Origin of the sequence: Mycobacterium sp. HUMS_12744610, from assembly GCF_041206865.1 — a bacterium.
GTDB lineage: Bacteria > Actinomycetota > Actinomycetes > Mycobacteriales > Mycobacteriaceae > Mycobacterium > Mycobacterium servetii.
On record NZ_JBGEDP010000001.1, the window covers coordinates 4,694,102 to 4,751,244 of the forward strand.

Here is a 57,143-nt window from a genome sequence, read left to right on the forward strand (position 1 = left end):
CCGGTCAGCCGCTCCAGGTCGATGTGGGTGTGGTGGCGGGTGGTCGCCATCAAATCTTCGGTGGTGAGGTGGGTTTCGGGCAGATGCCGGCCGGCCCCCGCCAGCCGGGTGACGAACCGGGACCCTTCGCCGGGGTCCTCCATTACCAGCCAGTGCCGAGTCATCGGCGCTCCTCTCTCCCGGTCCCGAACGTGAGGACCTCGGTGACCAGACGCCGCTCGGTGCGTTCGGCGCGCCGGCCGTCCGACGGTGCACCCCCGACGCGGACCAGCAGCTGCGGCTGTCCCGCGGTCCCGACGATCTCCGCGATCACGGTGCGGCTCGCCGGGACCTCGGTCAGGTGGGTCACCGTGCAGGTGGCCAGGCCGGTCACGGTGCACTCGATCAACACCGCCGAGAGCGCTTCGCCGCAGCGCAACACCTCGGGGCGGTCGTCGCCGTGGGGGGTGGACAGCACCACGATTTTCGAGCGGTCGTGGTCGACCGCGGCGCGGCGCCCGGAAGCGCCCGCCGGCGGAAAGGAGCGGGCGACGTCGACGCGGTCGGCGTCGGAAGCGGACACCAGCACGCTTTCGGGAACATGCGTGGCGTCTGATTCGAATGGCGATGTCCACCAGCGCAATTCGGACACATAGGTGGTGTCGTAACGGCGCAGCGTCTCCTCGAGCGCGGACTCCTCGGCCAACCGGGGGCGCTGCTCGTCGGCCACCACGTCCAGCAGCACGTCGTAGGGTGCCACCGTGCGGCACAGCGCGGCATGCACGGCCGGCCAGCGGGGCGGCGGGTCGAACGGCAGCCGGTCGGTGCGGCGCCGCAGGATCGCGTCCGCCCGCAACCGGTCCGCCCGGGTCACCGTGTCCATCGGGCGGAACCGCACGGCGGCGAGGTGGTCGGGCTCGCCCGGCTCGGGGAGCCGTTCGGTGTCGGCGGCCCAACCGGCGGCGGCCATGGCCACCCGCAGGTGGTCGAGTACCGCGCCACAGCTCAATATCAGCTCCCGGCCGGTGCGGTCGGTCCCCGGCATCGACTGCCGGGGATCGGCCCACAGGTGCAGCGTCGAGTCCTCGACGACCCACCGCCAGGGCTGGCTGTTGTGCAGCGACGGTGCGCGACACGCAAGCGTCACTGCGTCGCGAATCGCCTCGGGCGTAAGCCCTTCCGCGGGCCCTTTCACTCCCATGCCATCACCCCGGGCGTCGTCGGAGCGTTGTCTGCTGCCAGATGCCGAGGGCCTGCGCCAGCACCTGCTCGACGGGGCGGGAGGTGTCGATGCGGTGCGCGTCGTCCCAGCCGGAATCGTGCGCGGCCAGTGCCGCGGCGATCTCCGGGGTCACCTCCGAGTTGCCCGGCCGCCGGGTCGTGATCCGGTCGGCCGCCAGGCCGGTCGTCGACGAGCACATGAGTTCGACCATTGCCGAATGCGTTTCGTCGGCAAGACGGTACGCCTGCGCACGCATCCGCGGGTCACGCCACGTGCCGTCCAGGATCACCGACCGGCCGTTGCCCAGCGACTCCCGGGCCCGCCGCAGGACCACGTTGTAAACCGTCGCGACGTTCTCCGGGCTGTACAGTCCGATGTCCAGGACGCCGGAATCGCCGGCGATGACGTCAGCCTCGCGCAGTTGGCGCCGGACGTCGTCGGTCGAGATCACCTGAGCTCCGAAGGCTTCTGAAAGCCCTTGCGCCAGAGTGGACTTGCCGGTGCCCGGGTTGCCGCCGACGAGCGCCAGCCGCACGGTGCCGTTGCGCAGGTGCCGGCCCGCGATGTCCAGGTGGCGGGCGGCGTCGTCGGCGGCCCCCGGTTTGCCCTGGGTGAACCGCAGGCATTCGACCTTCGCGCGGACGACGGCGCGGTAGGCGACGTAGAAGTCCCGAAGCTCCGCCGGCGCGGTGTCCGCCGCGTGCTCGGCGTAGCGGTCCAGGAAGTAGGCCCCGAGGTCGTCGCGGCCGAGGAAGTCCAGATCCATTGCGAGGAAGGCGGCGTCGTCGATGCAGTCGACGTAGCGCAGTTCGTCGTCGAACTCGAGGCAGTCCAGCAGCGCCGGCCGCCCGCCCGCGTAGAAGATGTCGTCGGCGAGCAGGTCGCCGTGCCCGTCGACGATGCGCCCCGCCGCGACGCGGCCGGCGAACAGGGGCCCGCGCCCCGCCAAGAATTCCTCGGCGAGGTGCCGCAGCCGCGCCACCTCCCCGGCCGCGACGCCGGGAACCGGCAACCCCGCGTAGCGGTCGAGTTCCGTCAGGTTCTCGGCCCAGCGCCGCCCGATCGCCCCGGCATCGCCCTGGGCGTCGATCAGCGGGCCGCGCTCGGCAATGGCGTGGAATCCGGCCAGGGTCGCGGCGACGGCGTCCAGCACGCCGCGGACGGCGTCGTCCGGGCCGCGGGTCACCAGCGACGCCAGCCGGTCCTCGTCGCGGTAGCGGCGCATGACGACGACCGGTTCCGCCGGCCCGCCGGCGGGGTCGCTGAGGTGGGCGACGCCGAGATAACTCTGCGGCGACAGGCGGCTGTTCAACTCGACCTCCCGGGCGCAGGCGCGCTCGCGCCGCTCCGGCGTCCGGAAGTCGAGGAAGTCGGTCAGGACCGGCTTCTTGGCCTTGAAGGCGCGGTCACCGGCCAGCACAACCACACCCGTGTGGGTCTCCCGCACCTCGACGTAGGGCATCGCGGTCGTCATCGCCGGCGCGGCAGTGGTCGCCGTATCCATGGGCTCAGCGCGGCCGCGCGACGATCACCGGCATGCGGACCGAGTGCAGGACGGCGTTGCTGACCGACCCCAGCAGCATGCCGGTCAGCCCGCCCCGGCCGTGGCTGCCCACGACGACCAGCTGAGCGCCCTCCGCCTTCTCGATCAACTGCCTTGCCGGACGGTCACATTCGACGAGCCGATGCACCGTGACATCGGGGTAGCACTCCTGCCACCCCGCCAGCCGTTCGGCGAGGCTGAGCTCGGCCTCCTCCTTGACCGTCGCCCAGTCCATCCCCGGCAGTTCGTACACCTGGACGTCGCTCCACGCGTGCAGGGCCTGCAGGTCCACGCCGCGCCGGGACGCTTCGTCGAAGGCGATCGTCACGGCGAGCTCCGAGGCCGGCGAACCGTCGACGCCCACCAGCACCGGGGCCTGCGCGGGATGGGGCATCAGCGGATCCTCGTCGCGTACCACCGCGACCGGGCAGTGCGCGCTGCGCACCACGTTCGAGCTGACCGAGCCCAGCAGCGCCCGCGCCACCGTGCCGCGCCCGTGGCTGCCCACGACCAGCAGTTCCGCGTCTTCGGACATGTCCACCAGCGTAGGCACCGGTGGCGAGCACCTGAGCTCGCTGGACACGGCGACCTTGCGGTCGGTGGGCACGGCGTCCTCGGCGATCTTGACCGCCTGCTCGAGGACCCGACGGCCCTCCCCCTCCTCCCAGGCCGACACACCCGACGACAGCGGGAACTGCGGGTACATCGGCACGGCGGCGTTCACCATGTGCACCACGGTCAGCGGGACGTGCCGCAGTGCCGCCTCACGCGCCGCCCAGCAGACGGCGGCGTTGGACGCGGGCGATCCGTCGACGCCGGCGAGGATCCCGTACCGGTTGGCGGGTCCGGACATGTAGCACTCCCCTCGTTCAGTTGAAAACGCTATGGCGGGAATGGCCGTCGGGCATGAGGCTTTAGTCCTCAACCGCGTGGACAAGGGGCCCCGATCGGCTCGCACGGGTTCGATCGGGCCCCCCGCTGTGGCATCGTCACACCGGTGACCGAATGGCCCGCCACCATCGACCGGCGCTACCACGACGCGGTGATCTTCGACCTCGACTGCATGGTCGCCGAGGGCGGGGCCGGCGCGGTGCAGGTCTGCGATTCCACCGTGCCGCTGCTGCGCCGGCTGCGCGAAGTCGGCGCCGCCACCGCCGTGTGCTCGACCACCCGCGAATGCGCAACGGCGCTGCGCGCCGCCGGCGTCGCCGAACTCGTCGACGTTCTGATCGACGACGACCTCGACGGAAAGCACCGGCCGGCGATACTGACCGACATGGCCGGTCACCTGGGCGTCCGGCCCGTCCGCTGCGTGGTGATCGGGCGCGACGCCGACGGGGTGCGGGCCGGCCGGGACGGCGGCTTCGGCCTGGTCCTCGGCCTGCAGCGTAACGGCCACGCCGATGAACTGCTGGAAGCCGGCGCCGACACCGTCGTCGCCGACCTCGCCGAGATCTCGGTGCGGCGCGGCGGCACGGACATGCCCGCCATCGCCGACGCGCTGCAGGTGTACAACCAGCTCAAGGAACTGGTCGCGACCCGCCGGCCCGCGGTGTTCCTCGACTTCGACGGCACGCTGTCCGAGATCGTCGCGCGGCCGGACGCGGCGACACCGGTCGACGGCGCCGCCGACGCGTTGCGTGCGCTGAGCGCCCAGTGCCCCGTCGCGGTGATCAGCGGCCGGGACCTGGCGGACGTGCGCGGCCGCGTCGGTGTCGACGGATTGTGGTACGCGGGCAGCCACGGCTTCGAGCTGTCCGCACCGGACGGCACCCACCACGAGAACCCCGACGCCGCCGGCGTGGTCGACGCGCTGGCGGACGCGGCCAAGCGGCTGGTGGAGACGCTCGGTGACGTATCCGGGATCATGGTCGAGCACAAGCGTTTTGCCGTGGCGGTCCACTACCGCAATGCCGATCCCGCGGACATCGACCGGATCATCGCGGCGGTCCGCAGCCTCGGCCGGTCCGAAGGTTTCCGGGTCACGTCCGGCCGCAAGGTCGTCGAGCTACGCCCGGACATCGACTGGAACAAGGGCGCGACGCTGGACTGGCTCCTGCAACGAATCGACGGCCACGGCGACGGAATCGACGGTGCCGCCGGCCCCGACGCGGTGTTGCCGATCTACATCGGCGACGACATCACCGACGAGGACGCCTTCGACGCGTTGCAATTCGACGGCGTGGGAATCGTGGTGCGCCATGACGAGAACGGCGATCGCCCGTCGGCGGCGCTGTTCAGCCTCGAAAACCCCTTGGCCGTCTGCGAGTTCCTGCGGCGACTGGCCGCGGATCTGCGGCAGAACGCCGCCACCGAGGCCGACGATCCGTGGCAGCTCGTCTATGAGGGCTACGACCCCGGCGGCGAGCGACTGCGCGAGGCGCTGTGCACCGTCGGCAACGGCTACGTCGCCACCCGCGGTTGCGCTGCGGAGGCGGCCGCGTCCGAATCGCACTATCCGGGCACCTACGCCGCCGGGGTGTACAACCAGTTGGACGACGTGGTTGCCGGCCGCGCGATCGAGAACGAAAGCCTGGTCAACCTGCCCAACTGGCTGGCGCTGACCTTCCGCGTCAACGGCAGCGCGTGGTTTCACATCGACGCCGCCGAGTTGCTCTCCTACCGGCAGACTTTCGACCTGCGGCACGCGACGCTGACGCGCACGCTGCGATTCCGGGACGACGCGGGCCAGATATCCACGCTGACCCAGCAGCGGTTCGCCTCCATGCACGAACCCCACCTGCTCGCCATGCGGACCACACTCGAAGCCGAGAACTGGTCGGGCACGGTGGAATTCCGGTCACTGCTGGACGGAGCCGTGGGCAACACCATGGTCGAGCGCTACCGGTCGTTGTCGAGCATCCACCTGACCGGGGCGGCGATCGACGAGGTCGGCTCAGGTTCGGTGATACTGCGCACCGAAACCTCGCAGTCGCGGATCGCGATCGCGGTGGCCGCGCGCAGCACCGTCTGGAGCGAGGACGGCCTCGCCGACGCGCAGTACACGGCCGTGCGCGAATCAAACCGCGGCGGTCACGACATCCGGGTCGCACTGTCGGCGGGGCAGTCGCTGACGTGCGAGAAGGTCGTGACCATCTTCACCGGCCGGGATGCCGCCATCTCCGAGCCGGCCACCAGCGCCCGGCAGTACCTCGATGCGGCCGGTCGATACGCCGAGCTGCACGAACAGCACGCCCGGGCGTGGGCCCGGCTGTGGGAACAATGCAACATCGGACTGAGCGACAACGTCGTGGCGGTGCGGGTGCTCCGGCTGCACCTGGTGCACCTGCTGCAGACCCTGTCCCCGCACACCGCCGAACTCGACGCCGGAGTGCCGGCCCGCGGGCTGCACGGGGAGGCCTACCGGGGGCACGTCTTCTGGGACTCGCTGTTCGTCTCCCCGGTGCTGAGCGTGCGCCTGCCCAACGTCGCCCGGTCGCTGCTGCAGTACCGTTACCGACGCCTTCCCGAAGCCCGCCGCGCGGCGCGGCGGGCCGGCTATCGCGGCGCGATGATTCCGTGGCAGTCGGGCAGCGACGGGCGTGAGGTGAGCCAGGAGGTGCACCTCAATCCGCAGTCGGGCCGGTGGATTCCCGACGCCAGTGCGCGCGCGCATCACGTGGGCCTGGCCATCGCCTACAACGTGTGGCAGCACTACCAGGTGACCGGTGACCGGCAGTACCTCGTCGACTACGGGGCCGAGATGCTGGTCGAGATCGCGCGGTTCTGGGTCGGTCTGGCGAAATTCGACGACAGCCGCGGCCGCTACACCATCCGGGGGGTCATCGGCCCCGACGAATTCCATTCCGGTTACCCGGGCAAGGAATACGACGGGATAGACAACAACGCCTACACCAACGTGATGGCGGTCTGGGTGATCCTGCGGGCGATGGACGCGCTGGACCTGCTGACGCTGCGGGACCGGCTCGACCTCGTCGCAAAGGTCGGTCTGCGAGCCGAGGAACTCGAGCGGTGGCAACACGTGACCCGGCGCATGTTCGTTCCCTTCCACGACACGGACGACGGCATCGTGATCAGCCAGTTCGAGGGTTATCCAGAACTGGCGGAGCTGGATTGGGACCGCTACCGGCAGCGGTACGGAAACATCCAGCGACTCGACCGCATCCTGGAGGCCGAGGGCGACAGCGTCAACAACTACCAGGCGTCCAAGCAGGCCGACGCGCTGATGCTGCTCTACCTGCTGTCCTCCGACGAGCTGCTGGGCCTGTTCGGCCGGCTCGGCTACCGCTTCGCGCCCGAGCAGATTCCCAAGACGGTGGACTACTACCTGGCGCGCACCTCGGACGGGTCGACGTTGAGCGCCGTGGTGCACGCGTGGGTCCTGGCCCGCGCCAAACGGCACCGGGCCATGAGGTATTTCGTACAGGTACTGAGTTCCGATGTCCTCGACATCCAGGGCGGCACGACCTCGGAGGGAATACACCTGGCCGCGATGGCCGGCAGCATCGACCTGCTGCAACGGTGCTTCACCGGACTGGAAACCCGCGACGACCGGCTGATACTCAACCCGCACTGGCCGGAGCGGTTGGGTCCGATCGAGTTCCCGTTCCTGTATCGCGGCCAGCGGCTGCACCTGCGGATCAGCGGACGCGTGGGCGCGCTGACCTCCGAAGCCAAGAACGCCAGACCGGTCCTGGTCGAATGCCGTGGCCGCGTGCAGCAACTGCTGCCCGGACACCGGCTCGAAGTCCAGTGATCGCGAGCCCGGCGCCGGTGACCATCGCCGGCCGATCGGGGGTCCAACGACCCTGCTGGGCGGGGAGTCCGGCGCATAGTGTCAGGCATCGGCGGCCCGGGGAATCACCCCGGCGCCACCAGATTGGGAGGACGCGATGAACCAGCCGGCACAGCGGATCGTGGTTGGTATCGACGGCTCGGACGCGGCGATCAACGCGGCCAGGTGGGCGCTCACCGAGGCCGTCGGGCGCAACATCGCGCTGCGGCTCGTGCACGCCGTCCCCGACCGGCGGGCCGACGGGGGCACCGCCGACGACGGCCTGGAGGTCGAATACGCCGAAACGTCGCTGCGCGCCGCCGACGCGGCGTTGCAGGCGCTGGGCGAGCCGGTCAAGGTCGAAAGCGACATCGTGCGCGGATCGCCCGAAAGCGCCCTGCTCGACGAGTCGCGGGGCGCGGCGATGGTGTGTGTGGGGTCGGTGGGCATCGGGCGCATCGCCAGCAAGGTCCTCGGCTCGACCGCCGACGCCTTGGCCCGCGGGGCGCCGTGCCCTGTGGCGATCATCCGGTGCGACCGCGACGCCGCCGAACCGGGCCCCGCGCCGGACCCGGGATATGTCGCCGTCGTCGTCGACGACACCCCCGGCAACGACGCGGTGCTCGAACACGGGTTCCGCGAGGCACGGTTGCGCGGGGCGCCGGTGCTGGCGATGGGCGTGTGGCGCTGGGGCCTCGGTGAGATCCCCTACCGCCAGCTCGAACACCGGCTCGGCCCCTGGGTCTCCCGGTACCCCGAGGTGCACGTCATGCCGGCCGCCGCGCGGCGGGGGGCCGCCGAGTTCCTCGCCCACACCCAGGAACCGGTCCGGCTCGCCGTCGTGGGCGCCGACGACGCCGACAAGGTCGCCCGGCTCGTCGGGCCGACGGGGCGCGCGCACGGCCACGCCGTGTGTTCGGTGCTGGTGGTGCGCTGAGGCGGGCCGATCAGACGCCGACGATGGTCAGGAGATGTCCGAGACCCCGGAAGTCAGCGACGTTGCGCGGGTAGAGCGGGAGGTCGATCGCCACGGCGGAGGCGGCGATCGGCAGATCGACGGCGCGGGGCCTCGCCGCGTCGCTGCGAAAAAGTCGAACTCCATTGGCGGAGCGCTCCCGAACGCAGCGACCGCCGCGGCGGCGCTGACGAATCGAGCCCGACGCACCGGCGAAAGCTCACCGACCCGGTCAGCGCACCACGACCACCGGGACCCGTGCCGACTGTGCCACCGCCGAGCTGACCGAACCCAGCAGCATGCCGGGGAATCCCCCGCGCCCACGGCTGCCGAGCACGACCAGTTGGGCGCCTTCGGATTCCTGCAATAGCCAATGGGCGGGCTTGTCGCAGAACAGTTTTCGCTCGACGGCCACGTCGGGATACCGCTCCCGCCAGCCGGCCAGGCGCTCGGCGAGGATCTCGCGGCCTTCGGCTTCCCGCTCGTGCCAGTCCATCCCGAGGATCGGGAACACCGCTACGTCGCTCCAGACGTGCAGCGCCACCAGCCCGACGCCGCGGCGGGAGGCCTCGTCGAAGGCCAGCGCCGTCGCCTCCTCCGAGGCGGGCGACCCGTCGATCCCGAGCAGCACCGGCGCCCCCGGGCCGGGGGCGGCATCGGAATGGATGACCGCGACCGGGCAGTGCGCGTAATGGAGCAGACCCGCGGTCACCGAACCCAGCAGCAGTCGTCCCAGCGCACTCATCCCCTGGCTGCCGGCCACGACCATCCACGCCCCCTCCGAAGCGTCGACCAGGGCCGGAATCACGCCGGAATACACCAGCTGCGTGCGGATCTCGGGCGGCTCGGCGCCGCCCGGGCCGGCGGTCAGCGCCCCGCGGGCCCGCTCGAGGACGCGCTGCGCCTCTTCCTGCTGCCATTCGGGGATGTCGGCGTACAGCTGGCCGACCGGCCACCCGACGACCACGGGCTGCACGGCGTGGAACAGGGTGACGGGCAACCCGCGCAGGGTGGCCTCGCGTGCCCCCCAGGCCACGGCGGCATCGGATGCCGCCGACCCGTCGACGCACACCAGCACGCCGAATTCCGTTGACTTGTCCGCCATGTCGAACTCCTCGCTGTCAATCCCGGGGCAACTCGATCTCCAGATGGCGGACCGACCCGTAACCGCTCGGCTCGCAACGCCATCCGAGGTCGAAGAAAACCGTGAGCATGAGATGGTTCTCGCCGAGCACGTCGGCGGCGAAGCGCTCGACGCCGCGGGACCGCGCGATCGGGGCCAGATGCTTGAGCAGGGCCGTGCCCACGCCCACGGAATGATCCTCGTGGGCGACCACGACCGCGATCTCGGCCACCGCCGGGTCGTCGACGACGGTGTAGTGCGCGACCCCGATGAGCCGGCCGGCGTCGAACGCGCCCACGGCGTAGATCCCCTCGACCGGCTCGGTCAGCCTGCCGGCGAGTTCGCGCAGCGGTGCCGGCTGCAGGGTGAAGAAGCGGAGATAGCGGTCCCGGTCGGAGAGGTGCTCGTGCAGCGCCAGCACGGCCGCGGCGTCGTCGTGGCCCAGTCGGCGCAACGCCACGACCCGCCCGTCGAGCAACCGGGCGGTCGTCGCCGATTCCACCGCGTGCTCGCTCACGATCCCTGACGCTATTACGGCGCGGCGCGGTGAAACAGGGGCCGTTGGACCCCACGCGAGGGCCATCGGTCAGCGACCGGTCCCGGTCGCTAGCTCGTCAGCGGGGCGACCCAGTGGACCCGGGCGCCGCCCTCGGGCGGGTTGGTGACCTCGCAGGCACCGCCGAGTTGCTCGGCGCGGCGTTTCATGTTGGACAGGCCGCTGCTGCGCCGGTTGTCGGCCGGGATGCCGCGGCCGTTGTCGACGACGTCGAGGACGAACATGTCGCCGACGCTGACCTCCACGGTCAGGCGCGACGCCCCGGAGTGGCGCAGGGAGTTGCTGATGGCCTCCGCGGCGACCGCCTCGGCGTGGTCGGCGAGTTCGCCGTCCACCGCGGTCATCGGCCCGTGCATGCGCACCGTGGTGACGACGTCCCGGTTCTCGGTCAAATCGGCGATCACCCGCTGGATGCGGTGCCGGAAGTCGCCGTTCTTGCCCGCCGGGGACTTCAGCTGGAAGATCGTCGTCCGGATCTCCTCGATGATGGTCTGCAGGTCGTCGAGCGTGCGGTTGAGCCGCTCGGCCACCTCGGGTGAACGCGCGCGCGCCAGCGTGCCCTGCAGGTCCATGCCGGCCGCGAACAGCCGCTGGATCACGTGGTCGTGCAGATCGTGGGCGATGCGCTCGCGTTCGCCCAGGATGGTGAGCCGGCGCGCGTCCTCGCGGGCGGACGCCAGCACGAGCGCGATCGCGGCATGGGTGGCGAAATCGCTGACCAGGCCCAGATAGCTCTCGTCGAAGGGCGGCTGGTCGGCGCGGCGGGCGATCGCGATCACGCCGACCACCTCGTCGTGGGCGCGCAGCGGCATCAAAATTGCCGACCGCTGGCCGACGTCGGTGAACGCCTGGATCGGGTATTGCAGCGTGTCCGTGATCAGCGGTTCGCCGGACCGGAAGACGCTGCCGGAAGTCGATTTGTCCACCGGGACCTGCTGGCCCATCACCTCGGCGGCATGGACGCCCACGGCGGCGGAGACCACCAACGTGTCGACCTCGTCGTCCGGGATGTCGGCGTCGCCCGGGACGAGCACGATCGCCTGCTCGGCGCCGGTCAGGGCGCGTGCGCTCTCGGCGATCAACTGCAGCGGGCGCCGGTGCGGCTCGGCGCTGGACAGCAGCGCGGTGGTGATCTCGCGGCTGGCCTCCATCCACCGGACCGCCGTGCGCTCGCGTTGGAACACCTGCGCGTTGTCGATAGCGACCGCGGCCGCGAACGCCAGCGCGCGGGCGGCGACCTCGTCGGATTCGGAGAACAGCCGCGCCGGGTCGTCGTGGGTGAGATAGAGGTTGCCGAACAGGGTCTCCCGGATCGTGATGGGCACCGCGAGGAAGGCCCGCATGGGCGGGTGGTGCTCGGGGAACCCGGCGGCGGCCGGGTGCGTGGCCAGGTCGTCCATCCGCAGCGCGGGCGTGTCCATCAGCGACAGGCTGAGCAGGCCCTTGCCGACCGGCAGGTGCCCGATGCGCGCGGCCGTCTCCTCATCGAGGCCGTCGTGGACGAACGAGAGCAGGTTGCCGTCGGGATCGCGGATCGCCAGCGCGCCGTAGGGGGCGGAGGTCAGTTCCCGGGCCGCGCCGATGATGCGGCGTAGGGTGGCGTCCAGATCCAGGCCGGCACCGATCTCGACGATGACCCGCAGCAGTTGCTCCATCTGGTCACGCGCCGCCAGCAACTCGTCGAGCTGCTCGTGCATCCTGCTGAGCAGCCCGCGCTGGCCGAGCCCGGCAAAAGCCGAACCGCGTTCGTCGCCGGACACCCGACTCGTTACCTCCACGACATGTGTGCCAACGCAGCAGCCCGTGTTGCACAGGAACGACGACGGCGCGCTGATCAACGCGGGGTTGCCTGGTTGCAGCCTAGCCGCAATTCGGCGCGCCGCCCAACCTTGCGGGCGGCGGGCTCCAGTAAACTGCGCCCGGCTCAGTCGGGCGGCGCCCCCGTCGGCGAGTGCGGCTCCCCCGAGCGCCGATCCAGCTTCGAGGCGAAAACCGCAGCCTGGGTGCGCCGTTCCATGCCCAGTTTGGCCAGCAACCGCGACACGTAGTTCTTCACCGTCTTCTCGGCGAGGAACATCCGGGCGGCGATCTGCCTGTTGGTCAGCCCCTCGCTCAGCAACCCGAGCAGCGTCCGTTCCTGCTCGGTCAACCCGGACAGCGGGTCTTCGCGCTCCGACGCGCCGCGCAGCTTGGCCATCAACGCGGCCGCCGCCCGGTTGTCCAGCAGGGACTTCCCGGCGCCCACCTCCTTGATGGCGTGAGCCAGTTCCATGCCCTTGATGTCTTTGACGACGTAGCCGCTGGCGCCGGCCAGGATCGCCTCGAGCATCGCTTCGTCGGAGGTGAACGACGTCAGCATCAGGCAGCGCAGGTCGGGATGATCCGACACCAGGTCGCGGCACAGCTCGATGCCGTTGCCGTCGGGTAGGCGCACGTCGAGTACGGCGACGTCGGGCTGCAGCGCCGGTATCCGGGCCTTGGCCTCCGAGACCGATCCGGCTTCGCCGACGATCTCCAGCTCAGGGTCCGAGGCGAGCAGGTCGGCAAGACCGCGGCGGACCACTTCGTGGTCGTCGACCAGAAACACCTTAACCATTGCGAGTCCTTCCTGCCGGCCGTGCGAGCGCGTCACCGACCGACCATCGACCCAATATCCCATATCCCGACCGGCGGCAGGGCTCACAGATGCCGCCGGTTGACCACCAGCAGCGAGCAGCCCGCGTCCTGCAACCGCGCGGCGCCGGCCGGCCCGACGAGTTCGGCGAGGCGCTGCCGATTGCGGGAACCGACGATCGCCAGCTGCACCGGCCGGTGCCCGGCCACATACTCCAGCAGGCCGCCTTGCGCCACAGCCGATTCCACCCGCAGGTCCGGGTAGCGCCGGGTCCACCGGGCCAGCCGGCGACCAAGGTCGGCCAGCGCCGAGCGGTCAGCCTGCCCCGCTGCGCCGGCCGTGTCGTCCGCTCTGCCGCGCACGACCGCGTGCAGGGCGGCGTCGCGCAGCCGGGCCTCCTCGACCGCGGCGCCCAACACGATCTCCGCGTCCTCGCTCTCGATGGACCCGCCGAGTTCGACCACGATCGCCGCGGCAAGGCCGGTGGGCGGGCGGGGCTGGTGAGCCCGGACAATCGCCACGGGGCAGTGCGCCGACGTGGCCACCGCGGCGGCGGTAGAACCGACCCTGCCCGGCTGGAAGTGACGCAACCCGACCGCACCCACGCACAGCAGGGTCGCCGACGCCGAGGCGCGGATCAGCGAGCGGGCCGCCGGCCCGTCGGTCACCCGGGTCTCCATTTTCGGCGGCGCGCCCGCGGCCTGGATGGCGGTGGTCGCGTGGTTAACCGCCCTTTCCACCCTTTGCGTGGCGTCCGGGCCCTCGCCCGGCTCGACCGCGCCGACCAGGCGCAGCGTGGCGTCGCGGCTGACTGCCTCATCGACCGCCCACAACGCCGCCCGCAGCGCCGCTTTCGAGCCGTCGACGCCGACCACCACCGACCGGGGCTGCACGGACTCGTTCATCGCGGTCGGGGGCTGCCTACTGCCGCACGACGAGCACCGAACAGTCGGGGTAACCGACGATCGGATGGCAGTTGGGGGTGGTGAGCCCGGCTATCTGTTCGCCGTCGGCACCGCCCACGACGGCCAGCTCGATTGCGGCGCCGTGGCTTTCGCCGGGCTTCGTCCCGGCGCCCGCCGCGACGGTCTGCACGGGCACGTCCGGGTAGCGCCGAACCCAGCTGTTCAGACGCCGGTCTATCTGCCGCACGGTTGCGTGGCGGAGGCGCCCCTCCTCCATCGCCCGGTGCACGACCTCGTCGTTGTCGGGATCGTCGTTGAGCACCACCGCGATCACGCCGAGCTGTGTCGGGGAGCCGTTCGGATTGCTGCGAATGACGGCCACCGGGCAGCGCGCTTGCGCGACCAGGCCGGCGGCGGTGGGCCCCAGCAGGCCGTCGGCCGCCCAACCGCGCCGCGCGGTGCCCACGCACACCAGCGCCGCGTCCTGGGATTCGTGGATCAGGACCTGCGCGGGGTCGCCCGAGAGGATCGCCGTTTCGACCTCGACCGGTTTGCCCGAACTGGCCACGGCGTGCTCCGCCTGGGACAGCGCCGTCTCGCCGCGCTCGACCTCCCACTCGGAGGCCGTCCCGGACCCGGGTTCCGCGCCGTGACCGCCGACGACGTAGACCAGGCGAAGCGGTAGTTGCCGGCTCCGGGCCTCCTCGACCGCCCACTTGGCGGCGTTGACCGCGGCCTGTGAGCCGTTGATGCCCACGACCACCGACTTCGAGTCCAGCTCGTCCATGTCGGCTCCTGACTTGTTCTGCGCCTCCATGTCAGGCTATTGCGCCGCGACGCATTGCGGAGGGGCCGTTGGGCCCCACCTGCGATGCCGTTCGTCCTCCTACGGTGCGGACCGGCGATGCTCAGACGTCCACTGGTTCGGCGGCGAGCGCGAAAAGCCTTTCCACGTCCGCCCGCTCGCACGCGGCGGTGCCGGGTGTCATGAGCATGGCCGTGCCCGCCGCGATGCCCAACCGCACGGCCTTGACGAGCGGCCATCCGCGACCGAGCGCCACCGTGATGGCGGCGACCATCGCGTCGCCGGCCCCCACCCCGCTCCCGCCGGACATCGGGATGGCGGCGAATCGCTGGCCGGCGTGCGTCGTCGCGAGCAGCGCCCCCTGGGAGCCCAGCGACACCAGCACGCTCTCGGCGCGACCGGTGTCGACGAGTTCGTGCGCGGCGGCGAGCTGGTCGGCCTCGGTCACCAGCGGCCGGCCTACGCATTCCCGCAGCTCGCGCACGCTCGCCTTGAGCAGGAAAATCCCCGAGGAGACGTGCCGCAGGCCGCCGCCTGAGGTGTCCAGGATCAGGTTCACGCCCAGCTCCCGGCACATCTCGGCGACCCGCTGGTAGTAGTCGGCGGGGACGCCGGGAGGCAGGCTGCCGCTCGCCACGACGAAGTCGGCGGCCACGGCCGCCACGCGCAACTCGTCCAGGCACCAGGCCTGTTCGAGGTGGGACAACCGGGGCCCGGGCAGGACGAAGCGATACTGCCGGCCGGTGCCGGTCTCGTTGACGGTGAAGCTCTCCCGCGTCGAGGTGCCGATCGCGACCCGCCGGTACGGCACCCCCGCCACGTCGAGCAGCGACGTGAGCATGTCACCGGTCGGCCCCCCGGCCGGGAACACCGCCTCGACCGACGCGCCGAGCACGTGGGCGATGCGGGCGACGTTGATGCCGCCACCGCCCGGGTCGTAGCGCGGTGTGTCGCAGCGCAGTTTGTCCGTCGGCCGCACCGCGTCGACGCCGGTCGTGATGTCCAGCGCCGGGTTCATAGTCAGCGTGACGATCTGCGCACGGCCCGGGGTCGGCCCGTCCGGTGGCTCCATCACAGGCCGCTCGGGTAGGTTTCCGGCGTCTCGCCGGCGACCCAGACGCTCGTGGGCTCCAGGGGCTGCAGCGCCCGGGTTCTGTCGATGTGGATCATCGCGTCGAACTGGTCCGCGGGCCGCACGTGGAAGTAGTGGCTCTGCCGTTCGGTGGCGGGCAGGTAGATCACGCCGATGGCGCGGCCCAGCCGGACGGTGCTCAGCGGTTCGGCGGCGCCGGGGGTGATGCGGGCCGACACCAGGAAGGCGCCGTTGCCGGTCTCGTGCAGGAGTTCCTCGATGCTGCCGCCCAGCGCCGGCCGCACGGCCTTGCGTTCGGCGACGCCGCCCCACTCGCTGGCCGCGGTGACCGTGCCGGTGTAGGTGCTGAACCCGATGAGCCGCGACGCCTTGCCGTATCGCTGGCGGGCCAGTTGGCCCAGGGTGAGCTGTCCGTCGGCCCACACTTCGGTCGCGCGCGCGTCGCCGACGTGAGAGTTGTGCGCCCACACCACTATTCGCGCCGGCGGCACGTCGTGGTGGCGGTCCAGGTGTTCGAGCAGCGCACCGAGGGTCTGCGCCATGTGTTTGTCGCGCAGATTCCACGAGGTGACGCGCCCGCTGAACATCGCGCGGTAGTAGACCTCCGCGTTGCGCACCGTCTGCGCGTTCTGCTGGGCGTAGAAGAGCTCGTCCTCGGCGAGCAGCCCGTCCATGCGGGCGTAGGCCAGCGCGTTGCGCTGGATGTCGACCAGCTGGTCGATGGCCTCCTTCTCGCACGACGGGCCCGCGCCGAAAGCCGCCGAGAAGCCGTACGCCTGCCCGTCGTCGGCCGAGGCGTGGTCGAAGCAGGAGTACCGGCTCCGGGCCCGCGCCGCCGCCCTGGGGTCCACCCTGTCCAGGTAGCCGATCACCTCGTGAATCGAGCGGTGCAGGCTGTAGAGGTCCAGGCCGTAGAACCCGGCCTGCCGGCGCCCGCTGGACTCGTGGCGGCGGTTGCGGTCACGCAGCCAGTCGACGAAGTCGCGGACGACGACGTTGCGCCACATCCAGGCCGGGAAGCGTTCGAACCCGCTCAACGCCTCGTCGGCGGTGGTGTCCCCGCCGGTGCCGTGCACGTACCGGTTCACCCGGTAGGCGTCGGGCCAGTCGGCCTCCGCCGCGACGGCACAGAAGCCCTTCTCCTCGATCAGCCACTTGGTGATCTCCGCCCGGGCCTCGTAGAACTCGTGTGTGCCGTGCGAACTCTCGCCGATCAGCACGACCCGCGCATCGCCGATCAGCTCCTCCAGGGCGGCCAGCGGCGGAACGCCGCCGGGGGCATCGATCGCCACCGCAGCGATCAGGTCGGCGGGGTTTTGCGCCGCAACGCTTTTGGCCGTCGCTTCGGTGGTCGGGGTGGCCAGAAGCTGACGGACCTCCTCGTCGGTGACCTGCCGGAAGTCCCAGAACGACTCCCCGACCGCCAGAAACGGCGTCGGCATGGTCGCGCAGACGACGTCGTCGACGAGGCTCTCGAACTCCCGGACCGTGGACTCGGGGGCCGCGGGCACCGCGATCACGATCTCGGCGGGCTGCGCCTCCCGCAGCGCCTGCACGGCCGCGAACATGCTCGCGCCGGTGGCCAGGCCGTCGTCGACGAGGATGACGGTCCTGCCCGTCACATCAACGGGCGGGCGTCCGTCCCGATAGGCGGCCTCGCGCCGGGCGAGCTCCCGGCCCTCGCGCTCGGCGATGTGGCGCAGCTGCTGCGGGGTGACCCGCAGCCCGCGCACGACATCGTCGTTGACCACGACACGGCCCCCGCTCGCCAAGGCCCCCACGGCGAACTCCTCGTGACCCGGCGCGCCGAGCTTGCGCACGACGAACGCGTCCAGCGGGACGCGCAGCGCGGCCGCCACCTCCCACGCCACCGGCACCCCGCCGCGGGCCAGACCCAGGACGATCACGTCCGGCCGGTCGCGGTAGGTGCTCAGGAGGCTGGCCAACACCCGCCCGGCCTCACGCCGGTCACGGAAAACCCGCCGCGGCGAGTGCCGGGCGACATCGGTTGCTCTGGTCATGGGGCACCGCTCCTGGGTCTGCGATCACCGTCGACGTCACCATCGACACATCCATCCGACCAGTCCGCCGGCGGCGACGATAGGGACCGAAGTCCCGGGCTTAGTGGTCTTGCCCGTTAATTCGTCGGGGGTCATGCGGCAGGGGTGTGGTGGTCGAGCCGGGTGAGGTGTTGGTGAAGGTCAGCGCTGGTGTATCGCCAGCGGAATGGTTCGGCGGTGCGGTTGTAGCAATCCTGGAATGTTGCCAGGCGTTGCTCGAGCACGGTGAGGTCGGGGAAGTCGTTGGGGGTGAGTACTTTCCGCTGGACGATGGAGAAGTAGATCTCGACTTGGTTGAGCCAGGAGGCGTGCACGGGGGTGTGGATCATGGTCGCATTCGGGTAGCGGGCGCTGAGCCGGTCGATCGCGGCGATACCGCGGTGTGAGGAGCCGTTATCGACGATGAAGAACACCCGCGTGGCTGATGCGTAGGGCTGGCTGGTCATGACCTGGTCGACCAGTCGGGTGAACGCCTTGATGCCGGTGGAGGTCTCGCAACGGCCGAAGACCCGGGCCTGGTGCACGTCGTAGGCGGCCAGATACGCCAGCGCGCCGCGGCGGTGGTAGTCGTGATTGACCCGCATCGGGCGCCCCGGCCGGGTCGCTACGGTGCGGTGGCACCGGTCGCGGGCCTGGATCGAGGGTTTCTCGTCGGCGGAGATCACGTATTCATCGGCTCCCAGTGGGGTGCCCTGATAGGTGCGGGCGTACAACTCGAGCACAACGGCGGCTTTGGCCTCGAAGTCGGGGTCGCGCACGAAGATCCACGGTCGGTGCTGCCATGGTTTGAGCGCATCGTGGTCCAGCCAGCGGCGCACCGTGGACACCGATGCCGCGATGCCGTCGCGGCGCAGTTGGGCGGCTAGATCCACAGCACTCCATCGCGACAGCGGCAGGTCGTGTTCGGCGGGCAGCTCGCACGCCCAAGCGGTGACCTTGGCCCGGTCGGCCGGGGTGTAGATCGGTGGGCGCCCCGAACGCGGCGCATCGGCCAGGCCCTCGATGCCCTTGCCGGCGAACCGGGCCCGCCACTTACGCGCGGTGTCCACGCAGATGCCCAGTTCCTCGGCGATCGCCGCGTTCGGCGCGCCGTCGGCGGCCAGCAACACGATCATCGCGCGCAGCACCAGTTTTTGTGGTGTGGCCCCGGCGCGCACCCACCCGTTGAGGGTGTCGCGGTCTTGGGCGCTCAGCGTGATCCGGTGCGGGCTGACCATCACCATGCCCGGGCCCCGACCCTGTCGTCACATCCATCACTCATGCCTCAACCGTCACATTTTGGCGGATCACGGGCTGGTCACGACACGCCGATGACCGGCCCGCGCCACGCTGATCGGGCACCATCGAAGCCATGCCGAAACCACCGGAATCAACCAAGAATTCACTGCGCTGGAAGCTGCGCGAACATGCCAGTAACAGGTGGCCGCAGCTGAGCGCGATCACCACCCGATTCCACGGCCAATTCGCCTACGTCGAAGCCGCCCTGCCCGACCAAGCCGTCATGCCCTTGATGCGGCTGCGCTACAACGGCTCGGCCAGCATCTGGGGATTCGCCATCTACCTGGCCAGCAGCGACAAATATGAAGACTCATTCCTGCCCAACGGAACTCCCTCGGGCAGTCCCGAAGAAGCCCTCGACTGCGCCTGTGGCCTCTACCTCGGCGACCCCACCGCATGGCAACAACCCCCGACGAATTAACGGGCAAGACCACTTAGGCGCGCACCCCGATGTAGGCCATGACCCGGTTGAGGATGAGGTTGTATGCGTCGCCGTCCTCGGTGAGACGGGTGAGAGCCTGGCGCCGGAGGAACCCGTCGAGACGCCGGTCCAGCGGCCAGTCGGCGTAGATGTCGTCGGCATAGTCCGAGTGCATGAACTGCCAGGCGAGCGCGTCGACATCGGAGTCCGTCAGCAAGTACAGACCGCTTACCGTAGAAGCCATACGAGTTCCTTTATGTGCAGGGTGGTTTCATCATTGCGGCGGCGACCACCCCGCCCATAGGGCCTGAAGTCACCTGTTGGACCGTCTCAGGCTAGTGGGTCAGGCGGCGTCCGGCACGGGGCGCCGACAAACCGCGACCTCGGCGTGTCCGGTTCGTTGTCAACCGTTTCGCGGCGATGCGCGCGCAGAATTCTTGGCGCAGGGGCTAATTCGGGGCGCCGCCGCGGCCCCCGTCCGCGCGCTCCCGGATGGCGGCCTGCACCGCGGCGTACCGCGACCGCGCCCGCTCGTCGGCGGCCCGCTGCTCTTCGGCCGTGACGACCAGCGCGTCGGGACCCGGGTAGACCGTCGCCTCCTCGCCCGTGGCGAGCCAGCGGACACGGTAGGGCGGCGCCCCGTCCGGCGAGCGCACGGTGGTGATCAACCCGCGCAACTCCGGCTGGCCGACAGTGCCGCGCTTGATGACCAGCCAGTCGCCGACGCGGGCCCTCATCAGCGGCCCGGCCGCTCGGGCCCGACGACGAGCAGCGAGAAATCGCTGTTCCGCAGCGCGGGAGCACCGTCCGGGCCGAGCAGTTGACGCACCTCGGCGGTCCGGGCGGCGCCGACCATGACCAGCTGGACGAACGCGGCATGCTCGGCGAGGTAGTCACGGAAGGGACCGCGCAGCACCGCGGTGTCGACGTGCACGTCGGGGTAGCCGTCCAGGCAGCGCACCAGGTGCGGGTCGAGTATCACGGCCGCGCCGTCGCCGCCCGGGGCGCCACCCGGCGCCGCCTCGGTCACCACCCGCAGCCGGGCGTGCCGGCGCTGGGCCTCGTTGAGCGCGAGCTCGAGAACGTCGACGTCCTCGGGCGATCCGTCCACACAGGCGACGATCCAGCGCCGGTCGGCGGCGGCCGTGCCGTCGCGCTCACCTCTGACGATGGCGACCGAACAGTGGGCGGACTGCGCCACTTCCCTTGCGGTGGAACCCAACCAGCCCTCCGGATGCTGTGCGGCGCCGGTGTCCCCGACGCAGAGCAATCCGGTGGAGCGCGACGCCGCGACGAGTGTGGGCACCGGCTCGCCTTCGAGCACCTCGGTCTCGACTTTCACCGACCTGCCCAGGGCCTCGATGGCGCTGTACGCATCCTGCACGACTTCCTCCGCGGCCGCCAATGCCGCCCTGGCTTCCAGCGGGCCGGCGCCGGGATCCGTCCGGGCGACATAGAGCAGGCGCAGCGGGACGTCGGTCCCGTCCACCTCGTCCACCGCCCACCGCGCCGCGCGAATCGCGGCCTGCGATCCGTCGACACCGACGACCACCGACTTGGGCGGGTATGAGTCGAACATCGTGAAACTCCTCATTGTCAGGGCTTTTGTGGCTTCCGCGCGCCGGCGTTTCAGCTCCGCATTTCCAGCACGTCGCGCAACGGCCGGCGCGGCGTCGGCTCCGGGAGATCTCCGGCGGGCGCGGCGCCGACCCGGATCAACACCTGCGGCACCATCGTCGGGTCGGCGAGGAGCCCCCGCACGATGTCCCGGCCGGCCTGCACCTCGGTGATGTGCGTGACCGTGCACGTCGCCAATCCGGCCATGGTGCACTCCAGCAGCACCGCCGAAAGCGCCTCCCCGGCGGCGAGCCAGTCCGCGCGGGTGTCGCCGTAGCCGGACAGGACCACGATCTTGGCCTCATCCTGGCCGGCCGGCGAATTTCCGGCATTCCCGTCGGCGGGGAAGCGGCGGTTCACGTCGACGTCGCTACCCTGCGCGGCGGAGGGCAACGCGCCCTCGGGTATTCCCTCAGATTCCCGCACCGGCGCTGTCCACCAACGTAATTCGTGGTGGTAGAGGTCGTCGTAGCGGCGCAGGACCTCGGTGAGCCGGGACGCCTCCACCAGGCGGGGCCGCGCCTCGTCGGACAGCACGTCCAGTGTGGCCAGGCCGGGGTCGAACGCGCTGCGCAGCGCGGGCTCGATCGACGCCCAGTCCTTCGGGGCGCCGAACGGGCGCCGGTCGGTCCGGCGACGCGCCATCGCCGCGGCGCGGTCGCGCTGGGCGTCGGTGACGTAGTCGGCCGGGGCGAACCCGATCGAGGCGAGGTGGTCGAGGTTGCTGGGATTGGGGAACCGGTCGACCTCGGTGTGCCAGCCGGCGGCGAGCATCGCGTCGCGGAAGTGATCGAGCACCGCCCCACAGCTGATGATGGACTCGCGGCCCGAGCTGTCGGTCGCGGTCACGATCCGGTGCGGGTCGGCGAACAGGTCGACGACCGCGCCGCCGGCCACCCAGCGCCACGGCTGGCTGTTGTGCAGCGAGGGAGCGCGGCACGCCGACTCCACCGCCCCCTTGACCACCATGGTGTCGACCGTCGTCCCGACCATTCGTCTCCCCTGCCTCTCACGTGTAACTTCGAGCCTCGGCCATACCGGCCGCCGATGCCAGGGTCCTTGGTCCCCGGGGGCGCCATCATTGGGCCGTTGCAAGTGAGTGATCTCTAGTGGTCACGCGACTTGCACCCCGTCTCCGGGTTGTTCGAAAGCCTTGCGGCTGCGTCCCTTCTTCGCTTCACAGCCACCCGCCGGGCGAGGCCCGGTCTTACGGTCGGCTCCACGCTTGACGGCGGCCCCAACTGGGCCGACGACGCTAACCGTTTCCTCGTAGCGTGCGAGGTCGATCGCGGCGTTGTCGTCACGCTGGTGCGACGCCAAGCAAGGGTCGCATAGCCACTGTTGGTCCCAGCCGATGTCGTGCACATGCCCGCAGGCGTGGCAGGTTTTCGACGAACGAACCAGCGATCGGCGACCACCAACTGCGATCCGTACCAGCCCGTCTTATAGGACAGGTGCCGGCGCGGGGTGCCCAGGCCCGCATCGGACAGGCCACGCCGGCGGGCGCGCGCCCCCGGCAGGCCCTTTTGCCGCAGCATTCCCCCCGCGTCCAAACCTTCGACAACGATGCGGCCGTGGGTTTTAGCCAAACGCGTTGTCAGGACATGCAGGTGATGGGTGCGGACATCGTTGACCCGGCGGTGCAGCCGGGACAGTTCGGTGGTGGGCTCACGATATTGTCGCGAACCTTTCACGCAGCGCGACCGGGCACGGCAGACATGCCGCAACTCGCGCAGCGCGGCATCAAGCGGGCGGGGGTTCTCAACCCGCTCGATCACGACACCGTCAGCGTCGGCGACCGTCGCCAGCCAGCGGACCCCGACATCAACACCCACCCGTGAGTCGAGCTGCGCAACCTTGGGTTGCTGGGGGCGTTGGACAAGAACCCGCACGCTGGCATCGATCCGGGTGCCGTTGCGGCGCAGGCTGATTGCCAGCACCCGCGCCCGGCCTTTGGCGATAAGACGCTCGACGCGGCGGGTGCCCTCATGTGTGCGGACAGCGCCGATCACCGGCAGCGTCAGGTGTCGCCGGTCTGGCTCGACCCGCATCGCCCCGGTCGAAAACGACACCCGATCGGCGTCGCGTCCCTTCTTATTGGGCTCTTCTGGGAACTCCGTGGGTCATGGGATGGCCGGATAGAGCTGGAGCCCGCCGAGGTGGAAGTAGATCGCGGTCTTGAAGTGCTCGCGGTTGCGGTAGCCGCGGGCCGAAACCCGGATGGCCTGGATGCGTGAGTTCAGGCCCTCGGCACCGGCGTTGGTGATGCGGTGGGCGAAGTAGGACAACAGCCCCGCCTCGTGGCGCTTCAACGTCTTGGCCGCGTCGATGATCGGCTTGAGACGGCAGTGGGTGGCCCAGAAGTACCAGCGCTTAAAGTGTTTGGCTGCCCAGCCGCGACGCTGGTAGGACCAGAAGTGCCGCAGACTCTCCTTGATCGCCCATGCCCGAGCGGTTTTCAGGTCACCGGAGCGCAGCGTGGCGAAGCGGTCTTGGTGACGGTCGGGCAGGTTCTCCGCCGAATACAGCCACAGGTACTTGCTGCCGGCCAGGCTCTTATCGCCGGCCGCGGCCAGCGCCCGGTTCTCGGCCTTGCGCACGGTGTCCACGGCCTTGGTCAGGTAGCCCATCAGGTGGTAGCGGTCGAAGACGATCTTGTTCTCGGCGTCGCTCAGGTGCGCGCGCACCGAGGCGGCGAACGGCTCCCACATGTCCATTGCCACCGCCTCGATCCCGGCCAGCTGCTCGGGGGTGAACCGGTCGAAGTAGCCGTCCAGGCTGGCCTGGCGGCGTTCGTCGGCGATGTAGTCCACCGTGCCCGCGTCCAGGTCACTGACCACGGTGATGTAGTCCTGTCCCTTCCCGGCCGCCTTCTCATCGACCCCGACGTGGGCCGGCGCCACCAGCGGTTTGGCGGCCAGGCCGCGGGCCACCGCACGGTCCATCAGGTGCCACGCCTCGTCCCAGCTGACCCGCAGCAGCCCGGCCGCGGCCGCCACGTCGCACGCGGCGAGCACGTCGATGGCCAGCCGCTCAAACAACATGGTGAACCGCGAATGCGGCTCGGCCCACGGCAGCCGCACCTGATGCACCCCGTGCTCGGGACAGGCCACCCGCGGCGGGCTGGCATGCAGGAACGTCAGAAACGCACACGAGTCCAGATGCCGCCACGCCCGTTCCTCGCCATGGTCATACACCGACAGCTCGCGCTCGCAGTCCGGGCAGGCGAACCGGGTCCGGCCCGGATGCACGACCCAGACGTCCACCCGACCTTCCTGAGCCGACAGCTCCACCCGTTGCACCTCCCACGGCGCTACCAGTCCCAGCAGATGGCGGTACAACTCGGTGTCGCGCACACAGCACATCCTGCCGCCCTGCGCCCATCACGCCCAGACCAGACCCACAGAAAACCCGGAAGCGCCCATTTTTGGCGGATCACGGGCTGGTCACGACACGCCGATGACCGGCCCGCGTGCCCGCCCGGGAGGTCTGCCAGTTCCAGTAGGCATCAACCGCGCCGTCGATGCCATCGGCGTAGGCTTCTTTCGAGTATTCCGGCCACCACACCTGCCCGGTCTCTGCGTTGACGCAAACCTCGTCCTTGACGGTGTTCCAGCGTTTGCGCAGCACCCGCAGCGACGGCTTCGCGGTCGCGATCCCGGTTACGTGCCACGCTTCAATGTCGGCTTTCAGGGTGGCCACGGTCCAGTTGAACGCCTTGCGTCGGGCGCCAAAATGCCTCGCCAACGCGCGGGCCTGGTCCTCTGTCGGGTCCAGCGTGAACCGAAACGCCTGCACACACCACCCGTCGGGCACCTCGAATCTGGCCATCAGGCCGCCTCCGCGTCATCGGCTGCAGCAGCAGCCACGGCACGGCGAGCACGGTTGGCCGCCGCGCGTTTGCCATAGAGTCGCGCACACATCGAGGTCAGAATCTCTGTCATATCCCGCACCTGGTCATCGTCAACCTCGGCCGAGTCGACCACCACCAGCTCACGGCCCTGAGCGGCGAGTGCGGCTTCGACCAACTCAGAGCCGAACCGGCAGAACCGATCCCGATGCTCCACCACGATTCGCGTCACCGCCGGATCACGTAACAGAGTAAGAAACTTGCGGCGATGCCCGCCCAGCGCAGAACCAACCTCGCTCACCACCTCATCGACGGCGATCTGCTGGGTCGTGGCCCACGCGGTCACCCGCGCCACCTGCCGATCCAGATCAGCTTTCTGATCTGCTGACGACACCCACGCATACACCGCCGTCCGTCCATGCGGGGCCGTCTCGGCTACCGCATCGTTCACCAAGATGAGCCGACCCACTCGCTGCGCCGGGACAGGCAACAACCCGGCGCGAAACCAGCGATACGCGCTCCCCCGCGCCACACCGTTTCGCTCCGCCCACGTCGCCAGATGCATGCTTCTGTTCCTACAACACACCACCGACATTGATCGTGTTCAGCCGGTTCGGGTGAGGATGGTCTTGCTCGTTCGCCGCTGGTGATGACCCTCCCACTGACTGACGTCCTGCTGGATTGTCTTCCAGTTGATTTGTCTCACCAGCGACGTGCGAGCAAGCACCGCCGAGAGCCCGGCGGGGCGGACATGACCTAATCAGGAGCCTGGCCGTTCCTCATCAATGTCTTGTCTGCCCGCCCCACCGGGTTGTCACCTACCGCACGGTTCATTGCAACGGAGAGGACACCACCATCGTGACATCCCCACACTGCTGGGTTGTTATCGGCGCCGACACCCATCTGGACACCATTCATCTCGCCGCTATCACCGACACCGGCCAACTTCTCGGCGACGCCGAATTCCGCACCAGCCCTACCGGCTACCACGCCGCGATCACCTGGGCCCGCAGCTTTGGTGAAGTCGTAAGCGCTGGCGTCGAGGGCACCAGCAGCTACGGCGCAGGGTTCACACAAGCATTGCATGCCAACGATATTCACGTGGTCGAGGTCAACCGACCCGACCGGGCCGCTCGCCGCCGACAAGGAAAGTCCGACCCGCTGGACGCCTACAGTGCGGCCCGTGCGGTGCGGGCCGGCGACGGCCTGGCCGTACCTAAAGATCCCAACACCAATGCACTCAAAGCCCTACTGATCGCCCGCCGCGGCGCCGTGAAAGCCCGCACCGCAGCTATCCAACAGATCAAAGACCTCCTGGTCACCGCGCCCGCCGAGCTACGCGAGCGCTACCGCCGCTACACCACCACACTGACACTGGTGCGGGCCCTGGCCAGGTGCCGGCCCACCACTGGCCAAGATCCGGTCACCATCGCGGTGCTGATGTCCTGCAAAGCCCTGGCACAGCGAGTCGAGTTCCTCGAGCGCCAGAACGACGAACTGACCAACGAGCTCGACACCATGACCACCGCAATCAATCCCGCACTGCGCGCCGCCTACGGCGTCGGCCCCGACACCGCCGCCCAGCTCCTGGTGACCGCAGGCACCAACAGTCACCGACTGCGGTCGGAAGCCTCGTTCGCCAGGCTTGCCGGTGTCGCCCCCGTCCCGGCCTCCTCCGGCAAAACCACCCGACATCGACTCTCCCGCGGCGGAGATCGCGCCGCCAACAACGCCCTTTACCGCATCGCCCTGGTCCGCATGTCCCACGACTCACGGACCCGCGACTACGTCACCCGCCAGACCGCTGCTGGCCGGTCCAAAAAAGAGATCCTGCGGCTGCTCAAACGCGCAATCGCCCGTGAGATGTTCAAACACCTCACCACGCCCTGCCCGATCGACGACTACAGCGACCTACGGCCGACCCGTCAAGCTCAAAACATCACTTTGACCGCCGTCGCTGACCACTTCGGCGTCTGGCCTAACGACATCTCCCGCCTCGAACGCGGCCTCAAACGCGACGACACCCTCGCCGCCAACTACCGCCAATGGCTAAACACCCAGCTCACCCACATGTTTTGCGTCTGACTTCGCGATAGAGATCGGTGTGTCGATCAGACGACATCCGACGGGTTCTCCGAGCTCTCTTGGAGGATCTGATCATGTCCGAAGCAAACTCTGGTGGCGACCGCTCGCACCGTCGCCCGAAGCGGTTCTTGAGCCCGTCGCAGAAGTACGAGATATGGCTGCAGCTGGTACGCCAGGAGGTGACGATCGCCGAGGCCGCCGCCAACCATCAGGTGGATCGCACGACGATCATGCGCATCCGCACGATCGCCAAGGAAGGTGCGCTGGCCGCGCTGGCGGCAGCCAAGCCAGGCGCGGCGGCCCGCCAACGCGACTACGAACTCGATGCCGCCAAGGCCGAGAACGCGCGGCTGTCCGAGGCACTCAAGGAGATGGCCGTGCGGCTGACGTTGGTCGAGGGAAAAGGGCGCTGGGGCTAAGTGGCCGAGTCCCACACCGTGTCGACGTGGCCACCAAGACGGCGCTGTTGGGCTTGCTCGACCAGGCGGTCGATGAAGGTTGGACACTGCGCCAGGCATGCCATGCGTTGGAGCTCGGCGAGCTGCGGGCACATCGCTGGATCGCTCGCCGAGCGATCGGCCAGCTGGTCGACAAGATCCCTGGTGGGTCGCCCATGCATGGGCTGCTCGACGAAGAAGTCAGCGAGATCTTGGCGTTGTTCGACCAGTGGGGCGAGACCGACCGCTCGCACCGCAAGCTTGCTCACCGCGGCTCTTATCTGGGCCGGGTATGGGTGTCACCGTCGAGTGTTCGTCGGGTCCTGTTCTTGGCGGACAAGCACTTTCGACCACTTCCCAAGCCTGGACGTTCTCAACGCAAGCCCTTCCCGGATTGGGTGGACTACAAGCCGAACTCGATCTGGATTTACGATACGACGCACTTCACCAGGGCGGGGATGGCAGTGTTGATCATTCAGGATTTGGTCTCGCGCAAGTGGATCACCGAGGTCGTCTCCGCTGAGGAAACCTCCACCCAGGTCGAGATCGGGTTCACCGACGCGCTCGACATCGAGGGACTCCTGCAGGCCGTTGAGCGACGCGCCGACGGCCTGGTCGATATCGGCATCGACGACCAGGCCCGGCCGATCCTGCTCGCGGTGTCCGATAACGGTCCCCAGATGACGTCGGGCTCGACGCGGGAGTTCATGGCCATGTCTGCGATCGCCCAGCACTTCGGACGCCCCGGAACGCCGACCGATCAAGCCTGGATCGAGAGTTTCAACGGGCACCTCAAGGCCGAGTTCCCGCACCTGCTCGCGATCGAGGACCCCGCCACCCTGCGCGCCGAACTTGCCGTCACCCGCCAATTCTGGAACGGAGTCCGGTTGCACGCCGGCATCGGCTATGTCACGCCCAACGACGAACACGAAGGACGAGGGGAGGCCATCCGCAAAGCACGCCAAGCCGGGCTCGAATCCGCCCGCAACCGCCGACTTGCCTGGCACCGCCAGCAAAGGCACACTCAACCCATACAGGATCCCGACGATGTTGTCTGATCAAACGCGAATGTCTATCGCAAAGTCAGAAACACCTCACACGCCGCTTGACTTTTAACAGAAATAGGAGCATCAACTACCGACCACTCAACCCGCAACAGCTAGAAGCCCCTCACCCGAGAGCCGACGGCGTGCGTCTCCATCGCGTGACGGGTCGCGCGGAAACGATGGGGCCGGCGGAGAGAACCCCGCCATCGAGAACCGGGCCGTTTCACCCGTGACGCGGGGCCGGCCATGGCGACCAGGATCGCTCCCGAAGTCGACCCTGACGGCACCCGCGAGGACGCGCTGTTGCGCATCCGGGTGGACCTCGACTCCATGGCCTGGCGCAACGGCCGGGGCGGCATCCACGGCCGGCTCCGCGTGCACATCCCCACGTGGCATACCCACGTGGGGATACCCCCGAGTCGGACCACGCGTCGCTGCGCACGCCGGCCGACGTGGTCGGAAGCGCGAAAGCCGAACGTGGCGGGGCGTCCAACGGCCCCGCGGGACGGGACCAACGTCCCTAGTCGTCAACGCTGCTGCTTTCTACCCTCGAGGGCAGGCGGGACCGGGCGAGAGGTTGACGTCATGGGCAAGACGCCGGACACCGAGATTCTCCGCGGGGCGGTGCGGTTGGCGTGCCGCGCCCCGTCGGTGCACAACAGCCAGCCGTGGCGATGGGTCGCCGGCAACGGCGTGGTGCACCTGTACCTGGATCGCCGGCGCATGGTGCCGGGCACGGACCGTTCGGGCCGGCAGGCGCTGATCAGCTGCGGCGCCGTGCTCGATCACTTCCGGGTCGCGATGCTGGCCGCGGGTTGGCGCGCGGTCGTCGACCGGTTCCCCATCCCGGGGGACCCCGACCGTTTGGCGTCGATCGAGTTCCGTTCCGTCGACCACGTCGCCAAGTCTCAGCGCGACCACGCCGCGGCGATCCTGCACCGCAGAACCGACCGGCTCCCGCTGGGACAGCCCACCTACTGGAACATCTTCGAACCCAGCCTGCGCGGCGTCATCGCCGACGGCCCCGTGCGGCTCGACGTGCTCTCCGACGACGTGCGTCCGCTGCTGGCCAGGGCGTCACAGCTCAGCGGGTTGCTGCGCCGCGACGATGCCTCCTATCACGCCGAACTCGATTGGTGGACTTCACCGTTCGCGCTGACCGAGGGGGTGCCGCCCAGCGCGCTGGCCTCCGAGAAGGAACACCGCCGGGTCGATGTGGGACGCGAGTTCCCCGCACGCGGCCACGGGGACCGGCGCCCGGAGGTCGGGGCGGACTGGTCGAAGATTCTCGTGGTGTCCTCCGCTGAGGACACCGGAAAGGACGCGTTGCGGTGCGGCGAGGCGTTGTCGACGGTCCTGCTGGAATGCACGCTGGCGTTCCTGGCGACGTGCACGCTGACGCATCTGATCGAGTTGGACGAAAGCCGCGACATCGTGCGCCGCCTGCTCGACGAGCAGGGCCAGCCGCAGCTGCTGATCCGCGCCGGGATTGCACCGCGCATGGAGTTCCCACCGCCTCCCACACCGCGGCGCCCGGTGGACGAGGTACTCGAGATCCGCTGACCCGGCGTGGGCCGCTCTTTTCGGATACGGCCCTTTTTCGGATACGGCCCCAGCGAACCAAACCGCGATACCCGATGCGGGGTGGTTCGTGGGAAACTCGTGCGCGGTAGTTGCTTACGTCGAGGCATTCGGCCACCCGGGCACTGCGTGGCAACGCCGGTCCCCGGCACCGGCCAACCGGGCGAACAACTTTGGTCCCTGCGGCGCGGGACCTTCGGCCGGCGTCCGCGGCGCACCGCGCGGCTAGCATCGGGGACACAGCCGTGTCGACGAAGGGGATGGCCGATGTCAATGATCGATGATGGGGTCAGCATCCTGCCGGAGAGCGAATGCTGGGACCTGATGGCCGGTGTGACGCTGGGGCGGCTGGTAACCAGCGTCGACGGCCAGCCCGAGATCTTCCCGGTCAATTACGTCGTGCAGCGCCGCAGCGTGCTGTTCCGCACCGCCGAAGGCACCAAGCTGGTCAGCACCGTGATCAACAACGACGTGCTTTTCGAGGTCGACGACCACAACGTCGCCGAGGGCTGGAGCGTGATCATCCGGGGCACCGCCCGGTCGCTGCGCACGAACGAGGAGATCGAGGACGCCGAGCGCGCCCAGGTGTTGCCGTGGACGACGTCGGAGAAGTCGCACTATGTGCGGGTCATCCCCCGGCGTGTCACGGGCCGCCGTTTCCGGTTCGGCGGGCCGCCCCGCCAGGACCGCTCCTGAGCCGGCGCGGGCGCGGCAGGAACTCCAGGGACAGCAGCACGATCAGCGCGGAAGGGATGTGGCGCGCGCACAGCACCACGTAGCGCCGCTCCCCCAGCGCATGGAACTTGCACAGGTAGCGGTAGAGGGACTCCAGCCGGATCAGCGGATCCAGCAGATGGATCAGGCGGTAGGCGACGCGCTGCGCCACGGTCGGGCGGGTCGCGTCGAAGATTTCCGGGAACGACGCGAAGGCCAGCGAAAGGCGTTGGGCACCATGGGCTCGCGCGTCGAGGATCATGTCGACGCTGAGCCGCTCGTCGACGCCGTTGGGCGCGTCGGGGCGGCGGTAGGGCACGTCGAGGGACACCTCCGAACCGTGCCCGGCCGTGGCGTACCGGTGGAAGGCCACCACTCGCCCGTCCCGGTCGCGGGCGACGGCGAGCCTGATCCCGGGGAAGCGGCCCTGCAGGGCCCCGTCGAGGTTCATGCAGAAGCCGCGTTCGGTGCGTGCGACGCGGTGCGCCGAATACAACACCTCGGTGAGCTGGGCGGTCAGCGGGCCGTCGAGGTGTTGTTCGTCGACGATCTCGGTGGTGACCCCGCCGTTGCGGGTGCGCTGCACCGCTTGGCGCAGGTTGCGGAATCGCCGGCCCCGCAGGTTGAACCGGCCGACGTCGACGACGACGTCGTGCCCGATCGGCACGGCCAGCACCGGCGCGCTCACCGCCCCGCCGCGCCACAGCTCCAGCCGCCGCTGGCCCGCGGCCAGCACGATGATGCGCCAGCCCCGCTCGCGGCAGCTGCGCACGAAGTCGGCGACCAGGTCGCCGAACCGGTCTTCGTCGCCGATCGGGTCGCCGCTGACCACGGCGAATCCGAGCCGGGCGCGGTAGGCGATGGCCGCGGTCTTCTCGGCGTTGAAGTGATAGCTCTTGCCCGAGTGCATGGCGAAGGGCGCCAACGCATCCCCGTGGGTGGCGTCGACCAGCGTCCAGACCTGCTCGAGCAATTCGGGCTGGGGGCGCACCGTGGTGGGCCACATGAGGGCCGCCCCGGCGCCGGCGACCAGCAGGTTGCCGGGCAGCGCGAACGACAGGAAGTGCGCGCACAGCCCGCCGGCCACCGCGCCGGCCGCCGCCCAGGCATGCCCGGTGGTGACCGGCCGGCCCAGGAAGATGCCCCGCGCGATCAGCGCGACCGCGCCGAGCAACGCCAACGACCACCCGAACCGGCCGGGGCTGACCCGGCCGTCGCCGAGGTAGTGGCGCGCGGCCAGCACCGTCGTCCAGCCGAGCACGCACGCCAGCAGCACCACGCTGCCGATGCGGGCCGCCGGGACGTCGGCGCTGACCAGCACCCGTTCCCGGCCGCGCACCGAAGCGGGGCGCCCGCCGTCCCGCCTGACCTTCATGCCGTGTTCGCTCCCCGGGTAGCCGGTGCCCGCGCACCAGAGGGTTCACGCTAATTGGCGCCCGGGCCCGTCCGCGAGAGCCGTTCGTCCTCAGGTCGGCACGTCGTGTTCGGCGACCAAGGTCCTTCCGTCGTGGGACTTCGGTCCCTCGCCCCCGGGCCCGCGCGCGTGCTGCGATGTCGGGATATGAACGCGCAGCGCGGGGGTGGAGGACCGAGCGTGGGCATCGCACTGTCGACGAGCTTGGCAACCGGATTCGACGACGCGGTGGCCCGCACCCGAAAAGCGCTGGCAGATCAGGGTTTCGGCGTGCTGACCGAGATCGACGTCGCCGCGACCGTCAAGGCCAAGCTCGACGTGGACATGGAGGACTACCTGATCCTCGGCGCGTGCAACCCGGTGCTGGCCCATCGGGCGATCGGCCTGGAACGGGAGATCGGGCTGCTGCTGCCCTGCAACGTGGTGGTCCGCGCCGACCCGGACGCCCCGGGGATCGTCATCATCGAGGGCATGAACCCGGCCGTGTTGGTCCAGGTCACCGGCAACAAGGAGCTGGTGGCCGTCGCCGACGAGGTCACCGCGAAGCTGGGCGCCGCGATCGGTTCGCTGTCGGGCGGCTGACCTCGTTCACGACCTGCTCGACCACGCGTGGCACGGCCGCCGCGACCCGGGGAGTCAGGCCGGGCCCGTGCCCGACGTCGGCGGCGTCGACGGTGAACACCACCACCGCGCCGGGCACCCGTCCGAGCGCCCGGCCCAGCGCATGGGCCCCCGCGACGTCGAGGCCGTGCGAACTCAGGCCCGCCCCGGTGTCCAGGTCGCCCAGCGCGCAGCGGCGGACGCGGCCCGGCACCGCCGGGGTGGTGACGACGGCGTCGATCACCACCGCCAGGTCCCGGCCCGACCACGCCTCGATCAGATCCATCGGGTCCGAGATCGCCGCGCGGACCTCGACGCCGGGCAACGCGAGCCGCTCGAACGCCGCCGCGGCGGCGACGCCCACGCCGTCGTCGCGCCGGTAGGCGTTGCCCAGGCCGAGCACGACGACGCCGGCGCTCACCGCCCGTCCACCGTCAGGGTCAAAAAGTGCGCCGAACACGAGATGCAGGGATCGTGGCTGCGGATCACCCGTTCGCACAGGGTGGTCAGCGCGGCGTCGTCGAGCGCGAGGTTGCCGGCCACGACGCCGGCCAGGTCGGCTTCGATCGCGGCCTGGTTCTGCGAGGTGGGCGGGACGATCGTCGCGGCGGCGACCAGTCCGTCGTCGTCGATCCGGTAGCGGTGATACAGCAGGCCCCGGGGCGCCTCGCTCACGCCGTGCCCGACGCCGGGGCGGGCGGCCACCTCGACGAACGGGCGCGCCGGGCGCTGGTAGTCGCCGATGATGCGCAACGCCTCCTCGATCGCGTACACCACCTCCACCGCTCGGACCACGATGCTGCGGAACGGGTTTCGGCATTCGCCCGAGAGACCGGCGCGGGCGGCGGCCTGCGCGGCGATCGGCGACAACGCCGCGGAGTTCAGCGCGAACCGCGCCAGCGGACCGGTCAGGTACCGGCCGCCGTCCAGCGTCGCGTGCAGGGCCGTGGAGTGGGGCACCTGGGATTCGACGACGTGGTCGCCGAAGTCGGCGATCGGGAACGCCGGGCCGGCGCTGCGCGCGATGGCGCCGTTCTCGATCGCGTAGCTGCCGGGGTCCGACAGCGCCAGGAACTCGTGGTCGAACTCCAGGTCGGGGAAGTCGAACCCGGACACCCACTCGACCGTGGCCAGCGCCTCGTCGAGCGCGCGGCGCAGCATTTCTTCCAGCGGTGTGAACTCCGCGCGGGTGGGCACCGAGTAGAACCCGCCGAGGCGCACGTTGACCGGATGGATCGCGCGCCCGCCGACGAACTCCATCAACCGGTTTCCGGCCTTCTTCAGCGACAGCCCCCGCTCGACGGCGCCCGGGTGGTCGCGCGCCATGCCGATGATGTCGGAGTGGCCCAGGAAATCCGGTGCGTGCAGCAGGTACACGTGCAGGACGTGGCTGTGGATCCATTCGCCGCAGTACAGCAGGCGCCGCAGCGCGACGATCTCGGGTTCGATCTCGGCACCGCAGGCGTCCTCGATCACGTTGCAGGCGCTGACCTGGTAGGCCACCGGGCAGATCCCGCACACGCGCGCGGTCAGGTCCGGCGGTTCGGTGTAGGCGCGGCCGCGCAGGAACGCCTCGAAGAACCTCGGCGGTTCGTAGATGTTGAGTTCGACGCTTTCCAGCGCGCCGTCGCGCAACGAGATGTGAAGCGCGCCTTCACCTTCCACGCGGGTCAGCGTGCTGACGCTGAGCGTGCGCTTGGCGGGCGTCACTGCTTGCCCCGCTCGGCCGCGAAGGCGGTGACGTTGAAGGTCGAGAACACCCGGTCGACGTCGCCGTCGGACATGCCGTCGCGGCGCAGCAGCGGGATCAGGGTCGCGGTCCTGGGTGCGGCCGACGGGCCGAAGCAGCCGAAGCAGCCCCGGTTGTGCCGGGGGCACAGCGCCCCGCAGCCGGCGTGGGTGACCGGGCCCAGGCACGGGGTGCCTTGCGCGACAACCAGACACGTCACGCCGCGTTGCTTGCACTCGGTGCACACCGTCTTGGCCGGCAGGCTGGGTTTGCGCCCGATCAGCAGCGCCGCGAGCGTGTCGAGCAGCTGGCCGCGGTCGATCGGGCAGCCATGCAGCTGGTAGTCGACCTTGACGTGCGCCGAGGCCGGGGTGGAGGTCGCCAGGGTGTCGATGTATTCCGGCTTGGCGTAGACGACCGAGGCGAATTCGGCGACGTCGGCGAAGTTGCGCAGCGCCTGCACTCCCCCCGCCGTCGCGCACGCGCCGATGGTGACGAGCACCCGGGACTGGTCGCGGATCTCGCGGATGCGTCGTTCGTCGTGAGCGGTGGTGATCGACCCCTCGACCAGCGACACGTCGTAGGGTCCGCCGACCATCGCGCTGGACGCCTCGGCGAAGGTGGCGATCCGCACCTGGTCGGCGAGGGTGAGCAGCTCGTCCTCGCAGTCGAGCAGGGTCAGCTGGCAGCCGTCGCAGGAGGCGAACTTCCATACGGCCAGCGTGGGCGGGCTCATCTACAGCTCCTTCACGGTCAGCAACGGGCCCGCGACGTCGTAGCCGACGACGGGTCCGTCGCGGCACAGCAGCAGCGGGCCGAGCTGGCAGTGGCCGCACCAGCCGACGCCGCACTGCATGTTGCGCTCCAGGGAGACCCGAATGTTTTGGGCGGCAATGCCTTTGTCCAGCAGCGCCTGGGCGCCGAAGCGCAGCATGGGCTCGGGCCCGCACAGGAACGCGGTGGTGCGTCCGGCGTCCAGCGTCAGCCGGCGCAGCGGCTCGGTGACCAGCCCGACCTCTCCGCGCCAGCCCTGCACCGGGACGTCCACGGTGACGTGCAGTTCGATCTGCGGGTCCTGCGCCCACTGCTCGAGCTGGGCGGCGAACACGAAGTCGGCGCGCGAGCGGGCACCGACGATGAGGGTGAGCTTGCCGTAGCGCGACCGCTGGGCCAGCGCGCCCAGCACCGCGGGGCGCAGTGGGCACAGGCCGACACCGCCGGCGACCATGACCAGGTCGCGGCCGGCGGCCTCGTCGAGTCCCCAGGTGGTGCCGAACGGGCCGCGCACACCGACGATCGCGCCCGGTTGGGAGTCGTGCAGCGCGCGGCTGACCGCGCCGACCGCGCGGATCGTGTGCGTGATCGAGCCGTCGGTGACTCCTGGGTCGCCGCTGATCGAGATCGCCGCCTCCCCCACCCCGAACGCGTAGAGCATCATGAACTCCCCGGGCAGCGGCGTCCGCAGCGGTTCGCCGAGCGGTTCCAGGCACAGCGTCGCCGAGTCGGGGCTCTCCACGACGCGGCTGCGCACCCGGTAGGGGTTGGGCGCCATCGGCCGTTCAGTCATCGCGGGCCATCTTGTTCATCTCTTCGGTGATGTCGATGCCGGTGGGGCACCAGGCGATGCACCGCCCGCAGCCGACGCAGCCCGACATGCCGAACTGGTCGTGCCAGGTGCCCAGCTTGTGGGTCAGCCAGTGGCGGTAGCGCGACGCGCCGGACTGGCGCACGCTGCCGCCGCCGTGGACGTAGGTGAAGTCGAACTCGAAGCAGGACGCCCAGTGCCGCCACCGCTCGGCGTGCTCGCCGGTGAGGTCGCTGACGTCCTCGGTGCTGGTGCAAAAGCACGTCGGGCACACCATCGTGCAGTTGCCGCACGTCAGGCAGCGGCTCGCCACCTCCTCCCACTGCGGCGACTCGCGGGAGGCCACCAGTAGCTCCCGCAGATCGGCCTCGGGCATCCGGCGACCCATCTTGCGGCTGGCGTCCTCGACATCGGCGCGCGCGCGGTCGATTTCGCCGCTGGCGGCGGGCCGGTGCGGTACCGCGGCGAGCACGTCGGCGCCGTCGGGGCTGCCGACGTCGACCAGGTACGTCGCGGCGCCGCCGCCGGGGCGTTCGGTGAGCGCCAGGTCGTAGCCGGGCCCGGCGGCCGGGCCGGTGCCCATCGAGGCGCAGAAGCACAGCCCCCCGGGTTCGGTGCAGTTCACCGCCACCACGAAGATCCGGCGCCGGCGGCCGAGGTAGGCGTCGTCGGGATACTCCGGGCGGCCCAGCACCCGATCGAGGGTGGCGATCGCGGCCAGGTCGCACCCGCGGACCCCGAGGAACGCGTAGCGCGGGGCCTCCTCGCCGTCCGCCGCGGCGGAGCTGTCCCGCGTGCCGGCCCACAGCCGCTGCCGCGGGGGGTGCAGGAACTGCTTCCACGACTGCGGGCCCGCGGAGTGCCCGAACGCCGCGTCGTCGTCACGCCGGCGCAGCCGGTAATGCCCCGGGGCCACGTCGACGCCCCAGCCGCGCGGCAGGTCCGCGGCCGACTCCAGCTCGGCCAGCACGATCGCGTTGTCCCGCAACGTCGGACCGATGACGCGATAGCCGCGGCCGATCAGGACCTCGACGAGGCGATGCAATGCCGCCGCGTCGAACACCGCGGCCCCGGGACCTTCGCCGTACCCGCTCACCGGCCCATCATCCGCCCTCAATCCCGTTCCGCGCCATCCAAAGCAGGCAGAAAACGGGCGTTTTCACGGTCGGTTCGTCCGGCCGCCGTCTTGCACCAGCGTTCTGAGTTCGCGCTCCCACCGGGCTTCGCGGACCCGGTCGAGCTCGTAGACGACGGCGGCCAGCAACAGGCCCAGCACCGCACTCGCGCACAGCAGCGTCAGCACAACCGTGCCGGCCGCCGCGCCCACGGCGTGCCAGGCCGGGGTCGGCGGGGCCGTCAGGTTGCCGGCCCCGTCCGCCCAGATATCGACGCCCTCACCGGGTTTGACCGGATCGTCCAGCCGCAGCGTGCCGCTGCGCTGCTCCCCGCCGGCCGCCGGCCACCGAATCTGCGCGACCGTCGCACCCAGTTCCCCGGGGTGGGCGTCGGTGACCTGAGCCCGGACGGGGTGGCGCTCGCGGGCCTGCTGGGCGTACGACCGGTCGCGTGCGCCGTAGGTCGCGGCTCCCACCACGCCGGCGACGGGCACCGCGACGAGCGCCGCGACGAGCGCGACCAGCACCACCAGCGCCTCGATCCGGTCTGCGGGGCGCAGCAACGGGTTGCGCCCGAAGACGCGGGCGATCAGCCACCGGCGCGGGTCCCAGGTGAACGTCTCCATCGCGCGGCCTATTCGACGACGTTCTTCTCGGGTCCGAAAGCCCAGTCGACGAACTCGGAGAGCTCGCGGCGCGGGGTGGCCGGCAACGGGTCGGCGTTGATCGGCGGCCAGCCGACCCGCAGCAGCATCTGCGGGTAGACGCTGCCGCCGAAGATGTCGTCGCGGACCTCCGCACGGGTGACCGGGGTTTCCAGCGGTTCGGTGACCGGGCAGCTGGCCAGCCCCAGCGACGTCGCGGTGAGCAGCACCGCGCTGGTCGCTTCGCCGGCGCGCAGCTGGGACACCCGGTCGTCGGCGCGGGTACCCAGCGCGAGCACGACGGCGTTGTCGTCGGCCGCCGAGGCGCCCGGCGTCATCGGCAGCGACGGGCCGGCGAAGAGCCGGCCGGGGATCTTCGACGCCGGGTCGGGCGCCGGCGTGTTGCGGGCCGGCACTCCGGCCACCGAGGCGTAGCGCCCGCTCCAGGTGGTCAGCTCGGCCATGTAATCGCGGTTCAGGTGATCGGCCACCGATTGCGCGACGATCTCGTGCAGCTTCTCGACATCCTCGACCTGGCAGAGCGTGACCCCGTTGCGGGCCGCCCGCGCGGCCATCAGCGCGATGTCGGCCACCGGCACCGGCCAGGAGCTGTAGTGGCGCCGGTCGGTGCGCCGGCGCGGTATCGCCGCGGCGAGCGCGATGTCGACGGCGTCGGCGGGATGGGCCGACAGCTGGATGGCGGCGAGGTGGCTGGGGTCGGCCGGATTCGGCAGCCGGGTGACCTTGGGACGCCAGCCGACGGCCGCGAAGGCAACCATGCAATGATGCAGCGCGGCACCGCAACTCAGGATCAGGTCACGGCCATCGGGGTCGGTGTTGGGCAGTTGCCGGTTCTCGTCGGCGTAGAGGTGCAGGCTCGCCTCGTCGACGCGCCAGCCCCACGGTTGCGTGTTGTGCACCGAGGGCGCTCGGGAGGCCAGTGTCAGAACGGTCCGGATCGTGCCGGCATCCGGAAAATGCGCGCTCATCGCGGTTGTCCCTTCGGGGTCGAACATATGGTCTTCATGATCACGGGATTCCGCCGGCGGCGCGAGAGCACGACGGCTCTAACCGGAGGGACTTTGGGCCAATCCGGGGGGCCAATCCGGGCGTATTACGCCGCGCGCACGACCTCGACGGACAATTGGTCGCCGACCGCGCGGGCGAGCGCCCAGTTACCGGCGCACGCCGCGCCGGCCAGGTCGTCGACCAGTGGGCTGTGCGCGCCGAGCTCCGCCAGCCACGCCGACACCATCGGCGCTATCCCCTCGGCGGGCAACCGCACGGTGCGTTCGCCGTGCAGGCGGTCGGGGACCCGGTACATCGCCGGCGCGAGGTGCCGGGGCTGACGCCCTGATGCCAAGTGCTGGGCCACTTTCCGGACGTGACCGACGTAGAAGGACGGATGGACCGACGCCGGTGACCTCATCGCCGCCTCCCCGGTCGAACCCAGGGGTCGAAGCGACCACCGTCGCGACGGCCCGCCTGTATGGCCGTGCGTCGTTCCTGCCGACGTGCGGCGGTCCCGCCCGCCTGCGTCCTTGGTCACATAGGCACGGGAGGCGCGGCCGGTGTCGCCGCGGCCGGCGCCTGCCCGCGGGCGGCCAGCGCCGCGGCGACGGTGGCGGCGGCGATCGTGAGCAGCGCGCCGAGCATCAGGGCCGACGCCTCCCCCGCCACCAGCAGGTGCTCCTGGGTGCCGATCGTGGCCGCGGCCACCGGCACGCCGAGTTGCGCGGCCGAGAGCACCCCCAGCGTCAGCGGCTGGCCGAGCAACCTCCCCACGCCGTGGGCCAGCACGGCACCCAGGCCCAGGCAGATGCCGAGCAGAATGAACCGCGGCTGCGAGCCCAGCTCGCGAACCTGCAACGAGGCGCCCAGCCAGACGAAGAACAGCGGGCTGAAGAATCCCTCGGTGATGCCGAAGAGCTGGCGCGCCAACCGATGTGGTTCCCCGACGACCGCGATCACCAGGCCCAGGGCGAAGCCGGCCAGCAGGATCGACACGTGGGTGTGCACGGCGAGTGCGGCCAGCGCGAACAACACGACGAGGTTGGTCCGCAGTTCCAGCGCGAACCGGCGCTTCTCGGAATAGACGTGCACGCGCCGGCGCCATCCCCTGCGGTCGATGGCGCGCAACGCCACGAACAGGACGACGGCGCCGCCGGTGACCGCCAGCGCGCCCCCCGCCGCCTCCGGCAACCGCCGGATGTCGATCACCAAGGGCAGCAATACGATACACGCGGTGTCGGCGAGGGCGACCTGCGCGGTCACGGCCAGCACCCCCGGCCCGCGCAACCGCAACGAATCGATCACCGGCAGCGCCAGCGCCGCCGACGACGAGGCCATCAGGACCGCGTAGAGCGCCGCGTGGTCGATGCCGAACTCGGCCGCCAGCCCGACCGAGACGGCCACCGCGACCGCGCCCGCCGCGACCGCCCGGCCGAACGCCGCCGGCAGCATCGAGCGCAGCTCGCCGCCGCGGACGCGGACGTGGGTGCCCACCACGAACATGACCAACGCAAAGCCGATGTTGGCGAACAGCGCAAACGTCGGGTAGGTGGCGTCGACGAGCCCGAAACCGGTTCGGCCGATCACGATCCCGGCGGCCAGCTCGCCGACGACCACCGGGATCCGCAGCCGCGGCAGCGAGGCCAGCACCGGGCCGGCGAAACCGACCGCGCACAGCAACGCCAGGGTGCCGAAGTCGAACCCCGGCACGTCAGTGGTCCCTCGGTTCGACGGCCAGGTTCCCGGTCAGCACGGGTGTCATTGTGCATCCGTTGGGCGCCGCGGCGCCGCCCGAAACGCGGCGGGCGGGTGACCGCGTCGCCGGTCAGTCGTCGTCCGTCCGCGACTCGATGCCCGACAGCTGGGCGGCCAGGTCGTGGTGGCCGACCGCGGCCATGGCCCGGCGCAGGCCGCTGAGCGCACGCTGCAGCTCCGGTGTGTAGCTGTGATTGGCGGCGCTGGGCAGCACCCCGTCGCAGCTGCTCGACCGCGAACCCCCGGTGACGTGCCGAGAGCCTCGGAAGGGCGGTCGCGAAGACGTCGAGGATGGCGGCGCACCTCTGGTACTGGTGGTTGGAGCTGCTCGCCACGATGGCGCCGCTGCAGACAGTCCTACGCAAAGGTCACAGCCATGCGATGCGAATCCAGTGCTATGACGTCCGCGACCCCACCGCACCCGACACGTTCGTACCGAAGGTGTGGTGCCCCCGCAATTTCCCGGTCTTCGATCACGGCGACCTGATCGGCGTCCTCCACCACGCGAAAGAAATCTCTCCGGCAGCGCGCAACTTCTTGCCGAGGCGGCGAATTGAATCGCCCTGGGAAATGTGGAGGCTCCAGACCTTGGAAACGAGGATGGAGTCATGCCGAAAGAACAGGTGCCTGGAAAGCCGACGTCGCGTCGGTATAGCCCGGAGGAGGAAGCCGCTGCGGTGCGGATGGTCCGTGCGTTGCGCGCCGAATTGGGCACCGAGCACGGGATAGTGCACCGGGTGGCCCGCCAACTGGGCTACGGCGTGAGCCTCCGGGATTTCCAGGGCGATTCATATTGACACTTCCTCGCATCTCGTCGGCCCAGCAGTCCACCCACAAGCTTGATAGGCTGTGCTGCGTCCAGCGGGCTACCCGCTGAATGACCAATCGCCATACGCAGCGATCCTCTTTCACTACGCTGCACCCATGTTGTTCGCCGTCGCAGTTGTGTCACCTCCGAGCAATCCGACCATCGGCGGAGGATTTCGAGAGGTTGCGGAGGCGGTGCACCATGCTCTTTTGGCGCTTGGTCATGAGTCGGTGCTGACTGATCGTCTGGACCTCGACGAGCGTCGCACCATCGTGTTCGGCGCAAACCACCTCCTGCAGTACGGCTTGGAGCTGCCCAAGAACCCCATCTTCTACAACCTCGAGCAATTGGGCGACGACTCGCCGTGGATGATGGCGCCGGAATTCGTCGACCTTTTCCGGCGCTACCCGATTTGGGATTACAGTCAAGCCAACATCGAATACCTCGCTGGCCTGGGACTGCCCCGACCCACCTACGTTCCGATCGGATACGTCCCCGAGTTGACCCGGATCGCCCCAGCCCCTGAGGACATCGACGTCCTTTTCTATGGCTTGCTCAGTAAGCGCCGTTACGCCGTGCTCCGGGACCTGCACGACCGAGGCTTTCGGGTCAAATGGCTAACGGGCGTCCTCGGCGCGAGCCGCGATGCCTGGATCGCGCGCTCGAAGATTGTCCTTAACCTTCACTACTGGGACGCGAAGATCTTCGAAATCGCCCGTGTGTCCTACCTGCTGGCCAATCGGCGCGCGGTGGTCTCCGAGCGGGGTGCCGATCCGACCTTGGAGCGTGACCTGGAGTCCGGCGTCGCGTTCGCCGACTACGACGACCTGGTCGATCGCTGTGTGGAACTCCTCTCGGACGAGCGCGCGCGACGCAACCTCGCCGAGCGGGGCTACCAGGTTTTCTCCGCTCGCGACCAGATCGCGATCGTGGACCGCACGCTGTCGGCAAGCCTGGACGGTGTCACCCACCGGACCGCTGCGCAAGCCACCCCGTGCACCGACGTGCGCACCAAATGCAAAGGCCACAGCGCGGATCATCAGTTCCCCAACCGCAACCTGATCCAACATAAGTCCGAACAGGAACGCGATCAGTTGCTAGCCAAAGTCAAACGCGATCCCGAGGACGCGCAGTCGGTGTTATTCCTGGCCGAGACCTGCTTCCAACTGGGCGATTTCGTCGACGCGCGCAAATGGTATGCGCGGCGGGTCGACATGGGTGGCTGCGACGAGGAGACCTACTACGCGATGTACCAGCTCGCCGAGTCGATGCGGCAACTGCGTGAAGCGGGGCCGAACGTTGAGGATGCCTACCTGCGCGCCTGGACTTTTCGACCCACCCGCGCCGAGCCACTGCTCCGCATCGCCGCTGGGTACCGCCAATTGCAGCGCTACCGCCTCGGTTATCTGTTTGCCCAGCGTGCCGCCGAAATCCCCTTACCCGAAGAGGACCTGCTTCTCCCCACAGAAATCGCACAGGTTTACGCGTGGCGCGCCACTGATGAGCTCGCGGTGTGCGCTTCCTGGATCGGTCGGCACGCCGAGGCGTTCACACTGTGCCGGCGGCTGGTGGCCCGCTCCGATCTGCCCGAGCCGGATCGGCAACGGATTGCGGCCAACCGCGATTTTTCGGTACCGGCCATGATCGAGGCGGCCGCACCGTACCCCGAAGCCCTGGCGGCGTCCCTGGCCGCCGCTCCCGCTCACGGCGAGGTCACCGTCAGCCTGATCGCCGGACCGGACCGCCAAACCACCGAGCAAACCCTCGACTCGTTTCTGAATTGCTGCCTGGATGTGTCGCGGGTCGGGCGCTTCCTGGTACTCGATGCCGGCCTGTCCGCGCCCGACCGCGCGAAACTGCGGAGACGTTACGGGTTTCTCACCTTCGCCCGTCGCCGATCCAGCGCCAAGCCCGCACCCCAGCTGGCGCAGCTGCGCGAACAGATCCACGGACGGTTCTGGCTGCACCTGGGTGCGGGCTGGCGGTTTTTTGCCCCCGAGAACTACATCACCCGCCTGACCGCGGTCCTCGACGCCGAACCACAGGTGTTTCAAGTCGGCATCAACTTCGCCGACGCCGTAACGCTGACCGGCGCTTGCGCCGCCGAACACGCGGTGCGCCGGGCACCCGATGCCGGCCGCTACCTGCTCACCGAGGCGATGGCCACTGGCCCAGCGATGTTCGACACCACACGCCTGGATCAAGCCCGCTGTGCCCAACCCAGCGGCTCCGATACAAACCCCCAACTCGGCCGACCGGCAACCCGCGCCGCGCCGCGCACCGCCAGCCTCGACGAAGTGCACTGCATCTCAGGCCTGCACCTATATACACAACTGCCCCAAATCTAAACCGGCTTGACCCGCCCGGCGACTTTCGGACACCGCCTTGACTATTGTTGAGGCCGAGCCGAATTGGAGTCGCAAGTATGGGACGTCGCCGGTTCTCTGCCGGGTTCAAAGCCAGCATTGCACTGGAGGTTATCGAGCATTCCCGCGCGATCGCTGATATTGCACGCGAAAACAACGTTTCGAAACAGTCCGTCTCACGATAGGTCCGCCAGAATAAGCAGGAACATCCCGAGATTGGTGATACTAAGGAGTTCGTAAGTAAGTCGAGACGCGCCGGGGAAAGCCTTTGCTGGCGAACGATATTCGTCGAGAATAGGTGATGTGCGCGATAGCGATGGCCGCAAGCTTGATCACGAGACGCTCGAAGCGCTGCGGAAGCGAGCAGTGGAGCAGGTCGAGGCGGGTGAACACCCCGAAAAGCTGGCCGTGACAATGGGGTTCCACAAGAACACGGTCTATGGATGGCTGGCCAAGGTACGCGACGGCGGCAAGGACGCGTTGGTGGCCAAGCCGGTTTCGGGTCGCCCACCCAAACTTTGGTCGTAGCAGGTCTCGCGGCTCTATGAGTTGATCGTGGGCAGCGATCCGCGCCAATTGTCGTTCGGGTTCGCGCTGTGGACCCGTTCGATGATCGCCGAGCTGATTCGCCGCGAGTTCGCGATTACCCTGCGCGAGGTCAGTGTGGGCCGGCTGCTGCACACGATGGGCCTGTCGCCGCAGCGGCCGTTGCATCGCGCCTACCAGCAGGATCCCGATGCGGTGCAACGCTGGAAGCGCGAGCAGTTCCCCGCGATTCGAAAGGCCGCCAAAAAAGCAGGCGCAACCATCTATTTCGGCGACGAGGCCGGAGTCCGCTCGGACTACCATTCCGGCACCACCTGGGCACCGGCCGGCCACACGCCGGTGGTAGCCAATACCGGCGCCCGCTGGAGCATCAACATGCTCTCGGCCGTCAGCGCTCAGGGCAAGCTGCGGTTCATGGTCCACGATGGCAAGGTCAACGCATCGGTGTTCATCGAGTTCTGCAAACGCCTGCTGCGCGACGCCGCCGCCCCGCTCTACCTGATCGTCGATGGCCACCCCTGCCACCGGGCCGGAGCCACCAAGGAATTCGTCGCCTCCACCAACGGCAGGCTCAAGTTATTCTTTCCCCGGCTACTCACCCGAACTCAACCTCGACGAGTGGGTATGTAAGAACGTCAAGCACGATCGCATCGGCAAGACCGGCGTCACCAGCAAGGACGACCTGAAGAACAAGGCCACCAACGCGTTACGCCGACTGCAAAGACTCCCGCACCTGGTCCAGGGATTTTTCCGTGACCCGAATTTGGGCTACATCGCGGTGCGACTCGACCTACTTACGGCCGCCTTAGTAAGTTGAGTCACTGGTGCGCTCAGGAGCGACGCCGAGCCGGCGGTACCGATGAGTTGACTGAGTCCGAACGCCAGGAGCTTTCCGGCTTCGAAGGGACAATGCGGAGCTGGCGATGCAGCGTGATGCGCTCAAGCGCTCATGCGCCCTTTGGGTTCGAGAAGCGATGGGCCGGTAGAGATGTCGCGGTTCATCGACTCCCAAAGGGCACACTACGGCATCGCGCACGCCACGACGTGCCGCGCCTTGGGGATCTCGCAGTCATGGTTCTACAAGTGGCGCCACGGCGACGCCTCACCACGACACGCCCGCCGCAAGGCACCGACCGCCGAGATCGGGCGGCTGTTCGCCGCGCACAAAGGAAAATAGGGTCCCCACGGATCTGCGCTGACCTTCCCGACGAGGGCTGGAGCGTCAGTGTCAACACCGTCGCCAAGATCATGCGTGAGCAGGGCTGGGTGTCTCGCCCCAAGCGGCACCGCCGCGGTAACACCCGGGCGGGCAAAGGCCGGTGGCGAGCACCTGACCTGGTTAAACGCGAATTCGCCGCACAACAGCTCAACGGCAAGTGGTACGGCGACGGTACCGAAGTGCCCACCGACGAGGGCAAGCTCCAGCTGGATTCGGTGCTCGACATGGCCTCACGGCGCATCGTCGGGTTCGCCATCGGTGAGCGCCACAACTCCGAGCTGGCCTACGGCGCGTTGTCCATGGCGGTCGCGGTGCGCGGCGGAAGACACGAGGTCGCCGGGGTCATATTCCACACCGACCAGGGCAGTGAATTCACCGCCAAGACGTTCCAGGCTGCTTGCCGACGTTGCGAGATCCGCCAGTCGATGGGCCGGCCGGGCTCGGCCCTGGACAACGCCGTGATCGAATCCTGGCATTCCACTTTGGAATTCGAGCTGCGCATGCTCGAACACTTCGACACCAAGGACCAAGCCCGACACGCACTGGTCGCCTGGATCGAGAACTACAACGCTGATCGTCGCCATTCGGTGACTGTTTTGCGTCTGACTTCGCGATAGAGATCGGTGTGTCGATCAGACGACATCCGACGGGTTCTCCGAGCTCTCTTGGAGGATCTAATCATGTCCGAAGCAAACTCTGGTGGCGACCGCTCGCACCGTCGCCCGAAGCGGTTCTTGAGCCCGTCGCAGAAGTACGAGATATGGCTGCAGCTGGTACGCCAGGAGGTGACGATCGCCGAGGCCGCCGCCAACCATCAGGTGGATCGCACGACGATCATGCGCATCCGCACGATCGCCAAGGAAGGTGCGCTGGCCACGCTGGCGGCAGCCAAGCCAGGCGCGGCGGCCCGCCAACGCGACTACGAACTCGATGCCGCCAAGGCCGAGAACGCGCGGCTGTCCGAGGCACTCAAGGAGATGGCCGTGCGGCTGACGTTGGTCGAGGGAAAAGGGCGCTGGGGCTAAGTGGCCGAGTCCCACACCGTGTCGACGTGGCCACCAAGACGGCGCTGTTGGGCTTGCTCGACCAGGCGGTCGATGAAGGTTGGACACTGCGCCAGGCATGCCATGCGTTGGAGCTCGGCGAGCTGCGGGCACATCGCTGGATCGCTCGCCGAGCGATCGGCCAGCTGGTCGACAAGATCCCTGGTGGGTCGCCCATGCATGGGCTGCTCGACGAAGAAGTCAGCGAGATCTTGGCGTTGTTCGACCAGTGGGGCGAGACCGACCGCTCGCACCGCAAGCTTGCTCACCGCGGCTCTTATCTGGGCCGGGTATGGGTGTCACCGTCGAGTGTTCGTCGGGTCCTGTTCTTGGCGGACAAGCACTTTCGACCACTTCCCAAGCCTGGACGTTCTCAACGCAAGCCCTTCCCGGATTGGGTGGACTACAAGCCGAACTCGATCTGGATTTACGATACGACGCACTTCACCAGGGCGGGGATGGCAGTGTTGATCATTCAGGATTTGGTCTCGCGCAAGTGGATCACCGAGGTCGTCTCCGCTGAGGAAACCTCCACCCAGGTCGAGATCGGGTTCACCGACGCGCTCGACATCGAGGGACTCCTGCAGGCCGTTGAGCGACGCGCCGACGGCCTGGTCGATATCGGCATCGACGACCAGGCCCGGCCGATCCTGCTCGCGGTGTCCGATAACGGTCCCCAGATGACGTCGGGCTCGACGCGGGAGTTCATGGCCATGTCTGCGATCGCCCAGCACTTCGGACGCCCCGGAACGCCGACCGATCAAGCCTGGATCGAGAGTTTCAACGGGCACCTCAAGGCCGAGTTCCCGCACCTGCTCGCGATCGAGGACCCCGCCACCCTGCGCGCCGAACTTGCCGTCACCCGCCAATTCTGGAACGGAGTCCGGTTGCACGCCGGCATCGGCTATGTCACGCCCAACGACGAACACGAAGGACGAGGGGAGGCCATCCGCAAAGCACGCCAAGCCGGGCTCGAATCCGCCCGCAACCGCCGACTTGCCTGGCACCGCCAGCAAAGGCACACTCAACCCATACAGGATCCCGACGATGTTGTCTGATCAAACGCGAATGTCTATCGCAAAGTCAGAAACACCTCAGTGACCGCGCTCAACATGCGATCACCGCTGCAACGCGAACAGCAGCTCCGCGACCGCGGGTCTGCACCCCGACAGCCGTCATGAGTGCATCCAGCCCCCGCAACGGGCAGTATGGAGGTGTCCTCGCCGGCGTCAAGGCCACGCCCTGCGGGTGGCCTACGGCCAGCCTTGACCCCGGCTGCGGGCACCACCCCTCAGCAGCTGCCCGGGGCAACAGCAAACAACTTCACGACAACATCCCTACAACAGAAGCCCCCACAGAATCAGGGGAGGCTCGTCACCCTGGAGCAGGCCTCCTGACCGAGCCACTCACCGCACCAACCCACCTCACGTCAATCTTCTCGTCAGGTCAACTGCGAAGAGCCCGAAAAGCCCGGGGCAGCCCACGACCGGGGGAAACGTCAAGGCGAACCCGAACTGGCGTCAAATTCGTCGAGTAAGCCGTCGAACGCCTCGCCGCAGATCTTTTGCAGCCGTGGTTCAAGATCCCGCTTCCAGCGGCCGATCGATGACGGACCATCAGAAGATGTTCGATGTGCATTAACATCAGCGGTGGCTTCATTCCCAGCCCTTACCATTGAGTCGACGATATTCGCTGACGAGTCCAATCCCAAGGCGTCGAGCATTGCGCGAATTCGGCCGGTGGTCGACCGTACCAGGTCCTCATAGCGGATTAGCGTGCCGCGATGTGATGTGGACTTCCACGTTTGTAGAAATGACAGCGTACGCGTGCGGATGACATCGATGTATTGTTCATCCGTTTCCACCAGCTCACGACCAAAGTCATCGAAGCCGCGCCGAGCATTGAAGGCTAGTACCGAGGCCAGGGTGTCCCTCGGATCCCGGAGGAGGAATATCTCCCGGCGGCGGGGGTAAAGCTGCCGCATTGTCCAGTTGTATTGGCCTGCTTGAATGCCCTTCTGCTGGACGCTCTTCTCCGCGAAGAAGCCGGGGGTCCTGCGTTTTCTGCTGCCGGCGTACTCGCGGTAAAACGACTCGACGGCGGCCTGCGCCGCGCGGGCGAATTCCTCGACCTGATCGGTGGCGTACCAGCGGTCGACGGCCAGGTCCTCCGTTGGGGCCGAACATCCGAGATACCCGCCGAAGCAATAAGGAAACAGGGTTAGCCGTTCTGGATCCGTCCAAAATTGAGAGGATTCCACCTGCGAGGTGCCCACGGGTGTGGCTAGCAATTGTAGAAAGTGCATCCAGTAGCTGCAGACATACGTCTCGTAGGGAAATCGCTCATGGACGATGATGTCCGGATGCTCCGCGAGCATCCTCATCAGCCAAGTGCTGCCTGATCGGCCAAGAGTGTTAACGATGATTGGCTGCATGGAGGGGCTGAAGCCCGATGTTAGCTGCTGCGTGCCGCGTATTTCCGCGATCACGCGCCGGCCTCCATCCTGGAAAACAACCCTCACGTCAATGGTGAAGGCTGATGCCAGGCTGACGGTTCCGATCGCCTTCGAGAACCCCACTTGTGACGAACTGCTATAAACTTCGGCCACATCGGGCCGCGAAATATTCATCTCGCAGTTCGCAACCACGATTCCCTCGTGGACGAACTCCACCTCGGCTACCGGCGCCTTGCTTATGACCCAACCGTTGACTTCGAAGGCGTATCTGTCGACCGGACCCGCCTGCGGGGTGTCGAGCCAAGCACCGGTGATCAGGTCGTCTCCATCGCCACCCTCATAGCACCGGGTGACCCCGGATATCTCCACCGCCATGCGTCGATCCTGTCCTTCTCATTGGGCAGTGCACCTTTCGGTGCTCCACCTCCGGGGAACCGCCCAGTGGTCCTGGGTAGTAAACTGGCGCGGAAAGCCGGTGAAGATCGCCGATCCGCTTATGCCGCTCAACCGGCTCGGGCATTGCTCCCACCGCAACGGCGCTCGCATCGACACCCATCGCGTTGAACCAGCCATCGATGATGCTTTCCGCACAAGGCGGATACATCCGACGGGCCGACATCGACTCCGTCGAGCGTTGCAGCCCAGCCGCACCGCGTGAGGATCTTGTCTTCCGGATACCCGAGATGCGCGGTTACGTCGGGGACGGACAAGCGCCGTCGGGACGCGTGTCGACTCGGCGTCGTTTAGGTAGACGGCGACGTCTCGAATGAGGTGACTTGCGCGCTTATCAGATGCGACCCCAAGGTCCGCGACCCAACCGCGGAGCCGCATCGTGCGGCCAGCCACCAGTAGTTCGTCGAGCGCCCCTCGTGGAGCGCACTCATAGCACAGCTTCCCGGCCGGCCACTGGCCGTTGCAGACGATCCATACGTCCCGGAGGAAGCGCAGCGCTCGCGGTAGCCGAATCGTCTCTAATGCCTCATCAAGCCCGATTGCACCTTCAATCTGGCGGCGCACATACGGCTCCATGAACGCAAACCCGTCGTCGGGGAGATCCGTCGCGACCCGGACGGTTGCCTGGTCATGGACGCTGAAGCTCACCATTCCGCCTGGACCGACAGACGACCACAGCAGACGCAGCCACGGGGCGAACGTGCGTTCGGGCAAGTGGATAAGCGAGCACACGAACACCACGTCGTGTGTTGCGTCGACATCTACGTTATCGGGATCGGCCTCAGAGAGCAGCGTGCAAACGCCGAACTCGCGCGACTGGAATTCCAGCGCGTCGGGCTGAATCTCCGGTATGCACACGCGCTCCGTCGAGAGGTGCTTGGCCAGAAAATGCGTGCTGCGTCCATACCCGGCAGCGAAATCGAGGAAGGTTCCCACCCGGTCGAGGTTTCCGCACCTCCACTTGACGATCTGGAGCGCAGTGTCGTCGATCGAGATGCCGGCGCGGAAGTACGCCATCGCGGCAAGCTCAGGGGTCGCGCAGGTGTTGACGCTGTACGCGAACATGTCATCTCCCGGGTCGACCCGGAGTGACACGCCGGCGGGGATCGGAGCGGCCGTCTGAATCAGCCGACAGACCGCGCCCGCGGTCGGCGAATCCTCGGCGAACGTATAAGAACGCTTCGTCGTCGCGTCCGCCTCCTTAGGGCCGACCGCATTCCCCGTGGTTGCCGTTCTAGCCCTCACTGCGCAGCCGGCACCTGCGCGTTGGGCGCTCCGGTGCGTGGGCCGGTAGCGTCACACACCGCACGGCCTTCGAAACGACCGTATTCGACGTAATGGTCCGCGGGATCGACGCGCGCTTGCATGACATCTGGGTAATGGGACAGATAGTACTTAGGATCGAAGTCTTCGGGAAGCGCCTTGTAGCGCCCTTCGCGAAATAATGGAATAGACGCAATCTGTTCCGACCACTGGAACTTTTCGGGCTTTTGCAACTGGATAAAAAACTCGTGGCCCACGCTGTCGTGAAAATTAGCCACATAGAAATTGAGGAGGCCAAACACGCTCAGCCGGCGGAGAAGATTGCAAAATGACCTTGGAGTGAATACCCAACAATGTACGTCCCGGTACTCGCCAGATTCCAACACCTCAACCGCTACCCTCAGAGCTTCACGTGGATCGCACACGCGTGTCAAGTCGTGTGGGTCGACGTTATCCTGCCAAATTCCGTTGCCGTTGTGGCTTACTTCATTAGATAGCGCGTCCAGAATCTGTACGGGGGTTGGCATTGTCGCTTCCTGCAGCCATGCACCAATCCAATCGGTTGCGGTAGTAAGTCCGCGTAGCCGGTCAAAACAATAACGCTTATCTGGTATTGCAAGCGAGAGGATTCCCCCAGGCTCCATGAAACCGTAGATTTCATTGAACCAACCCAGCGGGTTCGGGATGTGTTCGATCACATGGGAGGCAAGAACGTAGCTGAATCGGCGCGATCCGACTGCATCCTTAACGCCCGAGGGGCCGAAGACGATGTCCACACCTTGGATGTTGTCATTTCTGACGAATTGGTCGCCACGATACTTGTCACGCAACTTATCTGTAGGCAAGTGATCGGCATATAAAACGCGCGTACCTTTCTTGGGCACTATTGGATTATCCAATGGGCCAATTTCCAACCCTTGCTTCTCGAGCTTCAGGTTTTTGGTGAGAATAGCGGCGCGGTCAAAGGACGCGGTCATCGGGGCACTTCCTTAAGTCGCGGGGACTCGAATACGTGATGAAGTCGCCTTGGTCGAGCGAAAGTGCGGGGTGATAATAGGGATCATGGAGTAGCAAGTCGCCCCAACACGCTCGCATGGCCTCGCATTCCTGATCATAGCGGTGAGACTTAGACGGTGTGAGGTCTGAGCCGCGGGTCAAGGATTCGTAGTGATAGAGTTCGGCGTTGGGTGTCCATACGTTGCGGTAGCCTTTCCGCGAAAGACGCAGGCAGAAATCTACGTCGTTGAAGGCGACCGCGAAGGATTCGTCGAAGCCGCGGACGGCCTCGAAACGGTCTCGCTTTATAGCCATGCAGGCTGCGGTGACAGCCGACATTTCCTGAACCAGCTGGGCACGGCATTTGTCGCCGGGGTAACCGCGGGGCTTGCGGTGGTAGGCGTGACCCGCCACGCGATGCGCTCCCAGGCCGAGAATGATGCCAGCATGCTGAATATGATCATCCGGGTAGTAGAGCATCGCGCCTACAGCCCCCACACCTGGCTGGATCGCCAGTGATACGAGCTCCCTGAGCCAGCCTGCCGTAATGATTTCGGTATCGTCGTTCAGAAACACCAGAATCTCAAAAGCGCTTTGCTTTGCTGCGGTGTTGTTCAAGCGTGAAAAGTTGAATGGTTCGTCGAAGACGATAACTCGTTGGTGCGGGCGTCGGCCCTCCCGTTCGAGCAGGTCGATCGTGTCTTGCTCGTCCGATCGGTTGTTGACGATAACGATTTCGTAGTTGCTGTAGTCGGTACGTTCCCGGATGCTGCTTAGGCAACGCCGCAGGACCTCACCGCCATTCCGGGTCGGGATGATGATCGACACCGACGGTTCCGGCTCCCGAAGCTGGTAAGAAAGGCGCGAGTTGCCGCCTCGGTCCGGGATGGGTGTGACGCAGGCCTCGACGCCCTGACGTTCGAGGTGGGCGTTGATCGACTTCATAGCCGCAACGTGCGCGTAGCTCTTCTCGCCTGGTGCGAGGGCTGTTGAACCCGTAATGGCGCGCCAGTGGTAAAGAACCTTAGGAATATGGATAATTTGTTCACGTTTCACACGTTCGATACAGCGCAAAGCCAGATCGTAATCTTGACTACCCTCCCAACCTTCGCGAAAACCACCAACATCGCGCACCAAGCGACGCGAATAAATTCCGAAGTGGCTGAACATGTTGTGGCCGCAAAACAGGACAGGGTTCCAGTCCGGCTTGAAATAAGGATCGTAGCGCCTTCCAGTTTCGTCAATTTTGTCTTCATCGGAGTAAATGAGTCGCGCTTCGGGATGTTGAACTATAGTCTGGGCAACGTGAAACAGAGCGTGCTCGGGCAGCGCATCGTCATGATCGAGCAGGGCTACATAGGTACCGCTCGCTAATTCCAGTGCACTGTTGGAGGTCGCCGATATATGACCGTTTTCCTTACGGAAGACAACCTTGATCCGATTATCTTTAGCGGCATACTTCTGCAAGACACGCCGCACGTGTGGCTTTGTCGAGGCGTCGTCGGCAATGCAGAGTTCCCAGACGCCATAGAGTTGGCTGCGGACGCTGTCCAGGCACGCGCGCAGCCATCGTTCGGGCGTGTTGTAGACCGGTAAAATGATGGATATCAGCGGCCGTTCTTCCATTGCGTCAATATCGGCTCTGATCTGTGCACGCAAGCTGTCGTCCAAAGTGTCGTAGGACTTGATCCACTCGGAATAGTCCGTTCCCTCATGCGTGTTGCGGTACAGATTCTTGAGCGCACCCCTCGGGCCGCGGTGCAGTGCCACGTAGACCTCGTGCACGCTTCGCAGCCATGTTTCGTCCCGGGCCTCCTGCGGACTGATGCGGCGAATATGCACGCTGCCTAACAGGAATTCGCTAACATCAGAGCTGTCGCTGGGGTCGAGACGCAATGCGTATATGGGACGTTCGACCTTGATGAGCACCCGATGATGGGTGGTGTTGTCGGCAAGTACAAGTATGTCGCTGTCTTGCTCTCGAAAGCCATCACCATGGTCGCGGTACAGCTTTGGACGACTTAACCGGCCTGCGGTCGACCGGAGCGCCACGCTCAGCACATACCAGCCGGGATGTATGGGAGTAGAGCCGGGCGGCAGATGCAGTTGGAAACTAGGGTCAATGCCGGTGGTCGACCAAATCTGGACATCGTGGAACGGCAGCTGAGCAACCGGTTTCACGTCAACGATCGGTATCGTCGATAGGCGTATATCGGACAATCCGTGTTTCAGAGGTCGCGCGGCTTTACTCGGGTACGCCGAGCGTGTGATCTTGGAGACCAATTGTGTCTGTGCTGGGATCTGTTGGTCCTGCTGCCTGAGGTTGGAGAGCGGTTGGATGCAGAGCACCTCGTCGAGAGTGGCAGTACATGGCTTGGTGGCGTGCGGACCGGCGGCAAGGCGGGTGGTGGCTGGGTTAAGGCGGGTTGTGTCGAACATTGCTGGGCCGTGGGCCAAGATTTCGGTGAAGACGTAGCGGCCCGCGTCGGGTGTTCGGTGCGCTAGGTCCTCGACCGCGGTGGTGCCGGTGAGGGTGATGGCGTCCTCAAAGTTGATGCCGACCTGGACTACCTGTGGTTGGGCTTTCAGTACCGCGGTGAGGCGGCTGATGAGATTTTCGGGGGCGAAGAACTGCCAACCTTGGCCTAGATGTAGCCAAAACCGTCCGTCTACTTGGGTGTGAAGCTGTGCTAGTTCGGTTCCTGGTCGGCTGGTGGATCTGCGGCGGATGAACTCGAGGAATCCGTAACGTCGCTTCAGTGAGGCGCGGTCAGGCGCCGAGAGGCCGGTGTCAAGGACCAGGAAGCGCCCGACCCGTGACACGTCGAGGCAGGAGTTCAGGAACGAGTTCAGTGTTTGCTCGGTAGTTTGGCGGTCTGGTCCGGCGATGAGGGTGACGGTGATCTCCGCATCGCCCGGTTCAGCGACCAGCAACTGCACCACGGCTTCGGGATATGGTGAGGCCGCCTCGAGCATGGCCGGTACTGAGAAGTCGCGGTTAGTCGCGATACGTTGCCGGTCGCAGTCGGGGATGTCAGGGCGGGCGACTAGGCGTCGGCACAGCGCGAACGCCTCGGCGTGTTTACCGATCCAGGCTGCGCACACCGCCTGCTCATCGAGCGCGCGCCAAGCGTAAATCTCGGCGAAGTATCCCAGACGAAGAGGTCCTCTCCGGGGAATGGGATTTCGGCCGCCTGCTGGGCAAGCAGGTAACCAAGTCGGTAGCGTTGGTCGAGGCGGTATCGAACGGCGATGGCGTGGAGGGCTTCGGCGCGGGTCGGGCGGAAAAACCAGGCGCGCAGGTAGGTGTCTTCAACGTCTGGCCACGGTTCGTCGAGTTCCGCCATCGAGGCCGCCAACCGCAACAGTGCCCAGTAGACCTCCTCGTCATTGCCGCCCATCTCGATACGTCGCGCACACCAGTTACGAGCGTTGGCGAAATCGCCTATCTGGAAATAGGTCTCGGCGAGGAATAAGACCGACCGTGCATCCTCGGGATTGCGTTGGAACTCGGCTAGCAACCGATCGCGTTCCTGCTCTGACGTATGCCTGAGCAGGTGCATCCGTTCAACGGTGTTCTGCTCGTCGAATTCACGGAATAGCGATGTCGCGAACTCAGTGGCCAGCGAAGCCAAATCCGAAGATTGACCTAGCGTTCTACGGGCAGAGACGACCTTCAGGTGGTCGTCGAGGGCGGGCTGCAGGATCGGCCAGATGCGGGAGCGTACGGTGTCGTCAGGCACCTGGATGATCGCCTTCTGTAGGTGATGGAAAGCACGAATCTGCAGCGTCGCCCGCAGCCTGGTACTGCCGATCATCGTCGCCAACATGAGCGGGAAAAGCCTGTCGTTGATGGCGATCGACCGGCCGCCCGGCGTGCCGTCCAGGATCTCGCGATCGGCCGTGACCGCGGTGAGGAGGCTTTCCACCTCCGCCTCAGACAATCCAGCACGGCAGTATTCGGTCCAGGTGGTAACGAGAGACCGGTACTGCGCATCGGTTAGTCCGGCCTGAAGGGCCTTAATGATGAGCCGACCCGGTGGAAAGTGGACTCGGCGGAAAACCCCGAAGGCAAGGAGCAGGACCGCCGGGTCAGATGGCCCTGTAGCGTCGACAATATCGGCCATCACTGCGGCTGCGCCCGCGATGTCCCCGGCGTTCATGAGATTCCGGAGATTCCGGGTCAGCTCTGCGTAACGGTGGACCGGACTCGGCTTAACTCGAAGCTCGTCGCTTACGAGGAACTCCGCCTCAGAATTGCCCGACTCGCTACCGCGCTGAGGTGTGTTTGAGTTAACGAGCCATGCGTCGCTGGAAATATCCAACCAGATCCTGGGCGTGCTCATCGGTTCTCTCCAGGGTGTGCACCGTCGTTGAGTCGACAGTATGCGATGCGGTTCTCTTGTACTTGAGCCAGTCCGTTGCGGCGTTGGGTGCGTATGGCATCACCTCGTCCTTCGTTTTCGTCGTTGGGAGTCACGGACTGCAGGGCGGCATGCAGCCTGATGCCGTTGTATTCGGTTCGCGCGAGGTGGAGTTCGCCATCCGAACAGCCCTCTCGCGGAACTCCCGGTCGTACTTCTTCCTTTTCACTGACACGGCTACTCCTTATAGCTGATGCCTCCACGGTCTGGGGGAATGCCATTAGTTGCAGGGACCTGAGATGCAGTGCACTTCGTCGAGGCTGGCGGTGCGCGGCGCGGCGCGGGTTGCCGGTCGGCCGAGTTGGGGGTTTGTATCGGAGCCGCTGGGTTGGGCACAGCGGGCTTGATCCAGGCGTGTGGTGTCGAACATCGCTGGGCCAGTGGCCATCGCCTCGGTGAGCAGGTAGCGGCCGGCATCGGGTGCCCGGCGCACCGCGTGTTCGGCGGCGCAAGCGCCGGTCAGCGTTACGGCGTCGGCGAAGTTGATGCCGACTTGAAACACCTGTGGTTCGGCGTCGAGGACCGCGGTCAGGCGGGTGATGTAGTTCTCGGGGGCAAAAAACCGCCAGCCCGCACCCAGGTGCAGCCAGAACCGTCCGTGGATCTGTTCGCGCAGCTGCGCCAGCTGGGGTGCGGGCTTGGCGCTGGATCGGCGACGGGCGAAGGTGAGAAACCCGTAACGTCTCCGCAGTTTCGCGCGGTCGGGCGCGGACAGGCCGGCATCGAGTACCAGGAAGCGCCCGACCCGCGACACATCCAGGCAGCAATTCAGAAACGAGTCGAGGGTTTGCTCGGTGGTTTGGCGGTCCGGTCCGGCGATCAGGCTGACGGTGACCTCGCCGTGAGCGGGACCGGCGGCCAGGGACGCCGCCAGGGCTTCGGGGTACGGTGCGGCCGCCTCGATCATGGCCGGTACCGAAAAATCGCGGTTGGCCGCAATCCGTTGCCGATCCGGCTCGGGCAGATCGGAGCGGGCCACCAGCCGCCGGCACAGTGTGAACGCCTCGGCGTGCCGACCGATCCAGGAAGCGCACACCGCGAGCTCATCAGTGGCGCGCCACGCGTAGACGTCGGCGTATCTGGGGACAAAGAGGTCCT

At 67.8% G+C, this 57,143-nt stretch carries 53 protein-coding genes and 3 pseudogenes (2 of these 56 running past the window's edge); 18 read left to right on the plus strand and 38 right to left on the minus strand.

Annotated elements, in window-relative coordinates; translation table 11 throughout:
* The 4 genes in view from AB8998_RS22855 to AB8998_RS22870 are tightly spaced (at most 4 nt apart) and all read right to left on the minus strand, a layout consistent with a single transcriptional unit that may run on beyond the window.
* A protein-coding gene (locus tag AB8998_RS22855) for a 3-oxoacyl-ACP synthase III family protein (protein WP_369739901.1) crosses the window boundary here: on the minus strand, positions 1 to 164 show its start. 934 nt of this gene lie to the left of the window's left edge; 164 of the gene's 1,098 nt are visible here — the first part of the coding sequence; its start codon is at positions 162 to 164; its stop codon lies beyond the left edge, outside the window.
* On the minus strand, positions 161 to 1,180 hold the full coding sequence (locus AB8998_RS22860; protein WP_369739902.1) for an Acg family FMN-binding oxidoreductase: 1,020 nt from the start codon (positions 1,178 to 1,180) through the stop codon (positions 161 to 163). The genes AB8998_RS22855 and AB8998_RS22860 overlap by 4 nt, the downstream gene beginning before the upstream one ends.
* A 4-nt stretch (positions 1,181 to 1,184) precedes the next feature.
* Positions 1,185 to 2,705 (minus strand): bifunctional aminoglycoside phosphotransferase/ATP-binding protein, encoded by a 1,521-nt coding sequence (locus tag AB8998_RS22865; protein ID WP_369739903.1) that lies wholly within the window; start codon positions 2,703 to 2,705, stop codon positions 1,185 to 1,187.
* Between the two features lie 4 nt (positions 2,706 to 2,709).
* Positions 2,710 to 3,597, minus strand: a complete 888-nt coding sequence (locus AB8998_RS22870) for a universal stress protein (protein WP_369739905.1) — start codon at positions 3,595 to 3,597, stop codon at positions 2,710 to 2,712.
* A gap of 210 nt (positions 3,598 to 3,807) precedes the next feature.
* On the opposite strand from AB8998_RS22870, the gene otsB reads away from it, so the two are divergent.
* Positions 3,808 to 7,461, plus strand: a complete 3,654-nt coding sequence (gene otsB, locus AB8998_RS22875; RefSeq protein ID WP_369741720.1) for a trehalose-phosphatase — start codon at positions 3,808 to 3,810, stop codon at positions 7,459 to 7,461.
* Positions 7,462 to 7,597: 136 nt separating this feature from the next.
* A complete protein-coding gene (locus AB8998_RS22880; RefSeq protein ID WP_369739906.1) occupies positions 7,598 to 8,416 on the plus strand; it encodes a universal stress protein in 819 nt (272 codons plus the stop codon).
* 250 nt (positions 8,417 to 8,666) lie between these two features.
* Here the strand turns inward: AB8998_RS22880 and AB8998_RS22885 are convergent, their stop codons facing one another.
* The 9 genes from AB8998_RS22885 to AB8998_RS22925 all read right to left on the minus strand — a co-directional run bounded on the left by AB8998_RS22885 (position 8,667) and on the right by AB8998_RS22925 (position 18,813).
* Positions 8,667 to 9,539 (minus strand): universal stress protein, encoded by an 873-nt coding sequence (locus AB8998_RS22885; RefSeq protein ID WP_369739908.1) that lies wholly within the window; start codon positions 9,537 to 9,539, stop codon positions 8,667 to 8,669.
* 16 nt (positions 9,540 to 9,555) lie between these two features.
* A complete protein-coding gene (locus tag AB8998_RS22890) occupies positions 9,556 to 10,074 on the minus strand; it encodes a GNAT family N-acetyltransferase (protein WP_369739909.1) in 519 nt (172 codons plus the stop codon).
* Positions 10,075 to 10,163: 89 nt separating this feature from the next.
* Positions 10,164 to 11,810 carry a sensor histidine kinase gene (locus tag AB8998_RS22895; RefSeq protein ID WP_369741721.1) on the minus strand — a complete coding sequence of 549 codons (1,647 nt, stop codon included), beginning with the start codon at positions 11,808 to 11,810 and terminating at the stop codon, positions 10,164 to 10,166.
* A 227-nt stretch (positions 11,811 to 12,037) separates the two neighbouring features.
* The gene (gene dosR, locus AB8998_RS22900) at positions 12,038 to 12,709 is read right to left on the minus strand and encodes a hypoxia response regulator transcription factor DosR/DevR (protein ID WP_369739910.1); all 672 of its coding nucleotides are present in this window, start codon (positions 12,707 to 12,709) and stop codon (positions 12,038 to 12,040) included.
* Positions 12,710 to 12,792: 83 nt separating this feature from the next.
* Entirely contained in the window at positions 12,793 to 13,632 is an 840-nt protein-coding gene (locus AB8998_RS22905) for a universal stress protein (protein WP_369739911.1), read from the minus strand.
* A 16-nt stretch (positions 13,633 to 13,648) separates the two neighbouring features.
* On the minus strand, positions 13,649 to 14,419 hold the full coding sequence (locus tag AB8998_RS22910; protein ID WP_369739912.1) for a universal stress protein: 771 nt from the start codon (positions 14,417 to 14,419) through the stop codon (positions 13,649 to 13,651).
* A gap of 121 nt (positions 14,420 to 14,540) precedes the next feature.
* Complete coding sequence (locus tag AB8998_RS22915; protein WP_369739914.1) at positions 14,541 to 15,509, minus strand: 1-phosphofructokinase family hexose kinase; 969 nt, start codon at positions 15,507 to 15,509, stop codon at positions 14,541 to 14,543.
* Complete coding sequence (locus AB8998_RS22920; protein ID WP_369739915.1) at positions 15,509 to 17,551, minus strand: erythromycin esterase family protein; 2,043 nt, start codon at positions 17,549 to 17,551, stop codon at positions 15,509 to 15,511. Before AB8998_RS22920 ends, AB8998_RS22915 begins: the two co-directional genes overlap by 1 nt.
* Positions 17,552 to 17,682: 131 nt before the next feature.
* Positions 17,683 to 18,813, minus strand: a complete 1,131-nt coding sequence (locus tag AB8998_RS22925) for an IS630 family transposase (protein ID WP_369739917.1) — start codon at positions 18,811 to 18,813, stop codon at positions 17,683 to 17,685.
* 128 nt (positions 18,814 to 18,941) lie between these two features.
* Between AB8998_RS22925 and AB8998_RS22930 the strand changes: the two genes are divergently transcribed.
* On the plus strand, positions 18,942 to 19,289 hold the full coding sequence (locus AB8998_RS22930; RefSeq protein ID WP_369736315.1) for a hypothetical protein: 348 nt from the start codon (positions 18,942 to 18,944) through the stop codon (positions 19,287 to 19,289).
* Between the two features lie 13 nt (positions 19,290 to 19,302).
* Here the strand turns inward: AB8998_RS22930 and AB8998_RS22935 are convergent, their stop codons facing one another.
* From AB8998_RS22935 to AB8998_RS22970, 8 genes and pseudogenes are all read right to left on the minus strand, one after another.
* Entirely contained in the window at positions 19,303 to 19,533 is a 231-nt protein-coding gene (locus AB8998_RS22935; protein ID WP_369739919.1) for a hypothetical protein, read from the minus strand.
* 205 nt (positions 19,534 to 19,738) lie between these two features.
* Positions 19,739 to 20,026, minus strand: a complete 288-nt coding sequence (locus tag AB8998_RS22940; protein ID WP_369739921.1) for a DUF1918 domain-containing protein — start codon at positions 20,024 to 20,026, stop codon at positions 19,739 to 19,741.
* The gene (locus tag AB8998_RS22945) at positions 20,026 to 20,868 is read right to left on the minus strand and encodes a universal stress protein (RefSeq protein ID WP_369739922.1); all 843 of its coding nucleotides are present in this window, start codon (positions 20,866 to 20,868) and stop codon (positions 20,026 to 20,028) included. The genes AB8998_RS22940 and AB8998_RS22945 overlap by 1 nt, the downstream gene beginning before the upstream one ends.
* Positions 20,869 to 20,918: 50 nt before the next feature.
* Entirely contained in the window at positions 20,919 to 21,899 is a 981-nt protein-coding gene (locus AB8998_RS22950) for an Acg family FMN-binding oxidoreductase (protein ID WP_369739924.1), read from the minus strand.
* A 120-nt stretch (positions 21,900 to 22,019) separates the two neighbouring features.
* Positions 22,020 to 23,002 (minus strand): annotated as a pseudogene (gene tnpB, locus AB8998_RS22955) (IS607 family element RNA-guided endonuclease TnpB); the annotation flags it as partial.
* 27 nt (positions 23,003 to 23,029) lie between these two features.
* Entirely contained in the window at positions 23,030 to 24,262 is a 1,233-nt protein-coding gene (locus tag AB8998_RS22960) for an ISL3 family transposase (RefSeq protein WP_369736917.1), read from the minus strand.
* Between the two features lie 100 nt (positions 24,263 to 24,362).
* Positions 24,363 to 24,737: pseudogene (locus tag AB8998_RS22965) on the minus strand (helix-turn-helix domain-containing protein); the annotation flags it as partial.
* Positions 24,737 to 25,321, minus strand: coding sequence for an IS607 family transposase (locus tag AB8998_RS22970; RefSeq protein ID WP_369739926.1), 585 nt, complete (start codon positions 25,319 to 25,321; stop codon positions 24,737 to 24,739). The pseudogene AB8998_RS22965 and the gene AB8998_RS22970, both read right to left, overlap by 1 nt.
* Positions 25,322 to 25,614: 293 nt before the next feature.
* Between AB8998_RS22970 and AB8998_RS22975 the strand changes: the two genes are divergently transcribed.
* The 5 genes from AB8998_RS22975 to AB8998_RS22995 all read left to right on the plus strand — a co-directional run bounded on the left by AB8998_RS22975 (position 25,615) and on the right by AB8998_RS22995 (position 30,601).
* Positions 25,615 to 26,841: an IS110 family RNA-guided transposase gene (locus tag AB8998_RS22975; RefSeq protein WP_369739927.1), complete on the plus strand. Its 1,227-nt coding sequence runs from the start codon at positions 25,615 to 25,617 to the stop codon at positions 26,839 to 26,841.
* Between the two features lie 74 nt (positions 26,842 to 26,915).
* Complete coding sequence (locus tag AB8998_RS22980; RefSeq protein ID WP_369738284.1) at positions 26,916 to 27,260, plus strand: helix-turn-helix domain-containing protein; 345 nt, start codon at positions 26,916 to 26,918, stop codon at positions 27,258 to 27,260.
* Positions 27,261 to 27,286: 26 nt separating this feature from the next.
* The gene (locus AB8998_RS22985; RefSeq protein ID WP_369738131.1) at positions 27,287 to 28,336 is read left to right on the plus strand and encodes a transposase; all 1,050 of its coding nucleotides are present in this window, start codon (positions 27,287 to 27,289) and stop codon (positions 28,334 to 28,336) included.
* Positions 28,337 to 28,909: 573 nt separating this feature from the next.
* Positions 28,910 to 29,887: an Acg family FMN-binding oxidoreductase gene (locus AB8998_RS22990; RefSeq protein WP_369739929.1), complete on the plus strand. Its 978-nt coding sequence runs from the start codon at positions 28,910 to 28,912 to the stop codon at positions 29,885 to 29,887.
* Positions 29,888 to 30,172: 285 nt separating this feature from the next.
* Complete coding sequence (locus tag AB8998_RS22995; protein ID WP_369739930.1) at positions 30,173 to 30,601, plus strand: pyridoxamine 5'-phosphate oxidase family protein; 429 nt, start codon at positions 30,173 to 30,175, stop codon at positions 30,599 to 30,601.
* Here AB8998_RS22995 and AB8998_RS23000 read toward each other — a convergent pair.
* Complete coding sequence (locus AB8998_RS23000; RefSeq protein WP_369739932.1) at positions 30,549 to 31,994, minus strand: bifunctional lysylphosphatidylglycerol flippase/synthetase MprF; 1,446 nt, start codon at positions 31,992 to 31,994, stop codon at positions 30,549 to 30,551. The two genes, AB8998_RS22995 and AB8998_RS23000, sit on opposite strands and share 53 nt — an antisense overlap.
* 219 nt (positions 31,995 to 32,213) lie before the next feature.
* Here AB8998_RS23000 and AB8998_RS23005 point away from each other — a divergent pair, with 219 nt between their 5' ends.
* On the plus strand, positions 32,214 to 32,615 hold the full coding sequence (locus tag AB8998_RS23005) for a DUF302 domain-containing protein (protein ID WP_369739933.1): 402 nt from the start codon (positions 32,214 to 32,216) through the stop codon (positions 32,613 to 32,615).
* On the opposite strand, the gene AB8998_RS23010 is transcribed toward AB8998_RS23005, so the two are convergent.
* The 10 genes from AB8998_RS23010 to AB8998_RS23055 all read right to left on the minus strand — a co-directional run bounded on the left by AB8998_RS23010 (position 32,569) and on the right by AB8998_RS23055 (position 40,686).
* Positions 32,569 to 33,054, minus strand: a complete 486-nt coding sequence (locus AB8998_RS23010; RefSeq protein ID WP_369739934.1) for a hydrogenase maturation protease — start codon at positions 33,052 to 33,054, stop codon at positions 32,569 to 32,571. The genes AB8998_RS23005 and AB8998_RS23010 overlap by 47 nt on opposite strands.
* Positions 33,051 to 34,343 (minus strand): Ni/Fe hydrogenase subunit alpha, encoded by a 1,293-nt coding sequence (locus AB8998_RS23015; protein WP_369739936.1) that lies wholly within the window; start codon positions 34,341 to 34,343, stop codon positions 33,051 to 33,053. The genes AB8998_RS23010 and AB8998_RS23015 overlap by 4 nt, the downstream gene beginning before the upstream one ends.
* Positions 34,340 to 35,098, minus strand: a complete 759-nt coding sequence (locus tag AB8998_RS23020; protein ID WP_369739938.1) for an NADH-quinone oxidoreductase subunit B family protein — start codon at positions 35,096 to 35,098, stop codon at positions 34,340 to 34,342. Before AB8998_RS23020 ends, AB8998_RS23015 begins: the two co-directional genes overlap by 4 nt.
* Positions 35,099 to 35,929 (minus strand): FAD/NAD(P)-binding protein, encoded by an 831-nt coding sequence (locus AB8998_RS23025; protein ID WP_369739940.1) that lies wholly within the window; start codon positions 35,927 to 35,929, stop codon positions 35,099 to 35,101. It abuts the gene before it with no gap.
* Entirely contained in the window at positions 35,922 to 37,043 is a 1,122-nt protein-coding gene (locus AB8998_RS23030) for a 4Fe-4S dicluster domain-containing protein (protein ID WP_369739942.1), read from the minus strand. The genes AB8998_RS23025 and AB8998_RS23030 overlap by 8 nt, the downstream gene beginning before the upstream one ends.
* A gap of 63 nt (positions 37,044 to 37,106) precedes the next feature.
* Entirely contained in the window at positions 37,107 to 37,688 is a 582-nt protein-coding gene (locus tag AB8998_RS23035; RefSeq protein ID WP_369739943.1) for an Rv1733c family protein, read from the minus strand.
* Positions 37,689 to 37,696: 8 nt separating this feature from the next.
* Positions 37,697 to 38,695, minus strand: coding sequence for an Acg family FMN-binding oxidoreductase (locus AB8998_RS23040; protein WP_369739945.1), 999 nt, complete (start codon positions 38,693 to 38,695; stop codon positions 37,697 to 37,699).
* A gap of 125 nt (positions 38,696 to 38,820) precedes the next feature.
* Positions 38,821 to 39,135, minus strand: coding sequence for a hypothetical protein (locus AB8998_RS23045; RefSeq protein ID WP_369739947.1), 315 nt, complete (start codon positions 39,133 to 39,135; stop codon positions 38,821 to 38,823).
* 116 nt (positions 39,136 to 39,251) lie between these two features.
* Positions 39,252 to 40,427 (minus strand): cation:proton antiporter, encoded by a 1,176-nt coding sequence (locus AB8998_RS23050; RefSeq protein ID WP_369739948.1) that lies wholly within the window; start codon positions 40,425 to 40,427, stop codon positions 39,252 to 39,254.
* A 115-nt stretch (positions 40,428 to 40,542) separates the two neighbouring features.
* On the minus strand, positions 40,543 to 40,686 hold the full coding sequence (locus AB8998_RS23055; protein WP_369739949.1) for a hypothetical protein: 144 nt from the start codon (positions 40,684 to 40,686) through the stop codon (positions 40,543 to 40,545).
* Positions 40,687 to 41,080: 394 nt separating this feature from the next.
* On the opposite strand from AB8998_RS23055, the pseudogene AB8998_RS23060 reads away from it, so the two are divergent.
* The 9 genes and pseudogenes from AB8998_RS23060 to AB8998_RS23100 form a co-directional block, all read left to right on the plus strand.
* A pseudogene (locus tag AB8998_RS23060) lies at positions 41,081 to 41,236 on the plus strand (IS3 family transposase); the annotation flags it as partial.
* Between the two features lie 274 nt (positions 41,237 to 41,510).
* On the plus strand, positions 41,511 to 43,628 hold the full coding sequence (locus AB8998_RS23065; protein ID WP_369739950.1) for a hypothetical protein: 2,118 nt from the start codon (positions 41,511 to 41,513) through the stop codon (positions 43,626 to 43,628).
* A 77-nt stretch (positions 43,629 to 43,705) separates the two neighbouring features.
* On the plus strand, positions 43,706 to 43,831 hold the full coding sequence (locus tag AB8998_RS23070; protein ID WP_369739951.1) for a transposase: 126 nt from the start codon (positions 43,706 to 43,708) through the stop codon (positions 43,829 to 43,831).
* Between the two features lie 118 nt (positions 43,832 to 43,949).
* The gene (locus AB8998_RS23075; RefSeq protein WP_369739953.1) at positions 43,950 to 44,174 is read left to right on the plus strand and encodes a helix-turn-helix domain-containing protein; all 225 of its coding nucleotides are present in this window, start codon (positions 43,950 to 43,952) and stop codon (positions 44,172 to 44,174) included.
* 21 nt (positions 44,175 to 44,195) lie between these two features.
* Complete coding sequence (locus AB8998_RS23080) at positions 44,196 to 44,822, plus strand: IS630 family transposase (RefSeq protein WP_369739955.1); 627 nt, start codon at positions 44,196 to 44,198, stop codon at positions 44,820 to 44,822.
* Positions 44,823 to 45,180: 358 nt separating this feature from the next.
* Positions 45,181 to 45,369 (plus strand): hypothetical protein, encoded by a 189-nt coding sequence (locus tag AB8998_RS23085; protein WP_369741838.1) that lies wholly within the window; start codon positions 45,181 to 45,183, stop codon positions 45,367 to 45,369.
* An 11-nt stretch (positions 45,370 to 45,380) separates the two neighbouring features.
* Positions 45,381 to 46,028 carry an IS3 family transposase gene (locus AB8998_RS23090; protein WP_369741722.1) on the plus strand — a complete coding sequence of 216 codons (648 nt, stop codon included), beginning with the start codon at positions 45,381 to 45,383 and terminating at the stop codon, positions 46,026 to 46,028.
* Between the two features lie 63 nt (positions 46,029 to 46,091).
* Entirely contained in the window at positions 46,092 to 46,436 is a 345-nt protein-coding gene (locus tag AB8998_RS23095) for a helix-turn-helix domain-containing protein (RefSeq protein WP_369738708.1), read from the plus strand.
* A 26-nt stretch (positions 46,437 to 46,462) separates the two neighbouring features.
* Positions 46,463 to 47,512: a transposase gene (locus AB8998_RS23100; protein ID WP_369738131.1), complete on the plus strand. Its 1,050-nt coding sequence runs from the start codon at positions 46,463 to 46,465 to the stop codon at positions 47,510 to 47,512.
* Positions 47,513 to 47,952: 440 nt separating this feature from the next.
* Here the strand turns inward: AB8998_RS23100 and AB8998_RS23105 are convergent, their stop codons facing one another.
* The 6 genes from AB8998_RS23105 to AB8998_RS23130 form a co-directional block, all read right to left on the minus strand.
* Positions 47,953 to 49,284, minus strand: coding sequence for a sulfotransferase family protein (locus AB8998_RS23105; protein ID WP_369739956.1), 1,332 nt, complete (start codon positions 49,282 to 49,284; stop codon positions 47,953 to 47,955).
* Positions 49,285 to 49,302: 18 nt separating this feature from the next.
* Complete coding sequence (locus AB8998_RS23110; RefSeq protein ID WP_369739958.1) at positions 49,303 to 50,607, minus strand: hypothetical protein; 1,305 nt, start codon at positions 50,605 to 50,607, stop codon at positions 49,303 to 49,305.
* Positions 50,604 to 51,602, minus strand: a complete 999-nt coding sequence (locus AB8998_RS23115; protein ID WP_369739960.1) for a methyltransferase domain-containing protein — start codon at positions 51,600 to 51,602, stop codon at positions 50,604 to 50,606. Before AB8998_RS23115 ends, AB8998_RS23110 begins: the two co-directional genes overlap by 4 nt.
* Entirely contained in the window at positions 51,586 to 54,726 is a 3,141-nt protein-coding gene (locus tag AB8998_RS23120; protein ID WP_369739962.1) for a glycosyltransferase family 2 protein, read from the minus strand. The genes AB8998_RS23115 and AB8998_RS23120 overlap by 17 nt, the downstream gene beginning before the upstream one ends.
* The gene (locus tag AB8998_RS23125) at positions 54,669 to 55,784 is read right to left on the minus strand and encodes a tetratricopeptide repeat protein (RefSeq protein WP_369739964.1); all 1,116 of its coding nucleotides are present in this window, start codon (positions 55,782 to 55,784) and stop codon (positions 54,669 to 54,671) included. Before AB8998_RS23125 ends, AB8998_RS23120 begins: the two co-directional genes overlap by 58 nt.
* Positions 55,785 to 56,265: 481 nt before the next feature.
* On the minus strand, positions 56,266 to 57,143 hold the end of the coding sequence (locus AB8998_RS23130) for a hypothetical protein (RefSeq protein WP_369739965.1). It continues 1,609 nt past the right edge of the window; the window shows 878 of its 2,487 coding nt (coding positions 1,610-2,487); the start codon falls outside the window, past its right edge; the stop codon is at positions 56,266 to 56,268.

What these genes read in the sequence shown, in the direction of transcription:
- AB8998_RS23035 (WP_369739943.1), bottom strand. Translation starts at nt 37,688, where the DNA reads ATGGAGACGTTCACCTGGGACCCGCGCCGGTGGCTGATCGCCCGCGTC.
- AB8998_RS22950 (WP_369739924.1), bottom strand. Translation starts at nt 21,899, where the DNA reads ATGGTCGGGACGACGGTCGACACCATGGTGGTCAAGGGGGCGGTGGAG.
- AB8998_RS23070 (WP_369739951.1), top strand. Translation starts at nt 43,706, where the DNA reads ATGGGACGTCGCCGGTTCTCTGCCGGGTTCAAAGCCAGCATTGCACTG.
- AB8998_RS22980 (WP_369738284.1), top strand. Translation starts at nt 26,916, where the DNA reads ATGTCCGAAGCAAACTCTGGTGGCGACCGCTCGCACCGTCGCCCGAAG.
- AB8998_RS22920 (WP_369739915.1), bottom strand. Translation starts at nt 17,551, where the DNA reads ATGACCAGAGCAACCGATGTCGCCCGGCACTCGCCGCGGCGGGTTTTC.
- AB8998_RS23105 (WP_369739956.1), bottom strand. Translation starts at nt 49,284, where the DNA reads ATGGCGGTGGAGATATCCGGGGTCACCCGGTGCTATGAGGGTGGCGAT.
- AB8998_RS22905 (WP_369739911.1), bottom strand. Translation starts at nt 13,632, where the DNA reads ATGAACGAGTCCGTGCAGCCCCGGTCGGTGGTGGTCGGCGTCGACGGC.
- AB8998_RS22915 (WP_369739914.1), bottom strand. Translation starts at nt 15,509, where the DNA reads ATGGAGCCACCGGACGGGCCGACCCCGGGCCGTGCGCAGATCGTCACG.
- AB8998_RS22885 (WP_369739908.1), bottom strand. Translation starts at nt 9,539, where the DNA reads ATGGCGGACAAGTCAACGGAATTCGGCGTGCTGGTGTGCGTCGACGGG.
- AB8998_RS23115 (WP_369739960.1), bottom strand. Translation starts at nt 51,602, where the DNA reads ATGACCGCGTCCTTTGACCGCGCCGCTATTCTCACCAAAAACCTGAAG.
- AB8998_RS23085 (WP_369741838.1), top strand. Translation starts at nt 45,181, where the DNA reads ATGTCGCGGTTCATCGACTCCCAAAGGGCACACTACGGCATCGCGCAC.
- AB8998_RS22970 (WP_369739926.1), bottom strand. Translation starts at nt 25,321, where the DNA reads ATGCATCTGGCGACGTGGGCGGAGCGAAACGGTGTGGCGCGGGGGAGC.
- AB8998_RS22930 (WP_369736315.1), top strand. Translation starts at nt 18,942, where the DNA reads ATGCCGAAACCACCGGAATCAACCAAGAATTCACTGCGCTGGAAGCTG.
- AB8998_RS22880 (WP_369739906.1), top strand. Translation starts at nt 7,598, where the DNA reads ATGAACCAGCCGGCACAGCGGATCGTGGTTGGTATCGACGGCTCGGAC.
- AB8998_RS22870 (WP_369739905.1), bottom strand. Translation starts at nt 3,597, where the DNA reads ATGTCCGGACCCGCCAACCGGTACGGGATCCTCGCCGGCGTCGACGGA.
- AB8998_RS22895 (WP_369741721.1), bottom strand. Translation starts at nt 11,810, where the DNA reads ATGCACGAGCAGCTCGACGAGTTGCTGGCGGCGCGTGACCAGATGGAG.
- AB8998_RS22925 (WP_369739917.1), bottom strand. Translation starts at nt 18,813, where the DNA reads ATGGTGATGGTCAGCCCGCACCGGATCACGCTGAGCGCCCAAGACCGC.
- dosR (WP_369739910.1), bottom strand. Translation starts at nt 12,709, where the DNA reads ATGGTTAAGGTGTTTCTGGTCGACGACCACGAAGTGGTCCGCCGCGGT.
- AB8998_RS23000 (WP_369739932.1), bottom strand. Translation starts at nt 31,994, where the DNA reads ATGAAGGTCAGGCGGGACGGCGGGCGCCCCGCTTCGGTGCGCGGCCGG.
- AB8998_RS22910 (WP_369739912.1), bottom strand. Translation starts at nt 14,419, where the DNA reads ATGGACGAGCTGGACTCGAAGTCGGTGGTCGTGGGCATCAACGGCTCA.
- AB8998_RS22860 (WP_369739902.1), bottom strand. Translation starts at nt 1,180, where the DNA reads ATGGGAGTGAAAGGGCCCGCGGAAGGGCTTACGCCCGAGGCGATTCGC.
- AB8998_RS23040 (WP_369739945.1), bottom strand. Translation starts at nt 38,695, where the DNA reads ATGAGCGCGCATTTTCCGGATGCCGGCACGATCCGGACCGTTCTGACA.
- AB8998_RS22990 (WP_369739929.1), top strand. Translation starts at nt 28,910, where the DNA reads ATGGGCAAGACGCCGGACACCGAGATTCTCCGCGGGGCGGTGCGGTTG.
- AB8998_RS22935 (WP_369739919.1), bottom strand. Translation starts at nt 19,533, where the DNA reads ATGGCTTCTACGGTAAGCGGTCTGTACTTGCTGACGGACTCCGATGTC.
- AB8998_RS22865 (WP_369739903.1), bottom strand. Translation starts at nt 2,705, where the DNA reads ATGGATACGGCGACCACTGCCGCGCCGGCGATGACGACCGCGATGCCC.
- AB8998_RS23125 (WP_369739964.1), bottom strand. Translation starts at nt 55,784, where the DNA reads ATGAACGCCGGGGACATCGCGGGCGCAGCCGCAGTGATGGCCGATATT.
- AB8998_RS22940 (WP_369739921.1), bottom strand. Translation starts at nt 20,026, where the DNA reads ATGAGGGCCCGCGTCGGCGACTGGCTGGTCATCAAGCGCGGCACTGTC.
- AB8998_RS23045 (WP_369739947.1), bottom strand. Translation starts at nt 39,135, where the DNA reads ATGAGGTCACCGGCGTCGGTCCATCCGTCCTTCTACGTCGGTCACGTC.
- AB8998_RS22945 (WP_369739922.1), bottom strand. Translation starts at nt 20,868, where the DNA reads ATGTTCGACTCATACCCGCCCAAGTCGGTGGTCGTCGGTGTCGACGGA.
- AB8998_RS23020 (WP_369739938.1), bottom strand. Translation starts at nt 35,098, where the DNA reads ATGAGCCCGCCCACGCTGGCCGTATGGAAGTTCGCCTCCTGCGACGGC.
- AB8998_RS23025 (WP_369739940.1), bottom strand. Translation starts at nt 35,929, where the DNA reads ATGACTGAACGGCCGATGGCGCCCAACCCCTACCGGGTGCGCAGCCGC.
- otsB (WP_369741720.1), top strand. Translation starts at nt 3,808, where the DNA reads ATGGTCGCCGAGGGCGGGGCCGGCGCGGTGCAGGTCTGCGATTCCACC.
- AB8998_RS22995 (WP_369739930.1), top strand. Translation starts at nt 30,173, where the DNA reads ATGTCAATGATCGATGATGGGGTCAGCATCCTGCCGGAGAGCGAATGC.
- AB8998_RS23095 (WP_369738708.1), top strand. Translation starts at nt 46,092, where the DNA reads ATGTCCGAAGCAAACTCTGGTGGCGACCGCTCGCACCGTCGCCCGAAG.